Source organism: Streptomyces mayonensis, assembly GCF_018982965.1.
Classification (GTDB): Bacteria; Actinomycetota; Actinomycetes; order Streptomycetales; family Streptomycetaceae; genus Streptomyces; species Streptomyces mayonensis.
Genome location: NZ_JACBYP010000040.1, coordinates 1 through 56,955 on the forward strand (window position 1 = coordinate 1; position 56,955 = coordinate 56,955).

Sequence of the window (56,955 nt, forward strand, 5' to 3'; positions counted from 1 at the left end):
TCTGAGGTGTAAACTCGCCCGGTCCTGCTCCGCAGGAACGACGCGCCGACGCTACGCGTCGGTTCAGCACCCGCTCCGCGGGTGCTGGGCTCGGTCCCTCCGGGACCGGATCCGCTCCGCGGATCGAGTTGGGTCGTCGGTGCGGTGTCCCGATCGCTCCGCGATCGTGCCTCCTCCCCGACTCGCCTTCGCTGTTCAAGTCCAACATGACTGGGGTGCAGGTTAATTCGGCTAGCAGTACGGACGGCTGGGCACGTTGGCCTACCCGACTGGGTGCTTGCTGACGGGTCGTCAGTTACGACTAGAACGTCAAGCCGTGCCAATCCTGTGTGCCGCTGCTTCCTTGTCTCCAAAACTTTGGAGTATTCGAGTTCTGCCACTCCCCCGCTCACTGGAGAATGGGACCCGGGAGCGGGCGAACGCGTCTGCTGTCGCACTGAGCTCAGCGGCCAAACCTCAGCCGCTTGATGGTGCGATGGTCCCCAGGAGCACGGACCAGATCGATGCCGTGCTCGGCAAGGGTAGCGGACACCAACTCTTCTTGCTCTGAGGGGAGTTGATCGTTGTTCAGCTTGGTGCGGACCTTGGCGAGCCAGGGACCGATCATGACACGGTCGCCGTCCACCTCGATCCACTCTCGGGCGCCGGGGGTGCGCCCCCACCGTGCCACGAAGAGCCCGAGGATTTCGGTGGTTTGCGCGAACGTGCGCCGCCGCGATGTGCTCGGCCTGCCCGCGGCGTGTTTCTGTTCCAGGAGGGCGCGGTCGGGGATGATTCCCATGCGGGCGAGCAGGTCGCGCTGGCCGGGGTCGAGGTCGGGCCAGCTGGTGAGCTGGCGGTGTAGCCAGCTGCCCGCCTTCACTCCGTGGATGACCGTGTCGCGGCGCAGCGTGCTGGGGTGGTTGCCGGCTTCCAGGTGGCGGCGCAGCAGATGGTACTTGCGATGCCAGTCGGGGCCGTATGGGAGTTTCCAGTCTGGGTCGAGGGCTGTGAGCTGGTTGTCGCGGTCGGGGGTGAGGCGATCCTTTCGAGCTAGGGCGCGCTGGTCGGCAAGGAACTGGCCTCCGGGTAGTTGGGTGGGGATGGCAAGGTGGCCGTGTTCGGCGTGGAAGGCCTCGACGGTGGCCAGGTGGCCTTGCCAGGTGGCCTCGTGGTCGTCCCAGATCATGCCGAGATCCTCGAGCTCGGCGATCCATGCCGGATCGAGGGCGCCTGCCTGGTAGGCGGTGCGTTGGCCGGTGATGAATTGCCCCAGCCGGTAGCCGTAAGCGTCCTCGTAGTCGGCGCTCACGCGCAGGTGGCTGTGTTCGCTTTGGTAGCGGATGGCGGCGGCTAGGCCAGCGCGGCGGGGAGCAGACAGGACAGCGCCGCTGGAGGGCCACACCAGCAGGTCGAGGGCGCGGGCGATCGCGGTGGGGTCGAGGGTGTGGTCGAAGCGGAAGCGGCGGGTGATGTAGGTGTGGGAGTCGCGGGCGGGATGCTGGTTCTTGGCCCGGGGGGTGCGGGCGGCGATGGTCTGGTCGTGGTGGCGCAGGGCGGCGGTGACCAGCCAGAGGGCTTCGTAGGGGGTGCCGAGGAGGTCGGTGGGGTCGGTGCCGGGCGGGATGTAGGCGGGAATGACGAGGCTGGCTGTCTTCGTCTTGAGGGTGGGTGGTTTGCGCAGGGCGCGGCCGAGCGCTTGGACGATGCGGCGGACGCTGGCGGTGCGGTCGGCGAAGACGACGGCGTCGACGGCCGGCAGGTCGACGCCTTCGCCTAGGACCTTGGCGTTGGCCAGCACGCCTCGCTCGGCGTTGCTGAAGCGGGCGATGGTGTCGGCGCGCCGGTGGGGGCTGTGGGTGCCGTCGATGGACTGCACGACGACGTCGTCCGCCCAGTCAGGGCGCAGTTCGTCGGGGAGGGTGCGCAGGGTGTGGGCGAACTGGCGGGCGAAGTCGGCGGCGTCGGCGATCTGCTGGAAGTAGACGAACACGTGCCGCAGGTCCTGCTCGCGCATGGCTTTGAGGATGGCCAAGTGCAGGGCGGTGGTGCGGCGCGCGGTGGGCTCGGCTTCAGGATCGGTGAGCGCGTTGTGCAGTTCAGTGTCGGTGACGGTGGGGACGACGAGCTGGTAGTCGGCGAGGATACCGTCGTCGATGGCGTCGGCGTGGGAGTAGGTGTGCAGGCGGGGGCCGAAGATCTGCGGCTGGTCCATGGTCGCCAGCAGGGCTGGGTCGTCCCAGGCGGGTGCGGTGGCGGTGGTGCGCTTGGGTTGCGCTCTGGTGGTGGGCGGCTCGGTCAGGCGGGGGGCGTCCCACACATAGGGGGTGGCGGTGAGGTAGAGGCGGCGCTCGGCGGGGATGCGCTCGTTGTCGTGCAGCGCAGTCCAGTTCTTCTCCCAGGTGCCGGCCGTGGCGTGGGCTTCGTCCACGACCAGCAGGCCGAAGAGGGGGGCGGGGAAGATCGCAGAGTGCTGGGCCTCTTCGATCTTGGACAGCGAGTCGTAGGTGAAGAAGACCGTCGCTTCGGGGTGGCGGCCGAGCCAGTAGGCCAGGTACTCCCCCGCGTTGGCCGAGTCGACCTCGGCCTCGGCGAGCAACGGGTGGGAGGCGGCGCGTAGCGAGGAGACGGTGATCATCGGCTCGCGGCGGCCGTCTGCGCGGGCGGCCGCTGCCCACTGTGCGACCAGGTCCAGGCTGGGCACTGCCACTGCCAGGTGCTGCACGCCGAGTTCCTCGGCTACGCGCAGTGCGAAGAGGGTCTTGCCGGTGCCGCAGGCCGAGACGGCGTGCCCGCGGGTGCGCGGGCGGCGCAGGTGGCGAACCGTGTTGGCGAGGCCCTCCTGCTGGTCTGTGCGCAGGACCAGACGCCCGGGGTGTTCTGTTGCGGTGGGACTGGCGGTCATCGCGCGTTTTCCTCGGCATGCAGGAGGGGCTGACTCGCGTTCATTCTCGCGTACAGCAGGGGTGCGGCGCAGTGTCTCTGCTCTGGCGGGGGCGCGCTGCGAGCCCATGCGCGCCCCATGATCAGTGTTGTCGGATGCGGATAGGGGGCGACGGCTCGGGGCTCGGGCATTCTCCGCTTGGTTTCAGGCAGCCCGGCGGAAGGCTGTCTTGCGTGGCGTGGGCAGGCGCAGAAGGTCTTGCAGGGGCGTGCCGTGTTCGGCCCACCGGCGCAGGCGGTCCCGGTCGATCCAGTGCACTTGGTGGCGTTCGCCCCATGTTTTGGCGTCCCGGGTGAAGGAGCCGTTGGTGACCACGACTGCGATATCAGCTCCGTGCGCGGGGCCTGCGGTGCCTTTGACCTGGTACATCACTGAGGAGCCGACCTTGCCGGCGACGGTCGTGTGCTTGGCCTGCAGGACGATTCTGCCGCGTTGGCGGTCTTCGCCGATGACGTCTGCGGCCTGGTCTCCTTGTCGGCCGACCTGCCGTGCGTTCCAGCCGTCCCGGAGGAGCAGGTCACGTAGGGCGAACTCGAAGGCCCGGTCGTCCATGGCGTCGAGTTGCGCGAGCGTGATCCGGAGCCGGGCCAGCGTCTGGGCCCGCACCTTCCGGGCCTGCAGTTCACGGATGAACCGCCAGGCTGCGTAGCAGAGGGCGAGAGCTGCGAGGACGGCGAGCCATGGCCAGATGCGGACGGCTGCCTGCCATGTGGCTGTGGCGATCTTGGCCAGCAGCCAGAGTGCGGCGCAGGCGACGGCCGCGGCGGCGGCCTGTTCCCTGCCGCCGCGGGGTGGGCGTAGCCGGGGCGAGCGGCGGGGCATCAGTAGCCCACGCTCGCTGACACTGATGGTGTAGGGGTTTGCGGTGTTGTCGGGGAGGCCTTTCCGAAGCCGATGAGCTGGCTCCATAGCCACACCACCGCGATCAGCCCTGCGATCGACCAGCCGCTCAGTTTCTTCGCGCTGGGGCGGGGTTTGCGTCGGTAATGACTTCGCACCTTGTAGTAGCCCTCGGGCGGCTTCGCCACTGCTTCCTCCTCCGTGTCGTCAGGCCGCCAACTGCGGTCTGATCTCTGGGAATTGGTGTAGCAGCGGGCACTGACAAATCCGCCGGTTTGATCAGCGGAGGCTTTGGCAGTGCCTCGAAAACGCGCCGTGATGCGGTCACGGGTCCGGCGGTGTTCGAAACATGCGGGACAGTGTTCTCGGATCTGCGGAAACTCCTGTCATGCGGACTGGACTGGCGTGTTCTGGTACGGCTGCGGTGGCCGATGCAGGTGCTCATGCACCGCAGTGCTCTGTTTCCGTCACTTCGATCACATGCAGAAATGGCATGAAGCAGTACGTGTTCGATGCGCTCCTTCTGGGAGGCAGGTCGGGTGCCTTCAGTGGGCGGTTCATGAGCCTTTGAGTGGTTCTGCTGTCGCCTGATGGTGTGGCGGCAGGGCGGAATCCGCCGGTCCGCGGTTGCTGATCTGGTGATGTGACCGGGTGGGTGAACGCAAGCCGTATCCGAGTGACTTATCGGACGAGCAGTGGTCGTTGATCGAGCCGGTGATCACCGCGTGGAAGGACCGGCACCGCTCGGTCAGCGGCCATCAGGGCACCTACGACATGCGGGAGATCGTGAACGCGATCCTCTACCAGGGGCGGACCGGCTGCCAGTGGGCCTATCTCCCGCACGACCTGCCCCAGAAGAGCGCGACCTACTACTTCGCCGCCTGGCGGGACGACGGCACTGATCAGGTCATTCATGAACTCCTGCGCTGCCAGGTCCGTGAACGCGCCCGCCGATTAGAGGACCCGACCCTGGTGGTCCTGGACACCCAGAGTGTTCACGTGGCCGCCGGGGTCCCCGCCACCACGAGTGGTCACGATCCGGCCAAGCGGGTGCCCGGCCGCAAACGCGGACTGGTCGTGGACGTCCTCGGCCTGGTCATCACGGTCGTCGTCCTCGCCGCGAGCACCCACGACAACGCCGCGGGCACCGTCCTGCTGGACCAGGTAGCCGAGCACACCGGCGGCACCGTCCGCAAAGCCCTGGTCGACCAGGGCTTCAAGAACCAGGTCGTCGTGCACGGAGCCGGCCTGGGCATCGATGTCGAGATCGTCGCACGCAGCCCTCAGCACAAAGGGTTCGTGCCGCAGCCGAAGCGGTGGAGGGTCGAGCAGACCTACGGGATCCTGATACTGCACCGGCGCCTGGTCCGCGACTACGAGCACCGCCCCTCCTCCTCCGCCTCCCGCGTCTACTGGGCGATGACCCACGTCATGACCCGGCGCCTCACCGGCGCGAACGCCCCCACCTGGCGCGAGACGCAGAGGGTGGCAGCGTGAGCCTCCAGCCCCTGCTCGACGCCCTGGACCTCCAGGAAGACGCCGCCCGGGCCCTGGCCGACGACCTCCGCACACAGATCGACGGCCTGCAGGCCCGGCTGCGGGAGGCCGAGACGCACCTGGAGCACCTCGCGATCACCCGCACCACTGTCACCGGCCTCGCCGACCGGATTCCGGCCGGCCCGCCGGATCTGCCCGAGCACCCGGACTACCCCCGTATCCTCGACGCCTTCCACCAGACGACCGGACCGCTACGGGCCAAGGACGTCTGCGAAGCCCTCGGCCGCGAACTGCTGCCGAAGAACGTCGAGGGCACCCGCGCCAAGCTGAAACGCCTGGTCAAACTCGGGATCCTCACCGAGGCCGGCACAGGTAACTTCACAAGAAAGTCATAGCCGGACACTTACGGCCGGCAGCCTCTGGCCACAATCTGGTGTGCGTACTGGTCGTCCGGGCCGATGTCCTGGACTACTGTCTGGGCTTCTTGCACCCGACCCGTCTCGCACATCAGCCGAACAAGGACGTACAAGGCGTCGCGGTCGCCGTCTTCGGCGCGGTCACGCAGCGCCGCCTCCATGCCCCGCTCTCGAAGCGATCTGTTCAGTCTTCGACGTGCGTGGTTATCCGTGAGGGCGCGCTCCGTAAGTTCTGGAATCCGTTCCGCCAGGGCCAGCAGATCCATGTGCCACAGATGATTGCCGTGCATGTCTGGATCGTCGGAGAAGCACTCGGCATGGGCGCTTACCAGCGCGATCGCCATGTCCCATTGTTGAAGCCGTTCCGCCGCGCGAGCTTGCTCCACCCAGTCCACAGGCTCTTCTCCTAGTCCGCGAACTGATCAAAGAGACGGCCGTGAATCTGGCCGCCAGCCGCTGAGCGCCTTCACGCTCCGAAGGCCCGGACAAGCGAACCGATTCAGGACAGCGCTCTTGCCCTGAAGCAGCTGAACTGCTGCAACCAGATTGCTCATGATCCGCCGACGAACTACATCGTCGGCACTGCTTACCCATTCGGATGCCGGAGGTGAGTGGCTCGCGAGCGCTTACGAGTCTGCAGTTCCTAGAGCAGGGCTCTATGCGGCAAAGCCGACGTTGGTGACGTACTCGTACTGGCCCCACTGCGAGCCGAGGTCGACGATCGTGTCCTGCCACGCTGCGTCGAGGCTCTGGTGGTCGCCGGCCGCCCAGGAGCCGACGATGCGGTCCCAGCGGCGCACGTTCATCGTCCGGTACTCCACCACGCGCTGCAGCTGTTGCGGCACCTGGGACTGGTTGAGCGGGTGGATCTCCACCCGGGTGCCGCGTCCGTCGCGGTTGAGGCGCCTGAGGAGGTGGCGGGCGACGTTGTGACGGCGCACCGTCCGGTACGCCTGCTCGATGCGTTCCAGGCTGGTCTTGGAGGGGCGGCGTTTGCCCTCCAGCCAGGCCTTCAGCGTCCGGTGGGTCACGGTGAGTCCGGCGTCCTGCGCGGCCTTCAAGGTCGGGGTCGACTTCGTCAGGTAGTGCAGGCGCGCCATCCAGCCGCGCTTGGCAGTCACGGGAGTGGCGATGCCGCCCGCGAGTTCGTCGAGTTTGCGAGCGACGGCGTCGCTGCCCTTGATGCCCCGGGCGCCGAACCGTCCGAAGTCGATGTTCTTCTCTGGCACTACTCCCCCTCGTCTGCGTGCTCAGCGGCGTCGGTTCCGGCGGTGTACGTGTCCTTGACCTTGACCTCGGTAACAGCTCGGCCTTCGGCGAAGACACGGCGCCAGTCACCGATGACGTGGAGTTCGTCGGTGCCCATCGCCCGGACGACGGCCAGGCCCTCGTCATGGGCCTTGAGCGCCTTGAGCCACAGATTGGCGAAGGCCTGGCTGCGGATGAGGTGCATCCAGTCCGGCCGGTAAAGCTCCCGGTTGTAGTTCGACTCCCCCATCGTGGAGACGAACTTCGAGTACATCGCCTTCACGTACTCCAGCGTCACCGTGTCGCCCTGCTCGATCGCCGTGTCGCGGGCGTCCTTCAGGGCGATGCGGAACTTCTCCAGCAGGTTCTCCGTGGCCCCGGAGGTGTACGACTCGTGGATCTGAGGAGGGTCGCACAGCTGGTGCTTGGGGCCGGACAGGCGCAGCAGGAGGCGGAGCGTCGGCTCGGTGACCCACAGGGGGCCGGGCTCGTCCCGCTGGCCGATCGGGTTGGGCAGCACCGCCTCGTGCTCCCACTCGGGCGGGGTGATCAGGTGGACTCCGGAGCGGCGGCGGTCGTGGGCGAGGCCGGTGGAGTGCTCGAGCTGGCCCAAGGGGAGGTGCGTCTTGAGGGCGGAGAGGTAGGCGCCGTTGATGTCGAGCGCGGTCACCTGATGCCGGCCGGGCGGGAGTTCGTGACGGGTCCACTTGGGGCGGGCTTCCCAGATCTGGTCCGCGCCGCGCGCGGTCTGCTTCTTGAGGATGTCGGGGATCCAGGGGTGCGCGATCATGTCGTAGCGGGCGCCCTTACGGGTCTCGTCCAGCAGTCGCATCGCGTCCGGGATGGCCCGCTTCACCAGCGCCGCCGTGGCTGCGTCGACGTCGCCCCGGTGCTCGGCGAGCGCGCCCTGCACGGCCTCGCGGATCAGGTCGACCGGGCCGGACGTCTCCTGGAACGCGTGGCGGGCCGGGCCCTTGGAACGCTCCGTCGCACGCGCCGGACGTGTCGTGCGCAGCGGCGCCTTCGAGGTGTGCGCGGTGGGCTGTCCGGCTAGCGGGGCAGCTGGGGCCCCGGTGGCGGTGGGCTGGCAGTCGGCCGGGGTCAGGTGCTGAGCGAACCCCGCCACGCGTTGTCCGGCGGGACGGCCGCACAGCACACAGGGCTCAGGGGCGACGAGCAGCTCCACGTCGTCCCCTTCCTCGTCCTGGCCGAGGTCGGGCGAAGACAAAGGGGTGACAGTCGCGGCCGTGCCTGACGTGACGGGCTGCTCCGCAGCCGGCGCCGCCTCGGTCTCGCTCCCGCTCTCGGTGGCGAGCTTGGCGTTCAGCCCGTCCAGCAGGTAGGCGTATTTGGTGCGGATCTCGCCGGCCGGGTCCCGGCCGCTTTCCCATCCGCTGAGGGTTGAGGGGCTCACGCCGAGCGCGCGTGCCACCTGCGCCTTGGACAGCCGAGCCCGCTCCCGCAGCTCGCGGCGCACGTGGCAGGGCGGGAGTTCGGCCTGGGGGCCGACGGCGTCAAGTAGCGAGTCGATCGCGTCGAAGTCGCTCACCGGCCCGTCCCCCTTGCTTCGGTCCGCGCGGTACGGCGCCTGTCGGCGGGCAGCGCCTCGCACGCTCTGGTCGGACCCGCCAGGAGATCCAGCGCGCCGATGCCGTAGTGCTCGGCCAGGACGTCGACGTCGCGCAGGCTCCAGGAGATGGTGCCCGACTGCCGGCGCGACACCTGTGTCTGCGTCAGTCCCAGCACTCCTGCGACCGACCGCTGCGATTCACCCGTTACCTGCATCAACGCGGCCACCGTCAGCCGCAGCGACTCCTCCAAGCGCAATCCCATGCCACCATCTTACCTGATCCATGCAACTTCCGCATTTCAATCAGCTTTTCACTATCTTCAATGCAGAAAAGCTTTCAGTGTTCTGAGGGGGCTGAAGGTTCTCGGGCACCCGGTGTGTCAGCAATCCATGCCGCCGGGATCACGCGGAAGCCGTCGGGCCGCGCGCCGGGCTTCCCGATTCGCCTGGCGCGCCTGTTCCACCGCACGATCGGACAGGCACCGCGGGCACACGAGGTCCACGACACGGCGGTGCAGGGCCCGGCGCAGCCGGAGCCCGGGCGGTGGCGGCCACCCACGGCAGTGGCGGCGCACCGTACGCACTCCAGTGCCCAAGAGCGCGGCGACCAGGGAGGTGTTGCCGGCGTAGTTGGCCAGGAGGAACGCCGTCTGCGCCTGGTGGCCGGCCGGGAACCGGGCCGCGAACTCGCTGAGCTCCTCGGCCTGGAGGAGGGTGTCGTGGCGTTCGCAGCGCGGCGTCTTCTTGTTGTTCCGGGCGATGCCCGGCGAGCTGATGTCCATAGCTCAAGAAGCCTGCCGGGGGCTGTCTGTGGACAGCGGGCTGCCATTGAGGGCTTCTCGCCTGCGCCGTCACCGACAGAGGCAGCCGCCCGTCCCTTGCAATCCGTAACGCTGCTCCCCGTGCATCTTCCCGGCGGAGGCTCCAAGGCCCGGAACCCGCCCTGGGCATCACCGCGGTGGCTGAGGACCGGCCGATGTTTCTTGCGGATGCTCGTTGATCCAGGACAGGCCGCCGATGTCGAGGCGGTGCCGGGTACGGGTGACGGCTACGTAGGCCAAGCAGGCCTCCTTGTCGTCGATCCGGCGGACGGTTCCCTGCCCCGTGTCGTGCGGCGGCCCGTCGGAGGGTGGGGTGAAGTCGTCGGCGATCTTCACCTGCGCCCATTCCCGGCCTTTGGCCTTGTGCGCGGTGGAGACGGTCACCTCGGCCTGGTCTTCGGGCGCGAGATGAACCACGGCGGCCAGGATGGCGTACGCGCCGTGGGGGTCGACCAGGTCGACCAGGAGTTGCAGATCGCGGCCGGCGGGGTCGTAGGCGGCGTAGTCCTGCAGATCGCCCCAGGTGGTGAACAGAACCAGTTCGGGACGGGTGGTGCGGCGTCCTTCTTCGAGGTCGCGGGCTGCCAGGGCCAGAGCACGCAGGCTGTCTCCTCCCCCGGCCAGCGCGACCTGGTGTCCGTCGGACAGCAGCTCCATGACCTGGGCCATGGCGCCGACGTTGGTACGGCACAGGACCGCATCAGGCCGGGTGACGGGACCGAGTCCGGTGGGCACGGTGTCGGCGCCGGTGAGAGGGACGGGGGCGTCGGCCAGGTACAGCCAGCGATCGGCTTCCTCGGCGAAGCGGGAGCCGAAGCGGAAGGACCGGGAAAGGGCAAGCTGGGTGCCGTCGAAGCCGGCCATGACGTCTTTGGCGCCGCGCCAGTGGCAGATGGCCTGAGCGGAGTCGCCGACCATGACCAGCTGGGCGTGGTCGCGTTGGGCAAGGAAGATCTTCCCGACGACGGGGTCGGTGTCCTGGGCCTCGTCGAGGAGCAGGAAGTCGGCGTCGGTCTTCGGCTGGGTGAGGGCCCAGAGCTTGAGGTAGTGGTCGTGGTCGAAGCGGACGGCGCCGTCGTCGGGGTACTGCAGGTCCAGCCATGCCTTGCGGGCGAACGGGACGAGGTGCGCGGCGAGTTGCGCGTGCAGGCCGGGCTCTTCCAGGCCGCGCAGCTGGGGAGATGTGGCGGCGGGTGATCGTCGCGTCGGCGGTGTGGCAGAAGCGGGCCACGGTGCGCAGGGTGACATAGGAGAGGGTCTTTTGGGACAGGCCGCGTTCTCCGACGCGGATGGCTTTGGTGATGCCGAGCGCTTGGCCGGTCTGCCAGGCGGGGCGGCGAGGGGCGGCTGGCGTAGCGGTGACCGACGGCGGCGTAGGCCAGGGCGTGGGCGGTCTTGCACAAGACGCTTTCGGGGAAGCGCCTGGTGGCATCCTGGGCGATGGCCCGGTTGTAGGCGAGGTAGCGGCCGCGGCGCTGGGTGGCGTGGGCGAGCTGGGTCAGGGTGGTGGTCTTGCCGGTGCCCGCGCCGGCTTGCAGGGCCAGGTGATCGCCGGCGTGGAAGGCGTCGGCCGCGGCAGCCTGTTCCTCGGCCGGGTTCAGCACGGCGCGGCTCCGGAGGTGCGGGTCAGGCAGTGCCCGACGGCCGCGAGGAGATGGACTGGGGTGGTGTGGGCGAGCAGGTGCTGCAGGGCTCGTCCGAGCCGGTCGGCCTCGGCGTCGGCGTGCTGGGCCAGTGCCCGGTGAACGGCCAGCTCCAGAAAGCGCTGAGGTGTTTGTGCTGCTTGGTCGGCCGCTGCCCTGAGGGCGGTGTGCGCGGCGGGCGCGAAGGCGACGTTGAGGAGGACCTCGCCGCTTCGGTCCGGGTAGTGCGTGGTGAGGACGTCGACGGGCAGCCGTGTGCCGATCTGGCGGCGCAGTCCGGTGAGGGCTTTTCCCGGGGTCTTGGCGCGCACGACGGTCATGAGCCGGGTGGCGTCGCGGTTGGGGGCGAGCGGCATCGTGCGGGCTGCGTGGTGGAGCTCGGCTGCGGCGAGGGGCCGGGCCAGGGTGATTTCCAGGGCATGGTGCGCCATCGTCACGCCTGGTCGCCGGGGGCGTGCGGGAGGTGGGTGCGGATGCGGGCTGCGTGCAGGAGGGGGGCGAAGACCTGCCATCCGGCCAGGGCGAGGTCGGCGGCGTCCGGCGCTGCGGCATGGCCGGGGCAGTGCTGGGTGCGCCAGCACAGCTGCTCGCCGTACGGCATGCGGCTGAGGCCGTAGACGGCCATCGGCCCGGTGGGCAGGGTGAGTTGGCCGCGCTGGGGGTCGGCGGGCAGAAGCTTCCAGACCCCTTTGGGGGTGCCGGGAGCCAGTACAGGCAGCGGACAGCGGCGTCGATCAGGGCGGGACCGGACACCAAGTTGGCGGCGCATCTCCTCGACGTGGGAAGTCAGGCGGAGCGTCGGGATGCGGGCGGGCAGAGCACGGCGTGCGGGATGCGGCACCAGGCGCTGCCGTCACCGTGCGGGTGGGCGATGCCGCAGCTCAGGTGCCAGCAGCAGAAAACGGGGACGAGGGCAGCGGCCAGTCCGGCGGGGTGCAGGGCGATGGGGCGCTGGTCTGCGCGCTGGTAGAAGTCGATGGGTCTGCCGCACGCGCGGCAACGGCCGCTCTGGCCGGTGCGTAGCAGGCGGCTGGGGCTGGTGGCGGCCACGCGCAGCGGGCGTCGGGGCCGGGTGTCGCGGGGGCTGCCGTCCCAGCGGCATGCGGTGGAGGTGGAGTTGGGGCACATGGCGGTGTGAAGGTGCCAGGCGGCGCGCCGCCGCACCGGGACAGCTGCTCACAGTGTCCAGCGGATGGCGCAAGCCCAGGGAACACCCGCACGAGTGAGCGAACCTGCGATCGAGGACGGGTCGCCTGTTCAGGTGATGTCGCACCGGACGACGGAGGTACCCGACGGGCGGTTCACCGTTGCGTCGGGCCGGGTGGGCTGTGGGTCTGCGCAAAGGGAGCCGAGGAGCTCGTCGATGGGGACGCCGAGGGCGTGGGCGTGCCAAGTGGTGACGCTGCCGGTGGTGCGGCCGTGTTCCAGGCCGATGAGGGCACGCCGGGCCAGACCGCTGCGGCAGGCGAGTTCGTCGAAGGTCCAGTTGCGCTCGACCCTCAGGCGCGAGCGTCACCCGCAGCGCAGCGCGGCGAGGTCGGAGTCGGGGTCGGGCAGCAAGATCGTCACCCCACCATCCGACGGTGCAGAACCCTGCCCTGTCAGTACAGACCTCTGCACTATTTGCCAGGGAAGGGGTGACAGTGGCGGTGCGGGGACCGCTGCTGCGAGGCGCTCCCCTCCCGTCTTCCGGGACGCGCCCGTTCGACGGCCCGCAGACCGGAGGGACAGCGAGCCCGATGAGGCTCCCCACGCACGAAACGGTGCAGCGCATCTGGACGGTTCAGTTGCACCCGCAGCCCGGCGGGCCGGTGCTGACCTGCCCTCGATGCACGCTGCACGGCCACCGGCCAGGCCGCCTCGGCCCGCTCCGCCGCCCTGACACACCTGGCCGCCACGCCCGGCGCGATGTGCTGCCCCGGCACTTGCAGACCTGCCAGTGCCGGGCCCGCAACTGCTCCTGGCACCCGTGCCACCGCGGCTGCGCCGGCCCCGTCCTCCTGGCGCTGACCTGCGACCGCAGCGGGCGCTGCTGGCGCCTCGCGGACGCATGCGCCGCCTGCGCGGCCGCCACCACCAACACCGCCGTCGTACCCGACACCCTGCCGGCCTCCGCACGACCACGGCCGGCCGGAGCAGCCGCCATGCGCACTCGTCCCCAGCACGGACCGGGCGAACGGTTGCGCGTGCGGGAAATGCTCACCTGCCTTGGGGGGGCGCTGCCCCGCTTCTCCTCCCCCGCCGCCCGGCTGCTGGCCCTGCAATGCGCCCTGCGCGCCGACGGCCGAGGCCGCGTCCGGCTCCCCAGCAGTCTTCCGCGCAGCATGCGGCTGCACGACCGTGCCGAGCTCTGGGCCGAGCTGGGACATGCCGGGTGGCTGCGCTGTTCCCTCCCGCGACGTGCCCACGTGGAAGCGCATCTGCTCGATGCGGACATGCAGACCCAGACATCCGGTCGTCGCGTCCGCGCCCGCGCATCCCACTGGGCCCCCTGCACCCCGTCCCGCTGGTCGCGCCGCGCGGGATGTCCCCCACAGTGCAGCTCACCACTCTGGTCCTGGCAGCCCACACGTCCGACGGCTTCACAAGCGCGGAAGTCGACGTCCTTGCCCGGCTCGGCAGTCATTCCCCCCAGCAGGCGGAGGATCTCCTCGGCCAACTGCTCCGCTGCCGTCTCCTGGCCGCCTGGCAGCACCTCAGGGAACACGACGAAATCTGCTGGCACCTGCCCGAACGCTGCGCACCGAGCAATGCCACGCCAGGAAGGTGATCACCTGGCAGCCCTCGTCTCCCGCCGAAACGGCGCGGAAGACAGCACGGTGAAGCCACCTCCCGCCACGGTGAGATGACAGACGCACGGCAGGTGGGCCGCAGCTCCCGGCCGACGGCGGCAGGAGTCAGATCCGGTCATGTTGCTTCAAGACGGCGTGAGACGCCCTGAGACGCAGGGAGACACCGACGGACACCCATGAACGCCACTGAACGACAACGACCGCCAACACCCCTGGCCAGGAGCGTCCGAGACGGGACACCGGATTGTTCCGACCCTGAGGAGGGGAGCAACACTTGCCGTTATGCCGAGCTTTCAGCAAAGGAAGGCCGCGGGCGACGCGCACGAAAAACGTGCCGCTGAGGAACTCGCCCTGCGCGGACGGGACGTCAGCCCCTGGGGCCAGAGCGTGCTGACCGAAGCGGTGCGAGTCGCCCTGCGGGGCACCGGGAGTTCACTGCGGTGGACACCCGATCTGGTGGCCGCCAAGGACCGGCAGGTGTTCCTGATCGACTGCAAGAGCCGCATGACCAGCCGCATCACCCAGCGCCATGCGGTGGAACAGGCCGCCGTCATGGCACACCTCCAACTCGCCGCATGGACCCAGCTGCCGATCTGCCACGTCTTCGACAACCTCGACGTCCTCACTCCCCTGGACGTCCTCATGCTGGGCCGCACAGATCCGCAACCCGCCGCCGGCTCAGGCCCCCCTACCACCTGGTACCCACGGAACGCTCCCTCGCATTCGACGAGGTGTTCGAAACCACGCAGCAGCTACACACCCCCGAACTCGGCGCCGCCTGACCCGCTCGGCATACAACTGCCGGCCAGGGGCGCCCCGGTCACCTGCGCCGCGCCCATCACACCCGAGCGGTTCACCACTCGGCCCGCCGCAGCAGACCAGACGGATCAGGCCGGCGAAGGCAGTGGGCCGCCCGGTGGTCAGGGAACGGCACGGGGCGGCAGCACCCCCAGCAGTTCCCAACCCGGCCTGAGGTCCCCTCACAGCTGGACGGCCCCTTGCCTTGCTCTCCGCTCCCACCCACAAGGATTCGCGTGGTTCACGTGCCCAGAAGCGCGACAGGCTGGTCCCTGCTGTTGCTTGCACCCACCGTGCCGGTCCACCGGCTCACCACTCGCACGACTCATGAGAAATACGGAACCAGTTGCATAATGACGACAATTGACCACGTGCACACATAGTCGGGCAAAGATCGGTCCCTCCTCGTTCACAGTCGCCGGACAGCGCCGTGCGGACGCTAACGTCCCCCGGAGTGCGCACTGCTGCGGAAGGCTGGCCGTCATAGCGGAAGCAACCCCGGAACTTCTCACCCTCAGAACGAACTACACGGCCAAGATCGATGCCGACCTGGAACTCGTCGAAAAAACCGCGAGCGTGTCCGTACAGAAACCGACGCGTCGCAGGATCAACTGCACACCCTGCAGGGCAACCACGCCCTGCTGCCGACCATGCGGGAGACCCTGCCCGGTCACCCCCCCCGCACGCCCCGAACCAGAGCCGGACCCTGCAGCCACGACCGGCAGCGGCCCCGCCGCTGCACCCGCGTCCGACGGAGTGCCGCACACAGACAACGGTGCCGACCCTGGCAGCCACCAGGACCCCGCGGCACCCGATGAAACGCCGACGGCCACGCAACAGGCACCCACCCTGCAGAATCTGGCGGCCGATGAGCTGAAACGACGCGACAAACCCCGCTCCCCCCACAATGCCACCACCACGCCAGCCCGAGCACACCCCAACCGAAAGACCAAAAAACCGCGATACATCACACACCGGACACACTGGCCGAGCAGCGGCAGACAACACCATCCAAACACGGCTCACGCCCCCTCAACATCCCAGCCCGCACAAGCAAAGACCAACCCCCACCCACCCAGCCGAACATGGTCGCTGAAACAGCCAACTGCACCCCGAAACAACTGCCCAGACGCCAGAAAAAGAACACCCCCCCGAAACCCAAACCCGCCAAACCCGCTTGCCGGCGGGGGTCACCTGGGCACTGTCCCTGCGCCGCCGCGCCAGCCAGGCACCGAGGTCCACCGGGTAGTCGCCGAAAACCTCTTCCGTGTGGTCCTTGGGCACGTCGAGGTGCCCAGAGCGAAGGTGATACTGGCGTGCCGCGCACAGGCCCCGGTTGAAGGCAGCGTCCACCGCGAACAAGCCCGGGACTCATCCGCCGAGCCGCCATCACCGCCATCCACGACGGCACCGAACGCATCACCGGACGATCACTCAACACCATCCGCCCCGACCGCCCCGCCGAAGCCGGTAGCCCACGCCCGCCCAGCAGGCAGAGCAGCGCAGGGCAGCTCTGACCAGCAACATCAGCCGGGCCCTTTACGCGCCAGAACCTCCTCCGCCACCGTCTGCTCCTGCGCTGACGACACCCTCCGTCACCACCGACTGCGGAGCAGACTCGAACGATTTGCAGTTCCGGCCGTGGTGTGGCCCACGCGGGACGTGAAGCACTCCCGTTCGGTGTTGGCCGGCGCGGGGCGGAAGCAGGCCCTGATGGTGCTGCCGGGGCCGGCCGTGACCATCGCGGTGTAGACGTAGGTCTGTGTGTCGGCCTTGTTCCCGACGCGGACTTCGTAGGTCGGGCCTCCCGCGGTGACCTCCAGCCGGTCGCCGACCCGGGTCCCCCAGGCACGGGCCCAGCTCGCTCCGCACTTCTCGCTGTAGCGCAGTTCCACACGAGCACCGTCGGCGGTGCGGTACGTGGCCAGGCCGGCGGGGGCGACACCGCAGATCAGGCGTACCGGGTCCCGGCCGTCGCAGGCCGCTCCGTGACACTGGGGGCCAAGGGAGTACGGGGCGGAGCCCGATCGTGGTCCGTCCCTCTGCGGGTCCGTGTCCGGCAGCACGAGGAACAGCAGCAGGGCCATGCCGCCGGCGAGTGAGGCACACACCAGTACCAGTGCCGGCACCAGGGACAACGAACCGGCCCTGTTGCGGGACTTGCCGTTGTCCGGTCGTCCCGCACGTGGACGGCGCTGCGGCTCCTCCGCGGCCGGGGCCGGGACCGCCGCGCGTCCGCTTGCCTGTGACTCGGCCATCTCCCACAGCGCCAGCAGCCGCTCTTCCGGTTCGTCCGCGACCCGGCACAGGTCCTGCACGGCCTGACGGGGGGCCAGGCTCTTGCCGTTGAGATACCGCTCCCACGACGACTTGCTGTACGCGGTCCGCTCCGACAGCGCGGCCAGGCTCAGGCCCGTGCGAGCCCTCAGTTCCCGCAACGCCGTGGCGAGGCGGGTGAGTTCGGCGCTCAACCGCGCGGCTCCTCCCGCAGGGCCTTCCAGGTGTGCGGTCCGACGACACCGTCCACCACCAGTCCGTCCCGTTCCTGGATGCGCTGGACCGCGCGTTGCGTCTTCGGGCCGAAGACGCCGTCGATGTCGCCCGGCGGGAAACCCGCCCGGCGCAACAGGCACTGGGCCTCGGCCACCTCTGGGCCCACGTACGTGTAAGCCAGGACGGCGTCCGTGGTGCGGCTCAGGCCGGCGTACCAGCGGCCCTCATGCTCCTCCAGCCGACAGGTGTAGACGACAGGCACCATGGACTCCGACACGGTGACCGGGGCCGCCGCGACCGCGGCGCGCCTGTCCGCGAGTTCGGCACGGGCCTCACCGAGCCGTACGGCCAGCAGGACGGATGTGGAGACGGACAGGACCAGGGCCACCGTTCCCACCGTGATCAGCGCGCGCTGGAAATGCCCGAACGGCTGCCGTGCGGGCGTTGCCGGAGTCGTGTCCGGGGCATCGGTGTCCGGCGGTTCCTGCGCCCAGTGTTCGGCGCTGACCTCGTGCAGCACCAGCAGCCTGACCGGATCGTCGCCGCAGACACGGGCCATCGCCTCGACGGCTTCCCCGGGCGGCAGGGACAGCCCGTTCAGGTACCTGTGCCAGGACCTCGCGCTGTAGCCCGTCTTCACTGCCAGCTGGCGTGTGCTCAGTCCGCTGCGGTCCTTGAGTCTGCGCAAGCGGACGACCAACTGACGAATCTGCGGGTGCAGTTCAGCGGGCAGCTCCTTCCAGCGCGACATGTCTCCCCCGTTCGCGTTCGGGTCCGTCGGCCCGGCCCCTCGTTCGTGCGACATTCTGCATCAGCGGCCACCCGGCCACGGACCAGACCCGCAAGGGCCGGCCGGCACCCGTGCGCGAGCGTCCCGCCGTGCGGCCATGACGGGACGTGTTTCAGCAGGTCAACGAGTTGGACGTCCCGGGACGGTGCCACTTGGGGGGCAACCGTGGCCGAACAGCACGGCGACCCCGCAGTCTCGTTGCGGAACCGGTCGGCGCGGCCGGTTCCGTTCATTGCGCATCAAACAGAGGGAAGGGCAGGCATGCGAGCTCTCACCAAGGCACTCGTCGGCGTCATCGCCGCGGTCGGTGTCGCCACCGGAGGTCTGGCGACCGCGGGCACAGCGGTGGCCGCTCCGGCAGCGGTTCAGCAGCAGACCCCGAGTGCCGGGGCCGTCGCACCGCTCGCGGTGGTCAACCTGGGGCTGAACACCACCCGCGCGAAGCGGTGGCAGTGCTTCATGCAGAAGGTCGACTACTACACCGGCAAGATCGACGGGCAGCTGGGCACCAACAGCTGGAAGGGGGCGCAGGCGTTGTTCAACGATCTGGGCCTCGGGGCCGGCGCGGAAGACGGGGTGGTCGGACCCCAGACGGTCAGTGCGCTGCAGAAGTACCTGAACCGGTTTGCCAATGCGGGTCTCGCGGTCGACGGAGTCGCCGGCTCCAAGACCCAGCAGGCGTTCTGGGACTTCAACAGTGTCGACTTCTGCCGCTGAGTGAGTGCGGACGGAACAACCATGGGTCTTCTCCCCCGCCACAGAAAAGGAAGTGAGGGAGTCTTGCGCTCTCGTCCGGCCAGGAACCGTCTCGCCGCCACCGCGCTCGCCGCTGCCGTCCTCGCCGGCCTCGCCTCCACGTCCTCGGCCGCAGTGGCCGATCCCTACCCGACCTGCAACACGTACAAGAACGTCAACGGGCACAAGGTTCCCGCCTACGGGCAGCCGACTCCCACTCTGACCTGCAACCTCGTCCTCAACACCAGCAAGTCCAACGAGGCCGTGAAGGTCCTCCAGACCAGTCTGAACAACTGCCACCACTTCAGTCTCGCCGTCGACGGCTACTACGGCGAGAAGACCTTCCTCGCCGTCAGAAGTGTCCAGGCCGCCTATCTCGGGGAGGCCCATGCCGACGGCTACTACGGGCCCCGGACCCGAGGGGCCATGAAGCACTGGGGACTCAGCGGCTGCGGCAAGATCTGAGATGCGGCCCGGTCGTGGATGCGACCGGGCCCTGTCGGCGGCCTTCCGGTCGCATCCGCCGTGCTGGGGGCTCAGCGGTCCGCGCGACGGCGGGGCCTGCCGGCCCGGTCTGCCCGGACCCACCTGCCCTCCAGGCATGCCGTGCGCTCCACGCGGCCGGATAGGGTTGGAGGTTCGATCACGCCGCGTCGCCTCCGGAGGTGCCTGTGGGGCCAGCCGAGCCTGTAGGGATACGGGTGCCGGTCGGCGAGGGCTCCGGTCGGTGGACCAGTCGGCGGTCGCGTCGTCACGTCCTGCTGGTGGCCCACAACGTCACTTCCGCCGGACGGCTGCTTGACGTCCTCCCCTTGTTCCACAACGACTTCCGGGTGCAGCTTCTCGTCACGTCGACGGGGTCCTCCGCGTTCCAGGCGGGGATCGGCGAACTCTTCGGCGAGTTGGGGCTGCCCGTACTGCCGTGGGCCCAGGCGCTGTCGACGCCCGTGGACCTCGCGATTTCGGCGAGTTTCGGCGGGCAACTCTCGCGAATTCCGGGCAATTTGTCGGTATTGTCACACGGTGTCGGCTATACCAAGACGCTCGGCACGCCCGGGAGCCGGGACGCACCCGGGAGCCGGGAGCCGACCTTCGGGTTGTCTCCGGAGTGGCTGCTGGCGGACGGCGAGCCGTTCGTCGACGGGCTCGTGCTGTCCCACCCCGAACAGGTCGACCGGCTGCGCCGCGTCTGCCCCGAGGCCGCGGGATCCGCGGTCGTGGCCGGGGACCCTTGCTTCGACCGCATGCTGGCCGCCCGCACCCACCGCGACCGTTTCCGGCGTTCGCTGGGTGTCCGGCGCGGCCAGCGACTCGTGGTGCTGAACTCCACCTGGAACCCCGAGGGGTTGTTCGGCAGCGGCGGCCGCGACATCCTGCCCGGTCTGCTGCCGCGGCTGGCGGCCGAGTTGCCGGCCGACGGCTACCGTCTGGCCGCGGTGCTGCACCCGAACATCTGGTACGGACACGGGCCGGGACAGATCCGTGCCTGGCTGGACGAGGCGTGCCGGCGCGGGCTTGCGCTGATCGACCCCGTCCGCGACTGGCGCCAGGCGATCCTGGCAGCGGATGCCGTGGTGGGCGACTTCGGTTCGGTCTCCTACTACGCCGCGGCGCTGGACGTGCCGGTGCTGATCGCGGCCGACGGGCACGGCAAACTGACTCCCGGGACGCCGCTCGAATCCTTCGTGCGGCATGCTCCGCGGCTCGATCCGCACGGACCGCTGCGCGGCCAGGTGGAGCGTCTGCTGGCCGGGCAGCGCACCCCGGCGGACGCGGCGGACGGCGTCACGTCCGTGCCCCGGGCGTCGGCACGCCTGCTGCGGCAGCACTTCTACCGGCTGATGGACCTGCCCGAGCCGTCGGCCCCCGCCCTGCTGGAGCCGCTGCCGCTGCCCGCCTACAATCCTCCGCGCCGCACGGCCCCGCTCCGTGTCCGCACTCGCGTCGAGGGGACGGACGTGCGGATCGAGCGGTCCTCCGTGTCCTCCTACGGAGCCCGGGGCGACGTCCATGTCGCCGTCCACGAGGACACCCGGGACCCCGCCGACCTGGAGGCGGCCGACCTGATCACGCGGGACGGCCGACCGGACGATCCCCGGCTGGGCGGCTGGCGGGAGTGGACGGGAGACGTCCTGCGCGGGTATCCCCAGTGCGCCATGGCGGTGTTCGTGAGCGGTCCGGACAGGTGCGCGGTGCGGACCCGGGAGGGCGACGTGTTCCGCCTGTCCGCGGGCACGGGAGCGGACCTGGATCCGGCGGCGTACGCCTCGTCGCTGTACGCGTGGCTGTGCGCCGGCGGCCGGGTGCCTCGGGAGGGTGCCCTGCTGCGCGTGCACGCCGCCGGCGGCGTTCATCCGGTGTGCGTGGAGCCCCTCACTCCGCACTCCCGCAGCGCGACCGCAGAGCGGTGAGGTACTGGCGGTGCGGTACCGCCGCCGGGTCGAGCAGCCTTCCGGCCTCGCTGATCCGGGCCAGCGCCTCGGTGTCCCGTCCCGCGTCGTGCAACGTCTCGGCGAGGTCGGTGAGCGCACGTGCCGTGTTGTAGCGCTCGCCCTGCTCCTCGAAACGGTCGACGGCGTGCTGCAGCGAGCGCTGCGACTCCTCCGTCCGGCCCATGCCCCGCAGCGCCCGCCCCCGGTGGCGCTCCGCCAGCGCCAGGGCACGGGGCAGGTCCTCGGCGCCTTCCTGACCGGGTGCGATCTGTTCGTAGAGGCCCTTGGCCTCGGTGAACCGCTCGTAGGCGGCCGGATAGTCCCACTGGTGAAGCCGGAGCAGGCCGAGCAGTTCCACGGCCGAGGCCTCACCTCTCAGGTGCCCCGCCGCACGCTCGCTGTCCAGCGCGGCGCGCGCCGCACGCTCCGCGTCCTGTCCCCGTCCCAGCTGGTCCAGGCAGTGGGCCAACTGGAAGTGGAGGGCACCGGCCGTGCGCGTACCGGGCCGGTGTGTGCCGGCACAGCGCGCCGCCAGGCGCAGGGCGGGCAGCACGTCGTCCCAGTGGCCCGCCTTCAGTTGCAGCGGCCACAGGGTCCGGGCCAGCCGCAGAGCGGTGCTCACGTGCCCGTACTCCTCGGCCAGGGAGACCGCCCGGACCGTGTTGCCCGCCTCTGCCACGAGGGCCCTCAGGCCTTCCGACTCGTCGCCGTACCCGGTCCCGTGCGACGGCGCCGGTTCGGTGCGCCAGCTTTCCGGGAGGGCGGCGTGCGCGGCATGCAGGGCGCGGTTCAGTACGGCGTCCAGGCCGCGGGCGACGGCGGCGGAGCACTCGGCGACGCCCAACTCCGGGCCCGCGGTGTCCGCGAGGTACCGGCGCACCTCGGGCCGGAACCGGTGCCGGTCGTCCGGCAGGGACTCGAGGACCTGGGCGTCCACTGCCTCGGCGAGCATCCCGGCGGCCTCGTCGGGCGGCACGTCCGCGACGGCCGCGGCGAGGTGGGTGTCGAGGCCGGGCCAGGCCCCCAGTGCCGCGAGCCGGCACAGTCGCGCGGTCGGGGGCCGCAGCCGTCCGGTGGCGTGCCGGACGGCCTCGCGCACGGGGTGCCGGTCACCGTCCTGGGACGCCGGCGGCGGGAGGGCGGGCTGCCCGGTCCGCAGCTGCCCGGCCGCGGCCCTCAGGGCGAACGCGTTGCCGCCGCACTGGCCGAGTAGCCGGGGCAGCTGGGCGCCGGCGTGGGCGACGTGTTCCCGGCCCGCCAGTTCGCGGAGCATCCGCACCGCGTAGCGGTCGCTGAGCGGCTCTACCTCGACGCGTTCGGCCTCCAGCGCGAAGGGCTGTCCGGAGACGACGACGAGCAGGAAGACGCCGTCGGTCGAGGGGACGAGGCCGCGGACCTGGGCCAGCGACGTCGCGTGGTCGACCACCACGAGAGCCCGGCGGTCCGCCGTGACACGGCGGTAGAGCTCCTCCCGGCCCGCGTCGGTGGGAGGAAGGGGCCCGGGGTCGGTGACCATCTGCCGCAGAAGGCGCTGGAGCACCCCGCCCGGTCCCGGGCCGCCGTCCGCCGCCGTGTCCCGCAGATCGACGTAGAACTGTCCGTCCGGGAAGCGCGCGTGCTGCTCGGCGCCCAGACGCAGTGCCGTCGCGGTCGTGCCGATGCCCGGGGGCCCGAAGAGCAGGGCGACCCGCGGCCGGCCGTCGGCGGGGCGGGTCGCTTCCCTCGCCAGCCGCCTCAGGGTCTTCTGCCGGTTGGTGAAGTGGCGCGGGGCGGGGGGCAGTCCGCTCCCGCGGGCGAGGACCGGCGTCCCGGGTTGTCCGTGGGTGCGCAGGAGCAGTGCCCACTCACCGGCCAGCCGGGGGTCGTGTTCGAGGCGTGCGTGCATCAGGCCGGCCAACGCCGCTCGTTCCTCCGGGCCGGACGGCAGCGGTGTCCGGCGGCCCGTCGTCCTTCGCACCAGAGTGCCCGTGGACAGCAGGAGTTGCTTGCCCATCTCCCCCGCGGCGCCGTTCCCCACGGACATGAGAAACGTGGTCAGCGCGCTGAGCGCCACGACCTCCAGCACGTCGGCCCCCTCCTGGTCCCCGAACCGGCCCTGGCCGGACTGTATCCCCGCCGCGGCGGCCCGGGGAAACATTTCGGACGGGGTGACGTCCGGGACGGGCGCCCGGGCGGGACGGGGGCGGGCACAGGACCGCGCCGACGCCTGCCCGGAGGGACGGGACGGGTCGGCAACGGGCCGGCCCTGCTGGAACTCGGCCCCGGGGAACGTGGCCGTCGCCACGGCGCCCGCCGTCCGTCAGTGCCGAGCCCCGGCCCCCGTACCGGCGGCCTCTCCGCCTCACGGGGCGGGGACCGGCCCGGGGCGTCAGGGCTTCTCAGGGCCGTGCTCCGCCGGGGGGCCGAGTGGTGCCGAGGCCTCCTTCAGGGCGGTGCGTGCCAGGCCGCGGAGCCAGCTGTGGGCGGGGTCGGTGTCGTAGCGCTGGTGCCATGAGAGATGGATCCGGGCCGGTGGCAGGTCGAGCGGCAGGGGGAGCAGGGCCAGACCGAGGTCGGCCGCCGAGCGTGCGGTGGACTCGGGAGCGGTGACGAGGAGGTCGGAGCCCCGGGCGAACTCGAACGCGGCCGCCTGGGTGGGAGCGGTCGCCACCACCCGCCGGGTGAGCCCGAGGGCCGCGAGGGCGTCGTCGAGGGCGTTGCCGAGCCATCCGCGCCGGGAGACGGTGATGTGTTCGGCTTCGGCGAATCGTGCGGCGGTGACGGTCTTGTCCCGGGTGAGCGGGTGCCTCCGCCGCACGACGAGGGCGAGGCGGGACTCGGCAACCTGCTCGGCACGGATGTCCGGCGCGGCCGGGCGGTTCGCGTCCGCGGCCAGATCGATCTCGCCGCGGCGCAGTCCGGGGGTGTCGACGTTCGACTCGGCGACGAAGCGCAGCCGCACTCCGGGCGCCTGCTCGCGCACGGCGGCGAGGAGCGCCGGGCCCGCGAGGGTGACCAGCGCGTCGTGCCAGCGGAGTGTGAAAGTGCGGTCGAGCGTGCCGAGGTCGAGTTCACGGCTGGGCGCCAGCACGCCCTGCACCTGGAGCAGCAGATCGTGCACCTGCTCCCGGACGGCGATCGCGTACGGCGTCGGCGTCATCGTCCGCCCGGTGCGCACCAGGATCTGATCGCCCGTCGTGCGCCGGATCCGGCCGAGGCTGCGGCTCATCGCGGGGGCGGTGACGTGCAGGCGGTCGGCGGCGGCGCTCACGCTGCCTTCCTCCAGGAGGGCGTCCAGCGCGGCGAGCAGGTTCAAGTCCAATTGCATGAGAGTCATCCTAGGCGTGCATCACATGCACTTGATGCTAAGTGCCGGCCTGCCTACCTTCGAGGCACGGGCGTGGACATCCGCTGTTCCACCCGGTCCCTCTCATTTCCCATTCCCCTGTTCCGACGGGAGTTCCGCCATGCCCGAGTCTTCCCGGACCACCGGCACCGCCCCGGCCGTCGGCTCCGCCTCCGACGCCGGCCTGCTCGCGCGGACCGCGGCCGCGGTCCGCGAGGCGGGGCCGGTCCTGCGAGAGCGCTTCGGTGACGTGGCCCGCCACGCGAGCCGCGAGGAGCTGCTGGGGGCGCTCGCGGCCAACGACGACGCGGTCCTCGCCGTCCTGCGCCCCCGTCTGGCGCAGGTGCGCCCGGACGCAGGCTGGGTGGTGGACGAACTGGCGGCAGGAGCCCTGCCGCCCGGCGAATGGTGGGTCGTCGATCCGGCCGAAGGCAACGTCAACCACCTCCACGCGCTGCCCGAGTGGGCGGTGACCGCCACCCTCGTACGGGACAACCAGCCGGTGCTCACCGCGGTCCACCTGCCGCTGACCGGCGAGACCTGCACCGCGGTCGCGGGCGGCGGAAGCCACCTCGACGGCCGCCCGCTGCAGGTGTCCCGGACCGGGGACCTCGGCCTGGCACTGGTGGCCACGAGCCAGGCCCGGCCGGACGAGGACGAACGGGTCGTACAGCGGGCCGGTGCCTCGATCACCGCGATGCTCTCCGACGCGCTCGTGGTACGCACCTCGGTACCTGCGACCCTGCACCTGCTGGACGTGGCCGCCGGCCGCATCGACGCCTTCTGGCAGTTCGCCGGCGCCCGCGCGGACCTGCTTCCCGGAGTACTGCTCGTCGCCGGGGCGGGCGGTCGGATCACCGACGCCGAGGGCCACCCGTGGACACCGGACAGCCCGAGCCTCCTCGCTGCCGCGCCCGGTGTCCACGCCGCCGCCGTGCGCACGCTCTCCCGCTGAACCCCCTGCAGATTCACACCAGTCGAAAGGACCGGACTCCATGACCCGGATCGCCGTACTCGGGAAGGGCCGCGTCGGCAGCGGCCTGGCCACAGCCCTCATTCGGGCCGGTCACGAGGTGAGTGTCGCCGACCGCTCACCGGGCTCCGCCGCCGCTGCCGCCCGGACGGCGCGGATCGTCATCAACGCCACACCGGGCGAGGGCTCGCTGGAGCGGCTGGCCGCCCTGCGCGAGGAACTGCGGGGCAGGATCCTCGTGGACGTCTCCAACGCCACCGCCCACGGCCCGGACGGACTGCCCGACGCCCTGCTCCACCCGGGTTCGAGCCTCGCCGAACAACTCCAGCAGGCACTGCCCGGCACGCCGGTCGTCAAGACGCTCAACACGATGCTCTTCACGGTGATGACCGCGCCCGACTCGCTCGCCCAGCCGCCCACGGCTTTTCTCTCCGGCGACGACCCGCAGGCCAAGCAGGTCGTCCGGGAGCTTCTCAGGGACCTCGGCTGGCGTCAGGAGTGGATCACGGACCTCGGAGGGGTCGAGAGCGCACGCGCAACGGAGGCCGCGGTCCTGTTCACGCCCCATCTGCTCCGGTCCGGCGGATGGGCGCCGTTCGCCGTCTCGATCGCCCGCTGACCGCAGCGGCCCGGCGGAGTCCGGCCGTCCCGAAGGCAGGTGTCGGCGATCCTCGGTGGTGCGGCACGCGGCGGACCTCCACATCCGGCGTGAGCTGCGCCTGCTCCACTTCGAACCGCAGCTGCCGGCCGGCGCCCGCGTCCTGCGCCTCGTACAGCTCGCGCCTCAGCTCCTGCAGCGCCTCGCTCAGTGAAATCCCCGCGTCCACTGCGACCCCCTCGGACTCCGGCACCGGGCTCCGGCACCCTCGGCCGGTCGGTCCCGTCCTGCCCGGCCCGCGCGGACTTTCACCGCGTTCCGGGCCCTGGCCTCACCCGTGGCCCGGGGTCCGCACCCCGGTGGAGTTGTGTCCGGCGTGTGACAAAGCGGGAGGTGGGGACCGGATTGCTGGTATGTGCCGGCCCGCGTGTGGTTCTCTTGGTCCATGACCGAGCTCGTGACCCGCCGCCACGTAGACCACGCGCGCGTCACCACCACGGCCTGTCCGGCCGCCGCGAGCTGAGTCCGCGCTCCGGTCTCCGACCGGGGCCTTTGTCACCGCCTCCTGCCGGCCTCCGCTTCGTAGCGGCCACCGCCCCGTCCGGGGCGGCCACCGGTCCGGCGGTGTCCGCCACCCCGCGGCGCGTCCTCGGGGGCCTGCCGTGTCCGCGGCGCCCCGCACCGCTTTCCGGAGCACCTCCGCCGTCGCACGGCCGCGCGCCCCCGTACTCCGCGCGCCGCAACTCCGCACCCGCACAAGGGAGAACCATGTCCCAGCCCCTCGACTCCGTCACCGCCGGCCACACCCCCGACGACGATCCCACCGGCCTCGACACCGCCGCCTGGTCGTTCGAGACCAAGCAGGTCCACGCCGGTGCCGCGCCCGACCCGGCCACCGGAGCCCGGGCGACCCCGATCTACCAGACGACGTCGTTCGTGTTCCGGGACACGCAGCACGCGGCCGACCTGTTCTCGCTGGCCGAGCCCGGCAACATCTACACCCGTATCCACAACCCCACCCAGGACGCCTTCGAACAGCGCGTCGCCGCTCTGGAGGGCGGCGTGGCGGCCGTTGCGCTGTCCTCCGGTCAGGCGGCGGAGGCCCTGGCGCTCCTCACGCTGGCGGGGGCCGGCGACCACATCGTCTCCAGCGCGTCCCTGTACGGCGGTACGTACAACCTGTTCCGGCACACGCTGCCGAGGCTCGGCATCGAGGTGTCCTTCGTCGACGACCCGGACGACGTCGAGGCCTGGCGGGCGGCGATCCGGCCGAACAGCAAGGCGCTGTTCGCGGAGACGCTGGGTAATCCGCGCGGCAACGTGCTCGACGTACGGGCCGTCGCGGACGTCGCCCACGAGGCGGGCGTGCCGCTGATCGTCGACAACACCGTGCCGACTCCCTACCTGCTGCGGCCGATCGAGCACGGTGCGGACGTCGTGGTGCACTCGGCGACCAAGTTCCTGGGCGGGCACGGCACCGCCGTCGCGGGTGTGGTCGTGGACGGCGGCACCTTCGACTTCGGGGCGCACGCCGACCGGTTCCCCGGCTTCACCGAACCCGACCCCAGCTACCACGGCCTGCGGTACTGGCCCGCGCTCGGCGCGGGCGCCTTCGCCGTCAAGCTGCGCGTGCAGTTGCTGCGCGACCTCGGACCCGCCGTCTCCCCGCACTCGGCGTTCCTCCTGCTGCAGGGTGTGGAGACGCTCAGTCTGCGTCTCGAACGGCACTCCGCGAACGCCCTCGCGCTCGCCGAATGGCTGGAGCAGCGGGACGAGGTCGCCGCCGTCCACTACGCGGGTCTCCCCTCCAGCCCGTGGTACGGGACGGGGCAGCGGTACCTGCCGCGCGGTGCCGGCGCCATCGTCTCCTTCGAGCTGCGGGACGGCGCCGAGGCGGGCAAACGGTTCGTGGACGCCGTCGAGTTGTTCAGCCACCTGGCCAACATCGGCGACGTCCGCAGCCTCATCATCCACCCGGCGTCCACGACGCACAGCCAGCTCGGCGAGGAGCAGCTCGCGGCCGCCGGTGCCTCTCCCGGCCTGGTGCGCCTGTCCGTGGGCATCGAGAGCCTCGACGATCTGAAGGCCGACCTGGACGCCGGGTTCCGGGCGGCGAAGGGCGCGTCCTGAACACCGTGCTGACACCCGCGCAGGCTCCCCTCCCGCCGGCCACCGGTGCCTGGCAGGAGGGGGACCCGCCCGGACGGCGCCAGTGGTACGAGCACGGCGACCCGCTGCCGCTGGAGGCCGGCGGTGAACTTCCGTGCCTGCGGCTCGCGTTCGAGACCTGGGGCCGTCTCGCAGCGGATCGCTCCAACGCCGTGCTGGTGCTGCACGCCCTGACCGGTGACAGCCATGTCGCCGGTCCCGCCGGGCCGGGACACCCCACCCCCGGCTGGTGGGACGGGCTCGTCGGACCCGGGCTGGCCCTCGACACGGACCGGTGGTTCGTCGTCGCCCCCAACGTGCTGGGCGGCTGCCAGGGCAGTACCGGGCCGTCCTCCCCGCGGCCCGGCGGACGCCCCTGGGGCGGGGACTTCCCGTTCCTGACCCAGCGCGACCAGGTCGCCGTCGAGGCCTGTCTCGCCGACGAGCTGGGCATCGACCGCTGGGCCCTGGTGGTGGGCGGTTCGATGGGCGGGATGCGGGCCCTGGAGTGGGCCGTGGCGCATCCGGAGCGGACGGGTGCGCTGCTGCTGCTCGCCACGGCCGCCGCGGCGAGCGCCGAACAGATCGCGTGGGCCGGAATCCAGGTGAACGCCATCCGCTCCGACCCCCACTGGCGCGGCGGGCACTACCACGGGACCGGCCGCGGGCCGCATGCCGGTCTCGGCCTGGCCCGGCGGCTCGCCCACGTGACGTACCGCAGCGAGCCGGAGCTCCGGGACCGGTTCGGCCGCTCGCCGCAGGGCGCGGAGGACCCGTGGCGGGGCGGCAGGTACCGGGTCGAGTCCTACCTGGGCCACCATGCCGCCAAGCTGGTGCGCCGTTTCGACGCGGGCAGCTACGTCGTGCTGTCGGAAGCCATGAACAGCCACGACATCGGCCGCGGGCGGGGCGGTGTGCGCGCCGCCCTGCGCCGGGTGACCGCCCCCGCCCTGGTGGCAGGCGTCGACTCCGACCGCCTCTACCCGCCGTCGCAGCAGGCGGAGTTGGCGGCGGGCATCACCACGGCCGACCGTCTCCGGCTGATCGAGTCCCGCCACGGCCACGACGGCTTCCTCCTCGCGGTGGAGCAGGTCGGCGCGCTCGTGGCGGAACTCGTCGGCTGAACCCGGGCGGAGGACGTCCTACGGCGGGACGGACGACCCCGCCCGGTCCGGCACCGGGCGGCATCGCGGCGCCCGGGACGCGGTCACTCGCAGAAGGCGGTGTCCACGGCGGACAGGACCGCCTCGGCCGCCTTCTCCGGGTCGTCGCCGAAGGTTCCCGGCAGCGCGGTGACGGCGAGGCCCACGGCGCGGCCGTCGTCGGTGGCGCCGCCGCGGGTCTCGAATCCGTCGATGTCGCCGCCGTGCCCCCAGTACACTCCGCCGCAGCTGAGCGGCGCGCTGAACACGCCGAGTCCGTAGCGCCACCCCGGGAACAGCGGGGCGTCGACCGTCTTGCGCATCTGGGCCAGTTGCTCGGCGGGAAGCAGCTTCCCCTCGATCAGCGCACGGTCGAAGGTCGCCAGATCACTCGGTGTCGAGATCAGCTGCCCGGCCGCTCCGCCCCAGGACGGGTCCATCTCCGTGGCGTCGACGACGTTGCCCTTGTCCATGTTGCCCACCGCGTAGCCGTGCGGGTGCGGGCCCCGGATGGACTGGTCGCCCGGCTGCGGCCAGTAGGTGTGGCGCAGACCCGCCTTCTTGATCACCCGTTCGGTTATCTCTTCCTGTACCGGGCGCTCGGTGACGCGCTCGATCAGCAGGCCGGCCAGCAGGTAGTTGGTGTTGCTGTACGACCACTTGGCGCCGGGGGCGAACTCGGCCGGGTGGGCGAGGGCCGCGGCGAGCAGGTCGTGGGCGTGGAAGAACTTGTGCTGGACCTTCTCGAAGTCCTCCAGCCCGATGTACTCGGTGTAGTTGGGCAGGCCGCTCGTGTGCTGCAGCAGGTTCCGGACAGTGATTTTCCCGGCGTCGATGCCCTCGCCGCGGACCAGTCCCGGCAGGTACTTCTCGACGGGCGCGTCCAGGTCGACCTTGCCCTCGGCCACCAGTTGCAGGACCACCGTCGCGGTGAAGGTCTTCGTGTTGCTGCCCGCCCGGACCTGGGCGTCGTGCGGGACCGGTGCCTGTTCGTCCAGCCGCGAGGAACCGGCGACCAGCGAGGCGGTCCGGCCGTCCTTGCTCGTCCAGGCGATCGCGGCCGGGTACTTCTCCTCGCTCACCAGCGAGTCGAGACTCCGCTGGAGGGCCGAGTCGCGGGTGGCGTCGGGCTGGTCCGCCACCGCCACGTAGGTCACGGCCGTACTCGTCAGACCTGCCGCCGCGAGGACCAGCAGGCTCCTGCGCAGCTTCGAGACGGGTTTCCTGTGCACCGGTGCTCCTTGGCTCGTACGGATCGGCACCGGAAACGATGCCTGTGCCACGGGCGGAGGTCAGTGGTGTTGGTGCCCCGGTCCCGGGTGCACCTGGCACCACCCCGCGGGGCTGCGGACCGTGGCGGGCGGGCCGGTCCGCGCCGCCCGGCCCTTCGTGGCGGACGGGTGGGACGGGAGGACGGGAGGTCGTGCGGGCGCTGCGGGGGGGTGCGGTGGAGCGCGCACAGGAGTGCGCCGGACCGCGGCCCGGGTCCGGGGGCCGCGGCTGCCGAGGTCCGGAGCTGTGGCACGGTCTAAGATGACATGACCCCTGGACATCGTGCGGCGGAGGCTTCTGTGACCAAATCGACGCGGTCGTCGGACACGGTCCGCGCCGACCGTGGCGACCAGGCCGACATCCAGGCGGTGAGCCGGGTCAGCCAGATCCTGTCCCTGTTCGAGCCGGCCACGCCGGAGGTGACCGCGGGTGAGGTCGCCGAGCGGCTCGGCCTGAACCGCACCACCGCCTACCGGTACTGCACGTCACTGGTCGCCGCCGGCCTCCTCGAACGCAGCGCCGGGGGCGGCTACGTGCCCGGCGGCCTGCTGCTCCAGCTCGGCGCCTTCGCCATCGGCCACCGCCGGGTCGTCAACCTGGCGCCCCGGCACATGCGGGCGCTCTCGCGTGCCACACGGACCAGCGCGGTGCTCAGCCTGTGGGGTCTGACCGGTCCCGTGGTCTCCCGGGTCGAGGAGGACGTCTCCGCGGCCGTCATCGTCTCCGTGCGGGTCGGCAGCCACCTGCCCCTGGACACGGCGCAGAGCAAGGTGTTCCTCGCCTACCACGCCGACCAGTTGTCCATGGGCCGGCTGATGGCCAACCTGCCGGGCCAGGCCCAGGAAGAACTGCGTGCCGACGTCGAGCGCGTACGCGCCGTCGGTCACTGCTCCGCCATGGGCACCCCCGGCATCGTCGCGGTGGCGGCACCCGTCTTCGACGAGTACGGAATCTGCGCCACCATGGCCGTCGTGGCCCCGGACAACACCCTGGCGATGTCCGACGACGCCCCCGAGTTGCGTGCCGTGGTCGACGCGGCCCGCGCGCTCACCCGTGAACTCGGCGGTCACTACCGGCCCGACGACCCGGAGCAGCAGGCGGTGGAGGGGCCGCAGGCGTGAGGGGCGGGCCCGGCAGGCCCGCCCTCACACTGCGTCCGGTACGGCTGTCAGGACAGTGCGGGAATGGTGCGGTCGTCGGCCATGTCGACGTCCTTCGTCTCCGGTCCGAGGAAGCCGCCGAGGCTGATCAGCAGGCCGGCGAGTCCGATCAGGGCGGCCGGGGCGACGTGTGCGGCCATGACCCCTTCGAGCTGCTGCAGGTAGAACTGGTAGAACGCGGGCGCGATGAGCGCGAGGCTGTAGCCGACGCCGTAGCCGGTGGAGCGCACGCCGGCCGGGAACCGTTCGGTGAGGTAGGCGGCGATGGGTCCGAAGGTGCCGACGGTGAAGACGCCGATCAGCGCGCCGAGACCGAGTGCCGTCCCGAGGCCCCCGCCCGAGGCCATCAGCAGCGAGTAGGAGCCGGAGCCGAGGAGCAGGACCGCCAGGCCGTAGCCGATGTAGAACCGCCGTCGTCCGATGCGCTGGGACAGCACGCCGAAGACGGGGAAGGACAGGGCCGCGGCACTGTTCATGACGAGCATGGTCAGGGTGACCTGTTCGCTCGACAGATGGAGGTGGGACTTGAGCTGGGCGGGTGTCACGGCGGCCTGCATGTTGGTCGCCAGCCAGGTGCCGGTCATCAGGACGAACACCTGCCCGAGGGCCTTGGGGTACTGCGCCAGCAGTCGCAGGAAGGGCAGCTTGTGCCGCTCCCCCGTCCGCTCCGTCGGCGGTTCGTGCACCTGCGTGAGGTAATAGCGGAACAGCACGGCCGCCAGGACGGCGCCGATCAGGAACGGCACCCGCCAGCCCCACTGCACGTAGGCGCTGTGCAGCCCGGTGGAGCTCATCAGGTTCAGCATGAGCAGGGTGATCGCGGCGATCACGGCGTACGCGGCGGGAGAGGTCGATGTGATGACCGAGGCGTACAGGCCCCGCTTGTGCCGGGGGCTCCACTCCATCGCCAGGGGCACGGCGGTCGTGTACTCGCCGCCGAGGAAGATCCCGTCGACGAACCGCAGCGCGATCAGCAGGCCGATCGACCACGTGCCGATCGTCTCGTGTCCCGGCAGGCAGGCGATGACCAGGGTGACGACGCCGAAGCCGCCGACCGCCACGAGCGTGGTGCGCTTGCGTCCGACCGTGTCGGCGAAGTGTCCGAAGACCACCGCCCCCAGCGGGCGGCCGATCAGTGTCGACGCGAACACGAGGGACGACAGCAGGGCGGTGGTGCTGCTGCTCAGCCCGGCAGACTGGAAGTAGATCATCGCCGGTGCCAGCACCACGATCGGCAGGTAGATGTCGAACTGGTCGACGAAGTAGGCGAGGGTTCCGCCACGCACCGCGGCGCGCACCTTGGCGCTGTCCGGGCCGCCGCGCGGCGGTGCCGCCCGGGACTCGTCCGGGGCCGCCGGCTGCGGCTCTGTGGCGGGTGGCGGTGTGGACATCGTCGTCCTCCGGGGTGAATGTCGGCCAAGTGCAGCGTGCGCGTCGCCACGTCCAGCGCAATGCGATGCGAACTGCATGTTCACCAAGCGAACAGTTGCCACCGTAGACATCCGGTCATCCATGCACAAGACTCCGGACAGGGTTGACAGCTGATCTCATCTTGAACGCATACTTCAGAATGCGAACGGAAGGTGAGTGAGTTCATGCCACAACGTCCCGCCCTCGCGTCCCTCCTCGACGGCCTGGTCGACATGCACGTGCACTCCGGCCCCAGCCCGTTCCCCCGCCGCTTCGACCACGTCGAGGCGGCCGAGGACGGCGCCCGGATCGGAATGCGGGCCATGGTCGCCAAGTCCCACCATCACAACACCCAGATGGATGTGCTGGCCATGCGCGACCGTCTGACCCGCGTCGCCGCCACCGTCTACGGCGGCATCGCGCTCAACAGCACCGTCGGCGGCCTGAACGTGCACGCCGTGCGGATGTGCCTGCGCATGGGCGGCAAGGTCGTCTGGTTTCCGACGATCTCCTCGGGACGGCACATGGACTGCCACCCCGAGGACGGATCCTTCCCCACCACCACCGTGCCCCTGACGCTCGAGCGCATCGACGTCGTCGACGAGCGCGGTGAGCTGAAGCCCGAGGCGGGCGAGATCCTCGACGAGATCAAGGAGCAGAACGCCGTCCTCAACGGCGGCCACATGTACCCCGAGTACATCCGCACGCTGTTCCACGCCGCGAAGGAACGAGGCATCGAGCGGATGGTGGTGAGCCACCCCGACTTCGTGCTCGGCGTCGAGCGCTCCCTGTGCCACGAACTCGTGGGCCTCGGCGCGTATCTGGAGCACGAGGTGGCCCACTACGACCCGGAGGGGCCCGAACGCTGGGACCCCAGGCGGCTGCTGACCTGGATCGAGGACATCGGTCCCGAACACACCGTGTTGGCCTCGGACTTCGGGCAGGTCACGAATCCCAAGCCGGTGGACGCCTGGCTGCGGGTCGCCGGAGCACTGCTCGATCTGGGGCTGCCGGAGAAGGACCTGCGGCGCATGGTGCACCACAACCCGTCCCGTCTCCTCGGCCTCGACGCCTGAGCTCCCCCTCCCCGCCCGCCGCTCGGCGGCTCCCCCGGCACTTCCGCCACCGCGCGGTTGGGCCCCGGGCCGCCAGGCCCCGGACTCCCGACAGGAAGGACATCCGACCGTGTACGCCAAGGAAGACCCCCGCTCCACGCTCACGGCGGCGACCACGTCCCCGCCCGACAAGGGCGCCGCGATCGCCGCCGCGCAGTACTTCGACCTGGTGCCGCCGGACGCCGCGACGCCGGACGGCCGGACCGTGGTCGTCCGCGCCCAGAACGTGGTGCTCGCGCTGACCCACGCGCGCGCCGGCGACCGCCTCGACAACGGAACTCCCGACGGCGAGCTCGCCGTGGTCGTCACGGACGACACCCCTGCCTTCCGGGTGCAGAGCGACGACGGGGAGCTGCTGATCGACTCCCCCGGACTCGTGGTCGTTCCGCCCGGCCCCTCGGGGCTCACCGTCCACGGTGACGGCACGGTCATCCGCCTGTTCGAGACGGACGAGCCGGCCTGGCGGGACCGCGCCGTCAACGCCGAGGCCTACACGAGGGACCATCCGCGCGTCGCGCCCCTGCGCCGCTGGCCCGAGCCGGCCGGCGGGCGGGCCACCCGCTTCTACCCGCTCGCCGACGTGCCCGACGACCCGGACCGGTTCGGCCGCATCTTCCGCACCCGTTCGTTCATGGTCAATTTCCTGCCCCCGCAAGGTCCACGTGACCCGGCAAAGCTCTCGCCCCACACCCACGACGACTTCGAACAGCTCTCCCTGGCGGTGCGCGGGTCGTTCGTCCACCACATCCGCACCCCCTGGCTCAACGACAGCACCGTGTGGCGCGAGGACGAGCACGTGACGCTGGGCAGTCCTTCGTTGGCGATCATCCCGCCCCCCACCGTGCACACCTCCGCGGCCACCGACCCGGACGGGAACCAGCTGATCGACATCTTCAGTCCACCGCGCACCGACTTCTCCCGGAAACCCGGCTGGGTCCTCAACGCCGACGACTACCCGATGCCATGAGCGGGCCACGGCGTACGGGCGCGGGACTGTTCGCGCCGGACCGGGCGACCGCCCCGGTCGGCACCTGGCTGAAGATCGGCTCCACCGAACCGGCCGAGATCATGGCGTACGCCGGTTTCGACTTCGCCGTCGTCGACCTGGAACACGCTCCGCTCGACCTCCGGACCGCATACCAGCTGATCAACACGAGCGCCGCGCTGGGTGTGGTGCCGCTGGTCCGGGTCCCGGACGCGGCGCCGTCGACGATCCAGAAGGTCCTCGACGCGGGCGCCATGGGCATCCTCGTACCGCACGTCGACACCGTGGAACAGGCGGCCGCCGTCGGACGGGCCTGCCGTTTCCCGCCGTACGGTGTGCGCGGCGCGGGCGGCACCAGCCGGGCCGGAGCCTGGGGGCTGCGCCCGGACGCCGACTACCTCGCCACCGGCAACGACGACGTCCTGTGCATCCCCCAGCTGGAGAGCCCCGAGGCCATCGGGGCGGCACCGCGGATCCTCGCGCTCGACTCCGTCGACGCGGTGTTCGTCGGCACCGCGGATCTCGCGCTGGCCATGGGCACGGCACCCGGCTCCCCCGACGTGGCCGCGTCGGTCGGCGCGGCCCGGGACGCCGCGCACGCGGCCGGCAAACGAGTGGGGCTCGCGTTCGGCGGGATGCCCGAGCGGGCCGCCCGGGCGGTGCGCGACGGCTGCGACTTCGTCCTGCTCAGCAACGACACGTCGATGCTCGCCGCCACGGCACGCGGCCTGGTCACCGCCTACCGGGAGGCAGCCGCCACCGCCGAGGCACCGCACGTCACCGCCGCGGACGCACCCGTCCCCGGCACGGGGAGGCACTGATGCACAAGGCCCGGAAAGTCGTCATCACCACCGCCGTGACGGGATCGGTCCACGTCCCGTCGCAGAGCCCCCATCTGCCGCTGTCCGCCCAGCAGGTGGCCGAGTCGGCACTGGAGGCGGTCGAGGCCGGATCCGCCGTCGTGCACCTGCACGCCCGGCGGCCGGACGGCCGGCCCACGGCCGACCCCGGGGTCTTCGAGGAGATCGTCGCACGCATCACCGCGCACTCCGACGCCGTCATCAACATCACCACCGGCGGAGCGTCGTCGATGACCATGGAGGAGCGGCTCGCCGCGGCGCTCCGGCTCCGGCCGGAACTGGCCTCGATGAACATGGGCACGATGAACTTCGTGTACTCGGGCATCGCCGACAAGGTGAGTTCCTGGACGTACGACTGGGAGAAGCCGTACGTGCTCAACACCTACTCCCGTCCCTTCGTCAACACCTTCGACTCCATCGAGCAGACCCTGCGCACGCTGGGACGGGCCGGCACGCGTTTCGAGTACGAGTGCTACGACATCGGGCACCTCTACTCGCTCGCCCACTTCGTGCGGGCGGGCCTGGCCGAACCTCCGCTGCTGATCCAGGGCGTGTTCGGTGTCCTCGGCGGCATCGGAGCCGACCACGCGCACCTGGAACACATGGTGCACACGGCGGACCGGCTCTTCGGCGACGACTACCACTTCTCCGCCTTCGCGGCGGGCCGCGACCAGCTGCAGTTCGCCACGCACAGCGCGTGGCTCGGCGGTCATGTCCGGGTCGGTCTGGAGGACAGCCTGTGGGCGGGCAGGGGCCGGCTCGCCCGCAGCAACGCCGAGCAGGTACGCGCCGTCCGGGCGACGGTCGAGGATCTCGGCAGGGAGATCGCCGCACCGGCCGACGCCCGCGCGATGCTCGGGCTCCGGGGAGCCGCACCCGCCGACGGCGGCACGAGCGCATGAGGCCGCAACCGCACCAGCAAGGGAAAGGACGCACAGCACCATGCCCCAGGAAATGACCGCACGGCCGCCGCTGGCCGGCACAGTCGTCCTCGTGGTCGGCGCGAGTACCGGAATCGGGGCCGACACAGCCCGTGTACTGGCCGCGGACGGCGCGGCTCTCATGCTGGTCGCACGCACCGAGGAACCCCTGGCCGCGCTCGCCGCAGACCTCGCGTCGGCGGGGCACGACGTGGCGTACACCACGGGAGACGTCGCGGACGCGGCGAGCGTCGCCGGGTTCGTGGACGCCACCGTCGCCCGGTTCGGCCGCCTCGACGGGGCGTTCAACAGCGCGGCGACCACCCAGGCGGGCCGTCTCGACACGGTCACGGAGCGGGACTTCGACCGGATCATGGCAGTGAACGTGAAGGGCACGTGGCTCTGCATCCGCGAGGAGGTACGGGTCATGGAGAAGCAGGGAGCCGGCTCGATCGTCAACATGAGCAGCATCGGAGGCCTGCGCGGCAGCTCCGGCATGGGCGCCTACCAGGCCACCAAGCACGCGGTCGTCGGCCTGACCCGGACCGCGGCCCACGACTTCGGGCCGCTCGGGATCCGGGTGAACGCGATCGCTCCCGGACCGACCGAGTCACCGATGCTGGACCGGACGCGCCTGGCCGTCCCCGGCGGAGTGGAGGCGAGGATCGCCGCCACCCCGCTGCGCAGGGCGGGGACCGGGGAGCAGGTCGGGGCGACCGCGGCGTTCCTCCTCAGCGACCGCTCCAGCCACGTCAGCGGTGTCGTCCTGCCGGTGGACGGAGGATTCCTTGCCTGAGCAGCCTGAGCAGCCGGATCCGCCGGGGACGCTGCGGCTGCCCGCCCGAGTGCACTTCGGTCACGGCACCCGCAGGCTGCTGCCCGGGATCACCGCACTGCACGGCCGGCGGGTGCTGCTCGTCGCCGACCCCTTCCTCGCGGGCACCCCCCTTCTCGGGGATCTGACCGGCTCCCTCGCCCGGGCCGGACTGGACGTACGGACCTACTCGGACATCACCCCCGAGCTGCCCGCCGGCACGCTCGACGCGGCCGCGGAGGCGGCACGGGAGCACCGCGCGCACAGCGTCCTCGCGATCGGCGGGGGCAGCACCCTGGACGCCGCGAAGCTGATCGCGCTGCTGTGCGTGCACGGCGGTCCACTCGACCAGTACTACGGCGAGAACCGGGTGCCGGGACCGGTGCTCCCCGTCGTCGCGGTGCCGACCACGGCGGGCACCGGGTCCGAGGTGACACCGGTGGCCGTCGTCTCCGACCCGGCCCGCGAACTCAAGGTGGGCGTCTCCAGTCCGTTCCTGGTGCCGGCCGCCGCGGTCGTCGACCCCGGACTCACCCTGGGCGCGCCCCGCGACGTGACAGCCTTCTCCGGCATCGACGCGCTGGTGCATGCCGCCGAGTCGTACACCGCCCGCGCCCTGCACACGGACGCCGGCGCGGATCTCCCCGTCTTCACGGGGCACAACGCGCTGACCGAGCCCGTCGCGCTCCGGGCCGCGCAACACCTGGGGGCGTGGCTGCCCGTCGCCGTCCGGGAGCCGTCCCACCGCCACGCCCGCCATCAGGTCGCGCTGGGCGCCCTCCTGGCCGGCGTCTCCTTCGGTTCGGCCGGCACGCACCTGTGCCACGCGCTCCAGTACCCGATCGGCGCGCTCACCGGGACGCCCCACGGCCTGGGCACCGGTCTGCTGCTGCCGTACGTCCTGGACACCCTGCGGGAGGATCCCGGCACCGCCGTACGGATCGCCTCCTTCGGAGCGGCCCTGGAGGACGTCCCGGCCTCCGACGCCTCCGCCGCCCGGACCGTCGCCGCGGCGGCCGGCATCAACCGGGCCGTCGGGGTGCCCGCGACGCTGTCCGGCATCGGCCTCACCCGCGCGCAGCTGCCCCGGGTGGCCGACCTGGCCCTGACGGCCACGCGGCTGCTGTCCATCGCCCCCGTCGAACCGACCCGGGACATGCTCCTCGGCATCCTCGACCGCGCGTACACCGGAATCCTCGACGGCCGGAGGGCCGCATGAACCTGCACACGGACCTGTTCATCGGCGGCCGGTGGCGGCCCGGCTCGGACGGCACACGGTTCGACGTCACCGACCCCTCGGACCTGACCACCGTCGCGCGCTTCGCGGTGGCGACCGAGCAGGACTGCATGGCGGCCGTCGACGCGGCGGCCGCGGCGGCCGCACCGTGGGCCGCGACCGCGCCCCGTACCCGCAGCGAACTGCTGCGCGGGGCCTACGAGATCCTCACCGCGGAGGCCGATGAGCTCGCCGGTCTCATCGCCCGGGAGAACGGCAAGTCCTGGGCGGACGCCGTGGGCGAGGCGCACTACGCCAAGGAGTTCTTCCGCTGGTTCGCCGAGGAGGCCGTGCGGGTACCGGGCGACTACCGGCTCTCCCCCGCCGGCGACAAACGCATCGTCGTCGACCACCGTCCGGTCGGGGTGTCGCTGCTGATCACCCCGTGGAACTTCCCCGCCGCCATGGCCACCCGCAAGCTCGCGCCCGCGCTCGCCGCCGGCTGCACCACGGTGCTCAAGCCCGCCGACGAGACACCCCTCACCGCCGCCTACGTCGTCGACGTGCTGCGCCGGGCCGGCGTCCCCGACGGCGTGGTCAACCTCGTCACCCCTCTTCCTCCGGGCCCGGCCGTGAAACGGATGATCGACCGCCCCGAGGTACGGAAGCTCTCGTTCACCGGCTCGACCGAGGTCGGCCGGGAACTGCTGCACGCCTGCGCGGACAGTGTGGTCGGCACCTCCATGGAACTCGGCGGTAACGCCCCCCTCGTCGTGCTGCCGGACGCCGACGTGGAACCGGCCGTCGAAGGCGCCCTGGCCGCCAAGATGCGCAACGGGGGCGCCGCCTGCACCGCCGCCAACCGCCTCTACGTGCACAGCTCCGTCCACGACGGGTTCGTCGCCCGCCTGGACGCCGCGCTCGCCGGGCTCACGACCGGTCCGGGCATCGACGGCTCGTACTCCCTCGGCGCACTCGTCTCGACCGCCGAACGCGACAAGGTGGCGGCCCTGGTCGAGGCGGCGGTCTCGGACGGGGCGACCCTGGTGCGCGGTGGACGTGCCCGGCCGGGCGGCGCCTTCTTCGAGCCGACCCTGCTCACCGGAGTCCGGCACGGCTCGGCCGTCACGACCGCCGAGATCTTCGGCCCGGTCGCCGCCGTCGTCCGGTACGACGACGTCGACGAGGCGGTACGGATGGCCAACGACACCGAACACGGGCTGATGGCCTACGTGTTCGGCGAGGAGCGCGAGGCGATGGCGGTGGCCCGCCGTCTCGAGGCCGGCATGGTCGCCGTCAACCGGGGCGTGGTCAGCGACCCGGCCGCCCCGTTCGGGGGCGTCAAACAGAGCGGCCTCGGCCGGGAGGGGGGCTTCGAGGGCATACGGGAGTTCCTGGAGGAGCAGTACATCGCGCTGAACGCGTGACGCCGGCGCACGTCCGGCCGCCACCGGGCCCGGTGGACCCACTCAGCCGGCGACGGTCCCCGGGCGGACGCCGCTGCGCAGGGTGTCGGTGACGAGCGTGGCGATCTCGGGCTCGTGGTCGGTCAGGAAGAAGTGACCGCCGGTGAAGACCTTCAGGTCGAAGGCGCCCGTGGTGTGCCGGCGCCAGGCGGCGACCTCGTCGGTCCGGGCGCGCGGGTCGCGGTCCCCCGTGAGCGCCACGACCGGGGTGCCGACCACGGCGTCGGCTCCGGTGCGGTAGGTTTCGGCCGCACCGTAGTCGGCGCGCACCGCCGGCAGGACGAGCCGCAGCAGTTCGGGCTCGTCGAGGATGCGGCTGTCCGTGCCCTCCAGCTCCCGGAGTTCGTCGACGAGGCCCGCGTCGTCGAGGAAGCGTACGCCGCGGTCCGCGGTGATGGACGGCGCGCGTCGGCCGGAGACGAAGAGGGCGCGGGGCGCTGCCGGGCCCTCGCGTTCGAGCAGCCGGGCCAGTTCGAAGGCGACGGCGCCGCCCATGCTGTGCCCGAAGAGGGCGAAGGGACGGCCCGCGACGAGGGCTCCCAGCTCCTCGAACGCGCCGCGGGCCAGTTCCGGAACCGTCTCGAGACAGGGCTCACGCATCCGGTCCTGACGGCCCGGGTACTGCGTGGCGAGGACCTGGACGTCCGCGGGCAGCCGCTCCGACAGCGAGAAGAAGGCACTCGCGGACCCTCCGGCGTAGGGCAGGCACACCAGGGTCGCCCGGGCACCCGGGCGCGGGTGGTACGTACGGAACCACGGGCTGCTGGACGGACCGGGTGGCGTCATGGTGGGAAATGCTCCTCTCGCACTCGGCGAGTCGTCGTGCCCGCCGTCCTTCTCCAGCCGGTCGGCCCCGGTGCATTCCGTGCACGCCGGCGCTGCGCGGCCGGTCGGTTCCTTCCCCCGCCTGCCCGGGGGCAATCATCCACGGTGGGCCCGCCGGGCCGTTGCCGAGGCGGGACCCGGCGCATGCCTCCGGTCCCTGACACGCGGCGAATCGGCGAGGATCAACTGATCGGCGCAACAGCAAATCGTTTCACCGGGTGAAGGACGGCATCGGCGGCCGGAGCGGCTGCCGGGAGCTGCGAGCCTGGCTCCGCATCGGCAACGGATCGGCAGGACAAGGCAGTTCTCGCACCGATCCCCCATCTCAAGGAGTTCCCTTGCCTCTCCGTCGTATCGTGACCAGCGCCCTCGCCTCCTTCGCCCTCGCTCTCGCCTCCGTCGGCGCCCTCACCCTGAGTGCCGGCCCGGCTGCGGCGAACCCCTGCGGCTTCTACGAGACCGCCTCCGACGCCTACTACAACCACTGCACCTCCGACGGCTCGCACATCGTCATCGAGATCGACGACTGGGGACCCAACAGCGAACGGTGCGTGGGCCCCGGCGTGACCTGGATCGGCGCCGCCTCCGACATCGACGGGGCGTGGTACACCGGCCGCACCTGCTGACACCCGAAGCCTGTCCCACGCCGGGCCGAGGCCGTCGGCCCGGCGTGGGACAGGCGGTGCCGAGCGGCAGGGCCACCGCCGCGCGGGCGAACCGCGAGCCGAACCGGGCGGCTCCGGGACCCGGCCGGACTGACGGATTGGCGGCCGGGTCCAGCGGGCAGGGAGACAGGCGGCATCCCCAATGATGTCATGCGCACGACTCCTCTCCCCCACAAGGAGGCCCCATGCACATCCGTTCGCTGACCGCCCCGCTCGCCGCGGCCCTGCTGATGTCCCTCCCCCTGCTGAGCGGCCAGGCCGTGGCCGCCGGCTCTCCGGGCGGCACCGCCGGTTCCCCGGCCGCGGCCCGGGTCCTCACCTACGACGCCGGCGGCTCGGCGGAGTTCAGGGCCGCGGTGGACCGGGGTGCGGAGATCTGGAACGAGAGCGTCGAGGGCGCGGAACTGCGTCCTGCCGAGGCGGGCCAGCAGGCCAACATCCGCGTCCTGGCCGACGACGGCTGGCCGCGTGCCCAGACCACCTCGTTGGGCAACGGCACCGTCTGGATCGGACGCGAGGCGGTGGACGAGGGACACGACACGGTGCGCATCTCGTCCCACGAACTCGGCCACATCCTGGGGCTGCCGGACCGCAAGCCCGGCCCCTGCTCCAGCCTGATGTCCGGAGCGAGCGCAGGCGTCGAGTGCACGAACCCGTACCCGAACGCCGCCGAGAAGGCGGAGGTCGAGGACAACTTCGCCGGAACGGCAGGCGCTCCGCGGGCGTCTGCGGTGTCGGCGCCCGTTCTCGTGGCGGACTGACCGGGACCCTCGTACGGCGCCTCCCCCGGTGCCGAACGTTCCCCGGCAGCGGCGGGCGCCCGGACGGGGCGCGGCGGGGGCGCCCGCAGGTCCCCCGGAATGTCCGAAGACTCCAGGGCCATGGCCCGGTAGCATCCGCAGTCGCGCCTCTTCCGTCCGCCGTCTTCCGTCCGAGGGGTCCGCCCATGCCTGGCCGTCCGGCCGTCTGTGTCACGGAGTTCTCCGTTTCCGACCGCGAGGCCGGGCCCTACGGAATCACCACCGGGCCGGACGGCGCCCTGTGGTTCACCATGGTCCATGACGGCCGGATCGGCCGGATCACCCCCGACGGCGAGACGACTTCCCACCGGCTCGTACCGGACGACGGCGGACCGTCGGTCATCGCGGCGGGGCCCGACGGCGCCCTGTGGTTCACCGAGTTCCGCGGGCACCGGATCGGGCGCGTCGGCACCGGCGGGGACATCACCTCCTTCCCGCTGCCGACTCCGGAGGCCGGCCCGTTCGGCATCGTGGCGGGCCCGGACGACGCTCTGTGGTTCACCGAAGCCGGTGCCGGCCGCGTCGGCCGCATCACGACCGGCGGCCACGTCACCGAGTTCGAACTGCCCGTCCCGGGGGCCTTCCCGTCGGTCATCACCACGGGCCCGGACGACCGGCTGTGGTTCACGATGAACCGGGCGAACGCGATCGGCGCCATCGCGGGGGACGGTGCCGTCACCGTCCACGAGCTGCCCACTCCCGCCGCCGCCCCCGTCGGCATCACGGACGGCGGCGACGGCGCCCTCTGGTTCGTCGAGATCGGAGCCGGCCAGGTCGGACGCATCACACCGGACGGCCGGATCGACGAGTTCGCGCTGCCCGACCCCGCCTCCCGCCCGCACGCCATCGCGGCCGGCGCCGACGGGAACTGCTGGTTCACCGAGTGGGGGGCCAACCGCGTCGGACGGATCACCCCCGGCGGCCGGATCGACGAGTACGACCTTCCGAGCCCGTCCTCGGAACCCCACGGCATCGTCCAGGGGCCGGACGGCGCGATGTGGACCGCTCTCGAGACCGGGACGGTCGCACGCCTCGCCACGCACTGAGCGACGGCACGACGCGCCACGACCGGCGCGGCGGTGTCGGTGACATGTCGGAGCGTTGTCGAGGCGCGGCGAGGGCTGTCGGTGGGATGTCGGCGGATCATCGGCGAGGACTGACACCTTTCCGGAGACGGCCGCCCGGAGCACACCGGGCGGCCCCCACCGGAAGGAGCCACCATGCCCACCCCTGTCACCGTCGTCGGCGCCGGACTCGGCGGCCTCACCCTGGCCCGCGTCCTGCACCTCCACGGGATCCCGGTCACCGTGTACGAGGCCGACTCCTCTCCCGCGGCACGCGCGCAGGGCGGACTGCTCGACATCCACGAGGACAGCGGCCAGCTCGCCCTGGAGGCGGCCGGGCTGACGGACGCGTTCCGGGGCTTGGTCCTGGAGGGCCGCCAGGCGCTGCGGGTCCTCGCGCCGGACGGCACCGTCCTGCTCGACCAGCCCGACGACGGGACGGGCGGACGCCCCGAGGTCCAGCGCGGCGACCTGCGGCAGCTGCTGCTCGACTCGCTGCCGGCAGGCACCGTGCGGTGGGGGCGCAAGGCCGCCCTTGTCCGTGCCCTCGGTGCGGGCCGCCACGAGGTGACGTTCGCCGACGGCTCCACCGTCGTCACCGCGCTGCTGGTCGGCGCCGACGGGGCGTGGTCACGGGTGAGGCCGCTGGTGTCCGCCGCCGCGCCCGGGTACATCGGCAAGTCGGTCGTCGAGACCTACCTGTTCGACGCCGCCACGCGGCACCCGGCCGCCTCGAAGACGGTGGGCGGCGGAATGCTCGTCGTTCCCTCCCCGGGCAGGGAGATCTTCGCCCACCGGGAGAAGGACGACACGCTCCACGCCTACGTGGGACTGTCCGAGCCGCAGGACTGGTTCGCCGCCGTCGACTTCGGCGACGCCGCCGCGGCCACCGAGCGGATAGCCCGGGAATTCGACGGCTGGGCGCCGGAACTGACCGCTCTGATCACCGACAGCGACGTCGCGCCGGTCCTGCGCCCCCTCTTCGCCCTGCCGCCCGGACACCGCTGGGACCGGGTGCCGGGGGTGACCCTCCTCGGCGACGCGGCCCACCTCTCCGCACCCAACGGCGAGGGCGCCAACCTGGCCATGCTCGACGGCGCCGACCTGGGCACGGCACTCGCCGCGCACCCCGACGACGCCGAGGCGGCACTCGGCCGGTACGAGGAGGCCATGTTCCCCCGCAGCGCCGAGACGGCCACCGACGAGATGCCGGTGATCGACCCCTCCGACGACGCGGCCCGGGAGGTGCTCGGCCTGTTCGCCGGGGAGGCGGCGGACGGTGCTCCCGGCCAATGACGTACGGGCAGGCGCCCGGGCAGGAGACACCGATGGCAGCGGCCCCCCTCCGGGGGCCCCTGCCCGGGCCGGGCCGGCTCTCCGCCGCACGCGCGAGCGCTGGTGTACCGTCCCGAGGTGACTGAATCCTCCACCGGTTTCGCGAGCCGTACCCCGCGCAGTTCCGGCGTCCAGTCGGTCGCCCGGGCAGCAGCGCTGCTCGGCGCCGTGGTGGACAGCCCCTCCGGCGGCGCGACCCTCACCGAGCTGTCCAAGCTCACCGGGCTGAACGTGAGCACCGTGCACCGGCTGCTGGGGACGCTGTGCGCGGAGGGCCTGCTCTGCCGCTCCCGGGAGGGCGACCGGTTCCAGCCCGGTCCGGTGCTGCTGCGGCTCGGCCGCCGGTCACTGGCGTCCACCGGGCTGCCGGAGGTGACCGCGGTCCTGAAGGAGCTGGCGGACGCGACGGGCGAGACCGCGAGCATCGGCATGCGCCGCGGTGACCGGGTGCTGGTGCTGGTCTCCGTCCAGTCCGAGCAGCCGCTGCGGTACCTGGGCGAGCCCGGCGTGTCCGTGCCCCTGACGCAGACGGCGATGGGCGTCGCCCTGCTGGCCTTCGACTCCGCGCCGCCGCGGGAACGGGCTCCGTCGCCGGGAGCGCCGTCGCAGGGGATTCCGTCGCGGGGAGCGCCGTCGCAGGGGGTTCCGTCGCAGGGGCGGGCCGGGGATGCCGCTGCCGGCCCGGCCGACGGCGCCGAGGAGTGGTCCTGGCGCGTGCGTCTGCTGGCCGCGCAGTTCAGGGGCTTCGCCGTGCTCGACGGTGCCGACGGCAGTGGTCTGCGCGGGCTTGCGGCACCCGTGGACAGCGGATCGCCCTACATCCAGCTGGCCGTCGACATCCAGGGGCCACTGGGACGCATGACCGACGACCGCCTGGACGCGCTCGGCACCCGGGTCGTCGCCGCGGCGGACAGCCTGCGGGGCCTGCCGGTCGCGCTGGCCCTCGGGCAGCTCTGACGGCCTTCCTCCCGGGGCCATACATGTCAGTCATGTTGCAGCCCTCCACCCTCGTGTCGGCTCAGAAAGGTCTCAACATGCCTTGTCATCCCGGGAGATGACCCTTCCCGCAGAGTGAAATCGCTTCGCGCATCGCGGGAAGAGCCCGTTGACGGGCCTGAGGGGCCGACCTACAGTCGTCGGCAGTCCAGAAGGGGAGGGAGGCCGGCATGACCGCGGAAGCACCCGGCGACCAGATCGTCATCTCCCGCAACCATCCCGTCTTCGACCTCCCGGAAATCGTCGCCATGGAGCACGGCCTCTTCGGCCGGGCCGGCCTCGACGTCCGCCTCGCGCACAACGCGCCGGCCCGGGAGCGGGAGTCCCGCGACCCGATCGCGCGCCGCAAGGAGGCGCTCTTCGAGTCCGAGCGTGCCGACCTGTTCAACCTGTGCGAGTGGGGCGGCATCGACCGGCTGGAGCGCAACCGGCGCGGCGGCTACATCGGTTATCTGCGCCCGGCGGTCGTCGCCCAGGGGCTGGTCAGCTTCGACCCGGCACTGGCCGAACCGCACGACGTGAGCGGCGTCCCCGTGGGCGTCAACGAGTTCACCGGGTCCCACTACACGGCTCTGCACCTCCTCGAAGGCACCGTCCCCCGCGACCGGATCGTCCTGGAGCACGTGGGTCCGCCGTCCGCCCGCCTGGACGCGGCCGCCACCGGGAGCGTCCGCGCCGTCATGCTCATGGAGCCCTACCTCAGTCTCGCCCTGGAGCGCGGAGCCCATCTGCTGGGCTGCTACTTCTACCGGGGAACGCAGGTCGTGGCACCGCACCTGCCCACCGAACGGCTCGACGTCTACGTGTCCGCCGTCAACGAGGCCGTCGACATCATCAACGCCGACCGGGCGGCGTGGGCCGGACACATCGTCGGCGAGCTCGACGGCACGCTGCCCTCCGCCCGGCTGCGTCCGGACTACCACCGCTACACGCACGCCACTCCCTTCACGCGCGAACGCTTCACCGAGAGCTACGCGTGGATGGCCTCCTGGCAGCTCACCGACGGGCGCAGCGGTTACGACACGCTGCTCGCCCTGCGGTAGACGAGGGAACGGGACATCGCGATGACGGAAGAGAAGCGGCCCCCAAGGGCCCTCACCCGCCGCTACCACGTCGATCTCTGCCTGCTCGCCGGCTGTCTGTGTACCGGCCCGTGCCGCGGCGGTGCCGTGCCGCGCTGACGGCGGTCCGTCCCTCCCCGCCCACGTCCCCGCCCACGTCGCGCCCGACGCGGCCCGCGTGCGGCCGTGACGGGTGTGAGCCGGTGCGCCGCCGCGCACCCGGCCGGGCCCTGCCCGGCCCGTCGGCCGTGGTGCCCCTTCACGCACTGCTGTGTCCTGTCGTGCCCGCACCGGCTTCTGCCCGCCGCCGGCACTTGTCCGCCCCTGCCCTGCCGTCTCCTCCTCCAGGAGTCCACCGTGTCCGCTCCGCTCTCCGTCTCCGACTGCCCCTCCCTGTGCCGGGCCCCGCACGGGAGCAACTGCCGCGTCCCCTCGATCGACCACAACGGCACTACCGCCCGGGAGACCACCCCATGACCAGCCGCTCCTTCTTCCACCACCCCGACCGACCGCCCACGTCAGCTGCCGCCGAGGGGCCGGGGCGCCGGACCCTGTTGCGCTCGGGCGGCGGACTGCTGGCCGCCGCCGGTCTCGCCCCGCTGCTCTCGGCATGCGGAGAATCCGGTGGCGGCGGCAGCGGTGACGGCGGGTCGGCACGCGTGGAGGACACCCAGGCCGGGACGGCGGGCGCGGTGATCAGGCCGATCAGCGAGCAACGCCGCCTGGTGGGCGACCTGGACCTCACCTATGTCGCGGGGACCGGACCGGGCGACGTGCAGAACAAGTTGCTCTCCGGGGCCCTGGACGTGGCCAGCATGGGCCCCGTCGGAGCCGCGGTCTCCCAGGCCGCGGGCGCCGACGTCGTGATCTTCTCCACCAGCCTGGCGAACCACGTGCGCTGGCTCGTACCGGAGAACAGCCCCTACCGCACCGTCAAGGACCTGCGCGGCAAGAAGGTCGCCACGCCGCCGAAGAACAGCGACGCCTACCGCTCCGCCCAACTCTCCACCGCGGTCAACGACATCGACTTCGAGACGGACTACCGGGTCCATCCCGGTGCCGTGCTCGCCGGACTGTCCCTCTTCGAACGCGGTGACGTGGACGCCATCGTCACCATCGAACCCAACGCCACCCGGCTGGTCGCCAAGGGCGCCCGGCAACTCGTCACGGTCACCGGCCTGTGGCAGCAGGGCACCGGCAGCGGCGCCGACCTTTTTCTCAACGGGCAGGGCGCCAAGCGCAGTTGGGTGGACCAGAACGGCAGGGCGGCGGCGGGGCTCGCCAGGCTCCGGCTCCGGGCCCACGAGTACATCCACGACAATCCCGGAATCCTCGCCGACCTGCACGAGTCCTACGGCATCCCCGCCTCGGAGAAGAAGGCGGTGGCGCTGCTGCCGGAGCGTCTCGCCGGGATCTACCCCGTCGAGTGGGGCCGGGCGTCGTTCACCAGCATGCGCGACCAGTTGCAGATCGCCGTCAGGACGGGACTGATCACCGCCGCGCCCGAGAAGACCGTCTACCGGGACCTGGGGTGAGTGACATGACCCGGCACACCGCCGTGCGCGCCGACCCGGCCCCGGCCACCCCCTCCCCCGCCGGGACGCCGTCCGTCCCGGCCGCCTCCGTCCGCGTCCGGCGCGGACGGCCGGCCCGGGCACGGAACCCGGTTCGCGCGGCGCTGCCGGTCGCCGCCTTCTTCGCCGTGCTCGTCGGCGGATGGCAGGCCGTTGCGGCCCGCAGCGACAACGTGCTGGTCCCGGACGTGCCGGCCGTCTGGACCGCGCTGTCGGACACGGTCACGCAGCCGCTGTTCTACGACTCCCTCGGTGCCACGCTGCTGCGCGTCGGCCTCGGCTTCGCCCTGGCCTTCGTCACCGCCGTCGTCGTAGGCATCGCGATGGGGCGGGTGGAGTTCGTACGGCGCTTCTTCGAACCGGCCGTGTTGATCGGACTGACGGTGCCCGGCCTGGTGTGGGCACTGCTGTGCGTCATCTGGTTCGGCGTCTCCCTCACCAACCCCGTGGTCGCCGTGGCCCTGTCCGCCGCGCCCGCCCTGACCCTGAGCATCTACCAGGGCACCCGTGCCCTGGACTCCGAACTGCACGAGATGGCGTACGTCTACCGCTTCTCGCTCGTCACGAAGCTGCGCTTCTTGTGGCTGCCCTCGCTGCTGCCCGCGCTGCTGTCGGGGGCCCGCCTCGGTCTGTCCCTGTCCTGGAAGGTGATCGTGCTGGTGGAGATGTTCGGCATGTCCAGCGGCGTCGGCTACGAGCTCAACAACCAGTTCGCCGCGCAGAACGTCGCCGGTGTCCTCAGCTGGACCCTGCTCTTCGCCCTCGTCATGGCGGTCCTGGAGTACGGCGTCCTCCAGGGCCTGGAGCGACGCCTGGGGCGCTGGCGGAAGGCGGCCAGCATATGACCACGAACGGCGCCCCCGCCGAGGATGCCGGGCAGCGGCCGTACGCCGTCCTCGACGGCGTGGGCAAGGAGTTCTTCAGCGCCCGTACCGGTGAGCGCGAGACCGTCTTCGACGGTTTCTCGCTCACCCTGCACCACGGTGAACTGGTCGCCGTCGTCGGCGCCTCCGGCACGGGCAAGACCACCCTGCTGCACCTGGTCGCGGGCCTCGAACACGCCGACACCGGCCGGATCACGCTGGACGACGAGACACGCACCGACGGACCGCCCGGGCCGGCCGGTCCGAGCGGCACGGAGGGCACCGGGCACCGGCTCGGCGTGGTCTTCCAGCAGCCGAGGCTGCTGGACTGGCTCTCCGTGCGCCGCAACGTCGAACTGGCTCTGACCAGCGCGGGACTCGACCCGGCCGGTGCCTCGCAGGCGCTGGCCGACGTGGGGCTCGCGCAGTACGCGGACCGCTACCCGTCTGTGCTGTCCGGCGGGCAGCGCCAACGGGCCGCCGTTGCCCGTGCGTTCGCCGTACAGCCCGAGCTCGTGCTGCTGGACGAGCCGTTCAGCGCACTGGACCAACTCACCGCCCGGCGGCTGCGGCTGCTGCTCCAGGACCTGTGGACGGCCCGCCCGCGCACCGGGCTGCTCGTCACCCACAACCCTCTGGAAGCGGCCTTCCTCGCGGACCGCGTCATCGTCCTGGACGGCCGTCCCGCGCGCGTGCACGCCGAGTTCGCCATCGGCCTGCCCAGGCCCCGCGCTCCCGAGGACCCGCGCGTCTTCGACCACCAGACCGAGATCCTCGCCGCGCTGGGCTGACCGAGCCCGCCGGCCCCGGACCACCCGCGGCAACGGCACCGTCCCACCGAAAGGAATCCGCCTGCGATGGCATCCCGCAAGAAGATAACCATGGAGACCCTCTCGCTGGTCTTCTCCCTGCCGCAACTCGTCGCCAAGGACGAGGGCTTCTACGAGGAGGAGGGCCTGGACGTCGACTTCGTGCCCAAGGGCTACGACGCCAACGTCTCCTACCTCGACGACCACGAGCTGGTCAGTTCCTTCGGGACCGTGCGCTCCCACTTCGAGAGCGGCGACGCCTCCCTGTACCGGGCCTGCGAGTGGGGGCAGATCCGCCGCTCCCACGACACCGGGGTGGGCGGCCGCGTCGTCGGCAAGCGGGCCGCGGTGGGCAGCCAGGCGATCCTGGTTCCGCCCGGTTCCCCGGCCGTGCACCCGCAGGACCTCGCCGGCGAGCCGGTGGCCGTCAACTTCCACCACGGTTCGCACTATCTCGCGCTGCAGGCCCTGGAGGGCTTCCTGCCCCGCGAGGAGATCAAGGTGGTGCACGTCGGCGGCCCGCAGCAGCGTTTCGAGGCGTTGCGGGACGGTGCCGTACCGGCCGCCGCGCTGATGGAGCCGTGGATCACCGTCGCCCAGAAGCAGGGCTACCAGATCCTCACCGAGGCCTTCTACGTCGGCTCGGAGATCGCCTCTCCGGAAGTCGGCACGGACACCTACGACGCCCTGAACCGGGCCGTCGTCAAGGCCGTCCGCAAGCTCCAGGAGGACCCCTACCCCTACCTGCACCACCTCATCGGGGAGGTGCCCGCGGAGATCGACGCCGGTCTGGAGCCGTCGGACTTCCCGCGCTGGCGGCTGCGGTTCGTCGACCCGGCCCCGTACCCCGAGGACCAGTTCCGGCGCACCTACGACTGGATGCGCAGCTGGAACCTGATCGACGAGGACGGTTCCACGTACAACTCCCTGGTCGACAACCTGCTGCCGGCCTGACCGCCGGGGCACCGGGGGCGTACGGCGCCGTTACCGCCGTACGCCCCCGGTGCCCGGCATCTTCCCACCGCTGCGGCGTCCACGACCCGGGAGATCCCTTGCGCGACCCTCACCGCGAACGCGCGGCCGGCCACCGGGTCTGGCCGCTGTACGTCGGCGGATTCCTCGGTCCCTACGGCAGCACGATGGTGACGCCGATGGTGCACGAGGTGGCAGCCGGTCTGCACGGTACCCCGCAGACCGCGGCGGCCGCCGTCACCGTCTACATGCTGCCCTTCGCCGCCCTGATGCTGGTCAGCGGCACCCTTGCGGAGCGATGGGGGCGGCGGCGGGTGCTGCGGGTGGCGCTCGCGGCGTTCGTGGTGGCGACGGCGCTGTGCGCCGCGGCACCGACCATGGAGCTCTTCCTGACGGCCCGCGCCCTGCAGGGGGCCACCAACGCGTTCACCACGCCCCTTCTGGTGGCGGCCATCTCCGATCTCGTGGGCGGGGCGCGGCTGGCGAAGGCGCTGAGCCGGTTCGCCGCCGCACAGGCCGCGGGCCAGGGGTTGAGCCCGCTGTTCAGCGGGGTGGGCGCGGCCGTCGACTGGCGGCTCGCCTTCCTCGTTCCCGGCCTGTGCGGCCTGCTCCTGGTGTGCTTCCCGCCCTCGCGTTCGGCCACCCTGCGCACCGCGACGACCCGCGCCTCCTGGCGCTCGCTCGCCAACCGGCGGCTCGCCCTCGCCTGCGCCGTCTCCTTCCTCGCCTACCTCGCGGCGGTGGGCCTGACCGTGCTGGCCGTACTGCGTCTCCACGACCGTTTCGCACTCGGCCCGGTCGGCATCGGCCTGGCCGCCTCGGCGTTCGGTGCCGCCGGCATCGCGGCGGCACCGTTGACCGGCCAGCTCCTGCACACCCGGGGGCCGCGGCTCACCGGCCTGGTCGCCGACGCCGTCATGGTGGCCGGCCTGCTGTGCGCCGCGCTCGGCGCCCGTCTGCTCCTCGTGGTCGCCGGCATCGTGCTGGTCGGTGCCGCGGTCACCGGACTGCGGGCCGCCACCAACGCGCTGGCGGTCACCAGCACCTCCGACAACCGGGGCGGCGCCGCCTCCCTCGCTCTGTCGGCCCAGTTCTTCGGGGGTGCGGCGGCAGCCACGCTCTGGCTCCCCGTCTACCGGGCTCTCGGCGACGGGGGCTTCGCGCTCGTCGCCCTGGTGCCGGTGCTGTCGGCCGTCCTGCTGACGCCGGCCGGCTCGGTGGGCGGTCGTTCGGCCGGCCCGCCGGTGCGCGACCTCACCTCAGTTCCGCCGCGAGGGCGCTGATGGCGGCGGGGTTGCGCGGGCTCTCGACGAGGTCGACGTAGTCGAGGGTGACGAACCGGTCGTTCTTGACGGCGGAGACGTTGGCGAGCGGCGGGTACGACTTGAGGAAGTTCCGCTTCTGCTCCGCCGTGGTGTCCCCGTAGTCGTTGATCACTATCACCTCGGGGTCGCGGGCGACGACCGTCTCCCAGCCCACGGTGGTCCAGCTGTCCTCGAGGTCCTTCATGACGTGGTCGCCACCGGCCTTGGTGATGATGTCGTGGGGTCCTGCGAAGGCGCCGGACGTGAAGGGCTTGTCCTCGCCGCTGTCGTAGAGGAACACCCGCGGCCGGTCCGCGCCCCCGGGGGCCTTCGCCCGGGCTTCGGCGACCTGTTCGCGGAACTCGGTGACCAGGGTTTTGGCCCGGTCCTCGACGTCGAACACCTGCCCCAGGTTGCGCAGGTCCGTGTACAGGGCGTCGAGCGGCGCCATCACGCCGCGGGCCTTGCCCCGGCCGTTGCGGCACGACTCGCTGAGCAGGTACGAGTCGACGCCCACGCGCCGCAGCGCGGCGGGGGTGAATCCCCCGCCCTCGTCGAAACCGTAGTTCCAGCCCGCGAAGACCAGGTCGGCACGGGCGTTCAGCACCAGCTCCTTGTTGATCCGGTCCTTCGAGAGCCACTCGGTCTTCTGGTAACCGTCCTTCCAGGGCACCGCGGTGAGGTCGCCCTTGTCGTCGGGCATGACGTACCCGGCCATGTGGTCCTCCAGGCCGAGGGCGAACATGATCTCGGTGATCCCCACGTCGTTGGTGACCACGCGCTGCGGGGCCTTCTCGAACGTCTTCCTCTCGCCGCAGTTCTCGACGGTGACCGGGTAGTGGCTGCCGGACGACGCCGTGGCGGCGCCCGTCTTCCCCTCCTCCTGCGAGACGTTGGCCCCGCAGCCGGTGACGGAGAGAGCCAGGGCGAGGACGAGGACGGCGGGGCGTGGACGGCTGGGCATGCTGGTGGTTGCTCCTTCGGGGACGGCGCGGGGCGGGTTACTGGGCGGGCAGGCGGTCGAAGAGGAGCTGGACCGCGCCCGTCTCCGGGTGGGGAACGCGGTGCGCGCGGACACCGAAGACCTCGGCCAGCAGGGCCGGCGTGAGGACGTCGTGGGGCGCACCGGAGGCGACGATCCGTCCGCCGTCCACGACGTGGAGGAGGTCGCAGTGGAGCGCGGCGAGGTTGAGGTCGTGCAGGGCGGTGAGCACGGTGAGGCCGCTGGCGCGCACCAGGGACAGCACTTCGAGCTGCTGGGCGATGTCGAGGTGGTTGGTGGGTTCGTCGAGGACCATGACCCGCGGCTGCTGGGCGAGCGCGCGGGCGATCAGGACCCGTTGCTTCTCGCCGCCGGAGAGCGTCAGGAAGCCCCGGCCGGCGAGATGACCGGCGCCGACTCCGTCCAGGGCGGCGGCGCAGGTGCGCCGGTCCTCGTCGGTGTCCCGGGCCAGTGCCCCCTGGTGGGGCACCCTGCCCATGGCCACGACCTCGGCCACCGTGAAGTCGAATTCCGCGACCGCTTCCTGCGGAAGGGCCGCCAGCCGTCGCGCGCTCTCCCGGGCGCTCGTCGCCGGCAGGTCGTCGCCGTCGATGCGCACCACGCCGGCCGTGGGACGCAGGGCCCGGTAGACGCACCGCAGCACGGTCGACTTTCCACTGCCGTTGGGGCCGACCAGCCCCACGAACTGTCCGCTGCCCGCCCTCAGCGAGATGTCCTGCACGACCCGCGCGCCGGAGAACTCCACGCTGAGGCCGTCGATCTCCACGTCCATCACACGCCTCCGAAGGTGTAGCTGCGGCGGCGCATGAGCAGCACGAAGCAGGGCACGCCGATCGCCGCCGTGAGCACGCCGAGCGGCAGTTCGGCGGGGGCGAGCACCACGCGTGACAGGATGTCGACCCAGATCAGCAGCACGGCTCCGGCCAGGGGCGCGACGGCCAGCAGCCGGCGGTGGTCCGCGCCGACCAGCATCCGGGCGGCGTGCGGGACCATCAGGCCCACGAAGCCGATCGCCCCGCTGACCGCGACGACCGTTCCGGTGACGGCGGCCGCGGACACGAAGAGTTCCTTGCGCAGCCGTCCGGGGTCCACGCCCAGTGCGGCGGCGGTCTCGTCGCCCATCGCCAGGGCGTTCAGGCGCCGTGCCGACCAGCCGAGGTGGACGAGGCCGCCCAGGACCGCGCCCGCGGCGATCGGAACCGAGGCCCAGCTCGCGCCGCCCAGGCTGCCGAGCAGCCACATCATCGCGGACCTGGCCGCTTCGCCGTGCTCGGCGGCGAAGACCATGAACGTGGTGACGGCCGAGAAGCCGTAGTACATCGCGGTGCCGGTCAGCACGAGCCGGAGCGGGGTCAGCCCTCTGGGGGTGCGGGCGATCGTGTACACCAGCAGCATGGCCGCGAGCGCGGAGAGGAACGCGGCCGTGGACAGCGCCCACAGCCCCAGTGCGCCGAAGGCGCCGAAGATGAGCACGGCGTTGGCCCCGACGGCGGCGCCGGAGGAGATGCCGAGGACGAAGGGGTCCGCGAGCGCGTTGCGGACCATGGCCTGGACCGCGACACCGACGGACGCCAGACCGGCGCCCACCACCGCGGCGAGCACGGCCCGCGGGAAGCGGAGCTCCCACACGATGGTGTAGGACGGGATCTCGTCGGGAGCTATGGATCCGCCGGTCAGTCCCGCCCAGAGGTAGTGCAGTACCTCCGTCCAGGACAGTCCTGACGCCCCGAGGCCCGCTCCGCAGGCCAGCGAGACGGGCATCGCGGCGCCCAGGCCGGTCACGAGCCACGGCAGGGGAACCCGTCGGGGCGGTGGGGGCCCGGTGTTCGCCGTGCGGGCCGGCGCGGCGGGCAGGGGGTCGCGGAGCGTGGCCACAGGCGTCTCGCTTTCGCCTCGGGCCGTGCGCCTGCGTGATCGAAGGAGCGGGCCCGGGCGCCGGGCGCCCTGCGCAGCACCTCTCGCAGTCCACGGCGATTGACAGGAGCTTCACCACCGCGGGTAATCGGGCTCACGGAACCCCGTGCGGGCTCCGCCTACCGTTGCGGGTCAGCGCCGGACTTCGACCGGACTTCCCCCACGAGGCGTTGTGCAGCCTAGCGCCTGCCCCGGGCCCGTCTCCCACCGGGGGAAGGCGCGGGCAGGCACCCGGGCCGTCGACCGGCGGCGACAGGAGGCGTGGGGCGACGGTCGAACCGGAGGCAACTGCACAGCGCCGGACGAGAGCGCGCCGCAGCCTCAGGGCTCGGCACGGTCGGTGTCGCCGCCCTGGCCGGATCCGGCGAGGGCGGCCAGGTGGTCGTCCAGGAGCCCGATCTGCCGGGAGGGCGGGAACGCGGCCGGGTCGAACAGCGCCTGGACCACGAGGCCGAGCACGAAGGACTGGACGCCGGCCGCGGTCCGCGCCGGGTCGCCGGGGGGAAGCTCGCCGAGTGCCTGGGCCGCGGCCACCTTGTCGCGGAGGGTGTCGCGGCTCCTGGCGTACTTGCCGGCGTAGGCGGTGCTCAGACCGGGGTCGGACAGGACGTGGTCCCACGAGGAGACCCAGATCCGGTTGCTGCGGGCGGCCTCCTCGGTCAGCGGCAGCATGTCCAGCAGGGCGGCCCGCAGCGCGTCGAGTCCTTCGCCCGCCGGACGCCGGGGCCGGGACGTGGTCCGCTCCTCGAGCAGGTCCAGGGCGTGGGTCACGAGGGCGTGCTTCGTGGGGAAGTAGTGCGTCAGCAGCCCCGTGGTCGCGCCGAGCCGGTCGGCGACCGCGCGCAGGGTCAGACCGCCGAAGCCGCGCACCGCCATCACCCGCCAGACCGCTTCGGAAACGTCGCGTCGGCGGGCCTCGTGATCTCCCTTGGAGCGTGCCATGCCGTCACGGTATATTCCCACAACGCTTGTTGTGCAAATAGGTTGTCAAAACGGAGGGGGGTTGCCGTGTTGTCACTGGCGCTGCGGGACGGCGTTCAGCTCCGGGCCCTGGAGGTGTGGCACGCGCAGGAGTTCGCGGCCCATCTGGACCGGGCCCGCGAGCACATCCGGCCGTGGGTCGGAGCCGCGTTCGTCACCGACGACGTGGACGGGGCACGGGCCACGCTGGGGCGGTACGGTGCGTCGCGGGCGGCCGACGGGGCCCGCCTGTACGGCATCTGGCGCGACGGTGTGCTGGTCGGCGGCGTCATGTACGTGGAGTTCAGTGAGGCACTCGGCTCGTGCGAGATCGGGTGCTGGCTGGAGCCGTCCGCGGTGGGGCAGGGTCTCGTGACGACCGCCTGCGGCGCCCTGCTGGACTGGGCC

General features: G+C 71.7%; 53 protein-coding genes and 1 pseudogene (1 of these 54 only partly in view). 30 read left to right on the plus strand and 24 right to left on the minus strand.

What is annotated here, in order from left to right; genetic code table 11:
* Window positions 1-442: 442 nt before the first annotated feature.
* Together HZS56_RS17295 and HZS56_RS17300 are read right to left on the minus strand one after the other, a co-directional pair.
* Entirely contained in the window at window positions 443-2,884 is a 2,442-nt protein-coding gene (locus tag HZS56_RS17295; protein WP_216721601.1) for a DEAD/DEAH box helicase, read from the minus strand.
* A 183-nt stretch (window positions 2,885-3,067) separates the two neighbouring features.
* Window positions 3,068-3,745, minus strand: coding sequence for a restriction endonuclease (locus HZS56_RS17300; RefSeq protein WP_216721648.1), 678 nt, complete (start codon window positions 3,743-3,745; stop codon window positions 3,068-3,070).
* 669 nt (window positions 3,746-4,414) lie between these two features.
* Between HZS56_RS17300 and HZS56_RS17305 the strand changes: the two genes are divergently transcribed.
* A complete protein-coding gene (locus HZS56_RS17305; protein ID WP_216721602.1) occupies window positions 4,415-5,260 on the plus strand; it encodes an IS5 family transposase in 846 nt (281 codons plus the stop codon).
* A complete protein-coding gene (locus HZS56_RS17310) occupies window positions 5,257-5,655 on the plus strand; it encodes a hypothetical protein (protein WP_216721603.1) in 399 nt (132 codons plus the stop codon). Before HZS56_RS17305 ends, HZS56_RS17310 begins: the two co-directional genes overlap by 4 nt.
* 8 nt (window positions 5,656-5,663) lie before the next feature.
* Here HZS56_RS17310 and HZS56_RS17315 read toward each other — a convergent pair whose 3' ends face one another.
* From HZS56_RS17315 to HZS56_RS38260, 9 genes and pseudogenes are all read right to left on the minus strand, one after another.
* Window positions 5,664-6,071, minus strand: coding sequence for a hypothetical protein (locus tag HZS56_RS17315; protein ID WP_216721604.1), 408 nt, complete (start codon window positions 6,069-6,071; stop codon window positions 5,664-5,666).
* 261 nt (window positions 6,072-6,332) lie between these two features.
* Window positions 6,333-6,905: a transcriptional regulator gene (locus tag HZS56_RS17320; RefSeq protein ID WP_097885222.1), complete on the minus strand. Its 573-nt coding sequence runs from the start codon at window positions 6,903-6,905 to the stop codon at window positions 6,333-6,335.
* Complete coding sequence (locus HZS56_RS17325) at window positions 6,905-8,473, minus strand: helix-turn-helix domain-containing protein (protein ID WP_216721605.1); 1,569 nt, start codon at window positions 8,471-8,473, stop codon at window positions 6,905-6,907. The genes HZS56_RS17320 and HZS56_RS17325 overlap by 1 nt, the downstream gene beginning before the upstream one ends.
* On the minus strand, window positions 8,470-8,757 hold the full coding sequence (locus tag HZS56_RS17330; RefSeq protein ID WP_073729847.1) for a helix-turn-helix domain-containing protein: 288 nt from the start codon (window positions 8,755-8,757) through the stop codon (window positions 8,470-8,472). The genes HZS56_RS17325 and HZS56_RS17330 overlap by 4 nt, the downstream gene beginning before the upstream one ends.
* 117 nt (window positions 8,758-8,874) lie before the next feature.
* Window positions 8,875-9,276, minus strand: coding sequence for a hypothetical protein (locus HZS56_RS17335; protein WP_216721606.1), 402 nt, complete (start codon window positions 9,274-9,276; stop codon window positions 8,875-8,877).
* A gap of 168 nt (window positions 9,277-9,444) precedes the next feature.
* Window positions 9,445-10,916: pseudogene (locus HZS56_RS17340) on the minus strand (UvrD-helicase domain-containing protein).
* Window positions 10,913-11,395 (minus strand): hypothetical protein, encoded by a 483-nt coding sequence (locus HZS56_RS17345; RefSeq protein ID WP_216721607.1) that lies wholly within the window; start codon window positions 11,393-11,395, stop codon window positions 10,913-10,915. Before HZS56_RS17345 ends, HZS56_RS17340 begins: the two are co-directional and overlap by 4 nt.
* Window positions 11,392-11,583: a hypothetical protein gene (locus HZS56_RS38255; protein ID WP_253914413.1), complete on the minus strand. Its 192-nt coding sequence runs from the start codon at window positions 11,581-11,583 to the stop codon at window positions 11,392-11,394. The genes HZS56_RS17345 and HZS56_RS38255 overlap by 4 nt, the downstream gene beginning before the upstream one ends.
* 161 nt (window positions 11,584-11,744) lie before the next feature.
* Window positions 11,745-12,086 (minus strand): DUF6083 domain-containing protein, encoded by a 342-nt coding sequence (locus HZS56_RS38260; RefSeq protein WP_253914414.1) that lies wholly within the window; start codon window positions 12,084-12,086, stop codon window positions 11,745-11,747.
* Between the two features lie 1,408 nt (window positions 12,087-13,494).
* Here HZS56_RS38260 and HZS56_RS38270 point away from each other — a divergent pair.
* Entirely contained in the window at window positions 13,495-13,728 is a 234-nt protein-coding gene (locus tag HZS56_RS38270) for a hypothetical protein (RefSeq protein ID WP_253914415.1), read from the plus strand.
* Between the two features lie 1,852 nt (window positions 13,729-15,580).
* On the opposite strand, the gene HZS56_RS17360 is transcribed toward HZS56_RS38270, so the two are convergent.
* The 3 genes from HZS56_RS17360 to HZS56_RS17370 form a co-directional block, all read right to left on the minus strand.
* A complete protein-coding gene (locus HZS56_RS17360; RefSeq protein ID WP_308408092.1) occupies window positions 15,581-15,901 on the minus strand; it encodes a helicase associated domain-containing protein in 321 nt (106 codons plus the stop codon).
* Window positions 15,902-16,143: 242 nt separating this feature from the next.
* Window positions 16,144-17,019: a helix-turn-helix domain-containing protein gene (locus HZS56_RS17365; protein WP_216721609.1), complete on the minus strand. Its 876-nt coding sequence runs from the start codon at window positions 17,017-17,019 to the stop codon at window positions 16,144-16,146.
* Window positions 17,016-17,792 (minus strand): peptidoglycan-binding protein, encoded by a 777-nt coding sequence (locus HZS56_RS17370; protein ID WP_216721610.1) that lies wholly within the window; start codon window positions 17,790-17,792, stop codon window positions 17,016-17,018. Before HZS56_RS17370 ends, HZS56_RS17365 begins: the two co-directional genes overlap by 4 nt.
* 300 nt (window positions 17,793-18,092) lie before the next feature.
* Between HZS56_RS17370 and HZS56_RS17375 the strand changes: the two genes are divergently transcribed.
* The 3 genes from HZS56_RS17375 (at window position 18,093) to HZS56_RS17385 (ending at window position 20,977) form a co-directional block, all read left to right on the plus strand.
* Entirely contained in the window at window positions 18,093-18,548 is a 456-nt protein-coding gene (locus tag HZS56_RS17375) for a peptidoglycan-binding domain-containing protein (protein WP_216721611.1), read from the plus strand.
* A gap of 63 nt (window positions 18,549-18,611) precedes the next feature.
* Entirely contained in the window at window positions 18,612-19,031 is a 420-nt protein-coding gene (locus tag HZS56_RS17380; protein ID WP_216721612.1) for a peptidoglycan-binding domain-containing protein, read from the plus strand.
* Between the two features lie 299 nt (window positions 19,032-19,330).
* Window positions 19,331-20,977: a hypothetical protein gene (locus HZS56_RS17385; RefSeq protein WP_308408089.1), complete on the plus strand. Its 1,647-nt coding sequence runs from the start codon at window positions 19,331-19,333 to the stop codon at window positions 20,975-20,977.
* Here the strand turns inward: HZS56_RS17385 and HZS56_RS17390 are convergent.
* Together HZS56_RS17390 and HZS56_RS17395 are read right to left on the minus strand one after the other, a co-directional pair.
* Window positions 20,940-23,063 (minus strand): tetratricopeptide repeat protein, encoded by a 2,124-nt coding sequence (locus HZS56_RS17390; RefSeq protein WP_216721613.1) that lies wholly within the window; start codon window positions 23,061-23,063, stop codon window positions 20,940-20,942. The genes HZS56_RS17385 and HZS56_RS17390 overlap by 38 nt on opposite strands.
* 303 nt (window positions 23,064-23,366) lie before the next feature.
* Window positions 23,367-24,305 carry a LysR family transcriptional regulator gene (locus HZS56_RS17395; protein WP_216721614.1) on the minus strand — a complete coding sequence of 313 codons (939 nt, stop codon included), beginning with the start codon at window positions 24,303-24,305 and terminating at the stop codon, window positions 23,367-23,369.
* Between the two features lie 139 nt (window positions 24,306-24,444).
* Here HZS56_RS17395 and HZS56_RS17400 point away from each other — a divergent pair, with 139 nt between their 5' ends.
* Window positions 24,445-25,278 carry an inositol monophosphatase family protein gene (locus HZS56_RS17400; protein WP_216721615.1) on the plus strand — a complete coding sequence of 278 codons (834 nt, stop codon included), beginning with the start codon at window positions 24,445-24,447 and terminating at the stop codon, window positions 25,276-25,278.
* A 40-nt stretch (window positions 25,279-25,318) separates the two neighbouring features.
* Window positions 25,319-25,915: an NADPH-dependent F420 reductase gene (locus HZS56_RS17405; protein ID WP_216721616.1), complete on the plus strand. Its 597-nt coding sequence runs from the start codon at window positions 25,319-25,321 to the stop codon at window positions 25,913-25,915.
* Here HZS56_RS17405 and HZS56_RS38275 read toward each other — a convergent pair.
* Window positions 25,854-26,147 (minus strand): trypco2 family protein, encoded by a 294-nt coding sequence (locus HZS56_RS38275; RefSeq protein WP_308408090.1) that lies wholly within the window; start codon window positions 26,145-26,147, stop codon window positions 25,854-25,856. The genes HZS56_RS17405 and HZS56_RS38275 overlap by 62 nt on opposite strands.
* 515 nt (window positions 26,148-26,662) lie before the next feature.
* Between HZS56_RS38275 and HZS56_RS17415 the strand changes: the two genes are divergently transcribed.
* Window positions 26,663-28,024, plus strand: a complete 1,362-nt coding sequence (locus tag HZS56_RS17415; RefSeq protein WP_216721618.1) for a bifunctional o-acetylhomoserine/o-acetylserine sulfhydrylase — start codon at window positions 26,663-26,665, stop codon at window positions 28,022-28,024.
* A 5-nt stretch (window positions 28,025-28,029) separates the two neighbouring features.
* Window positions 28,030-29,166 carry a homoserine O-acetyltransferase MetX gene (gene metX, locus HZS56_RS17420; protein WP_308408091.1) on the plus strand — a complete coding sequence of 379 codons (1,137 nt, stop codon included), beginning with the start codon at window positions 28,030-28,032 and terminating at the stop codon, window positions 29,164-29,166.
* Between the two features lie 83 nt (window positions 29,167-29,249).
* Here metX and HZS56_RS17425 read toward each other — a convergent pair whose 3' ends face one another.
* Entirely contained in the window at window positions 29,250-30,416 is a 1,167-nt protein-coding gene (locus HZS56_RS17425) for a serine hydrolase domain-containing protein (RefSeq protein WP_216721619.1), read from the minus strand.
* Window positions 30,417-30,755: 339 nt separating this feature from the next.
* Here HZS56_RS17425 and HZS56_RS17430 point away from each other — a divergent pair, with 339 nt between their 5' ends.
* On the plus strand, window positions 30,756-31,577 hold the full coding sequence (locus HZS56_RS17430) for an IclR family transcriptional regulator (protein ID WP_216721620.1): 822 nt from the start codon (window positions 30,756-30,758) through the stop codon (window positions 31,575-31,577).
* Window positions 31,578-31,624: 47 nt separating this feature from the next.
* Here the strand turns inward: HZS56_RS17430 and HZS56_RS17435 are convergent, their stop codons facing one another.
* On the minus strand, window positions 31,625-33,007 hold the full coding sequence (locus HZS56_RS17435) for an MFS transporter (RefSeq protein WP_216721621.1): 1,383 nt from the start codon (window positions 33,005-33,007) through the stop codon (window positions 31,625-31,627).
* A gap of 204 nt (window positions 33,008-33,211) precedes the next feature.
* Here HZS56_RS17435 and HZS56_RS17440 point away from each other — a divergent pair, with 204 nt between their 5' ends.
* The 7 genes from HZS56_RS17440 (at window position 33,212) to HZS56_RS17470 (ending at window position 40,363) form a co-directional block, all read left to right on the plus strand.
* Window positions 33,212-34,102, plus strand: coding sequence for a DUF6282 family protein (locus HZS56_RS17440; protein WP_216721622.1), 891 nt, complete (start codon window positions 33,212-33,214; stop codon window positions 34,100-34,102).
* 109 nt (window positions 34,103-34,211) lie between these two features.
* Window positions 34,212-35,108: a cupin domain-containing protein gene (locus tag HZS56_RS17445; RefSeq protein ID WP_216721623.1), complete on the plus strand. Its 897-nt coding sequence runs from the start codon at window positions 34,212-34,214 to the stop codon at window positions 35,106-35,108.
* Window positions 35,105-35,947: an HpcH/HpaI aldolase family protein gene (locus HZS56_RS17450; RefSeq protein WP_216721624.1), complete on the plus strand. Its 843-nt coding sequence runs from the start codon at window positions 35,105-35,107 to the stop codon at window positions 35,945-35,947. The genes HZS56_RS17445 and HZS56_RS17450 overlap by 4 nt, the downstream gene beginning before the upstream one ends.
* Complete coding sequence (gene kce / locus HZS56_RS17455) at window positions 35,947-36,888, plus strand: 3,5-dioxohexanoate:acetyl-CoA acetone transferase (protein ID WP_216721625.1); 942 nt, start codon at window positions 35,947-35,949, stop codon at window positions 36,886-36,888. The genes HZS56_RS17450 and kce overlap by 1 nt, the downstream gene beginning before the upstream one ends.
* Window positions 36,889-36,928: 40 nt before the next feature.
* On the plus strand, window positions 36,929-37,702 hold the full coding sequence (locus HZS56_RS17460; RefSeq protein ID WP_216721626.1) for an SDR family NAD(P)-dependent oxidoreductase: 774 nt from the start codon (window positions 36,929-36,931) through the stop codon (window positions 37,700-37,702).
* Entirely contained in the window at window positions 37,695-38,939 is a 1,245-nt protein-coding gene (locus HZS56_RS17465; protein ID WP_216721627.1) for an iron-containing alcohol dehydrogenase, read from the plus strand. The genes HZS56_RS17460 and HZS56_RS17465 overlap by 8 nt, the downstream gene beginning before the upstream one ends.
* Window positions 38,936-40,363, plus strand: coding sequence for an NAD-dependent succinate-semialdehyde dehydrogenase (locus HZS56_RS17470; RefSeq protein WP_216721628.1), 1,428 nt, complete (start codon window positions 38,936-38,938; stop codon window positions 40,361-40,363). The genes HZS56_RS17465 and HZS56_RS17470 overlap by 4 nt, the downstream gene beginning before the upstream one ends.
* A gap of 42 nt (window positions 40,364-40,405) precedes the next feature.
* Here HZS56_RS17470 and HZS56_RS17475 read toward each other — a convergent pair whose 3' ends face one another.
* Window positions 40,406-41,188, minus strand: a complete 783-nt coding sequence (locus HZS56_RS17475; protein WP_216721629.1) for a thioesterase II family protein — start codon at window positions 41,186-41,188, stop codon at window positions 40,406-40,408.
* A gap of 377 nt (window positions 41,189-41,565) precedes the next feature.
* Here HZS56_RS17475 and HZS56_RS17480 point away from each other — a divergent pair, with 377 nt between their 5' ends.
* The 11 genes from HZS56_RS17480 (at window position 41,566) to HZS56_RS17530 (ending at window position 52,649) form a co-directional block, all read left to right on the plus strand.
* A complete protein-coding gene (locus tag HZS56_RS17480) occupies window positions 41,566-41,853 on the plus strand; it encodes a DUF6355 family natural product biosynthesis protein (RefSeq protein ID WP_216721630.1) in 288 nt (95 codons plus the stop codon).
* 224 nt (window positions 41,854-42,077) lie between these two features.
* The gene (locus HZS56_RS17485) at window positions 42,078-42,653 is read left to right on the plus strand and encodes a snapalysin family zinc-dependent metalloprotease (protein WP_216721631.1); all 576 of its coding nucleotides are present in this window, start codon (window positions 42,078-42,080) and stop codon (window positions 42,651-42,653) included.
* Between the two features lie 185 nt (window positions 42,654-42,838).
* Window positions 42,839-43,738: a Vgb family protein gene (locus HZS56_RS17490; RefSeq protein WP_216721632.1), complete on the plus strand. Its 900-nt coding sequence runs from the start codon at window positions 42,839-42,841 to the stop codon at window positions 43,736-43,738.
* Window positions 43,739-43,912: 174 nt separating this feature from the next.
* Entirely contained in the window at window positions 43,913-45,052 is a 1,140-nt protein-coding gene (locus HZS56_RS17495; RefSeq protein ID WP_216721633.1) for an FAD-dependent oxidoreductase, read from the plus strand.
* Between the two features lie 117 nt (window positions 45,053-45,169).
* Window positions 45,170-46,048, plus strand: a complete 879-nt coding sequence (locus HZS56_RS17500; protein ID WP_216721634.1) for an IclR family transcriptional regulator — start codon at window positions 45,170-45,172, stop codon at window positions 46,046-46,048.
* Window positions 46,049-46,257: 209 nt separating this feature from the next.
* Window positions 46,258-47,130: a substrate-binding domain-containing protein gene (locus tag HZS56_RS17505; protein ID WP_216721635.1), complete on the plus strand. Its 873-nt coding sequence runs from the start codon at window positions 46,258-46,260 to the stop codon at window positions 47,128-47,130.
* A 491-nt stretch (window positions 47,131-47,621) separates the two neighbouring features.
* Window positions 47,622-48,683: an ABC transporter substrate-binding protein gene (locus tag HZS56_RS17510; protein ID WP_216721636.1), complete on the plus strand. Its 1,062-nt coding sequence runs from the start codon at window positions 47,622-47,624 to the stop codon at window positions 48,681-48,683.
* Between the two features lie 5 nt (window positions 48,684-48,688).
* Complete coding sequence (locus HZS56_RS17515) at window positions 48,689-49,567, plus strand: ABC transporter permease (RefSeq protein ID WP_253914417.1); 879 nt, start codon at window positions 48,689-48,691, stop codon at window positions 49,565-49,567.
* The gene (locus HZS56_RS17520; RefSeq protein WP_216721637.1) at window positions 49,564-50,376 is read left to right on the plus strand and encodes an ABC transporter ATP-binding protein; all 813 of its coding nucleotides are present in this window, start codon (window positions 49,564-49,566) and stop codon (window positions 50,374-50,376) included. Before HZS56_RS17515 ends, HZS56_RS17520 begins: the two co-directional genes overlap by 4 nt.
* Before the next feature lie 66 nt (window positions 50,377-50,442).
* Window positions 50,443-51,348 (plus strand): ABC transporter substrate-binding protein, encoded by a 906-nt coding sequence (locus HZS56_RS17525; RefSeq protein WP_216721638.1) that lies wholly within the window; start codon window positions 50,443-50,445, stop codon window positions 51,346-51,348.
* Between the two features lie 98 nt (window positions 51,349-51,446).
* Window positions 51,447-52,649, plus strand: coding sequence for an MFS transporter (locus tag HZS56_RS17530; RefSeq protein ID WP_253914418.1), 1,203 nt, complete (start codon window positions 51,447-51,449; stop codon window positions 52,647-52,649).
* Here the strand turns inward: HZS56_RS17530 and HZS56_RS17535 are convergent.
* The 4 genes from HZS56_RS17535 to HZS56_RS17550 form a co-directional block, all read right to left on the minus strand.
* Window positions 52,621-53,634 (minus strand): ABC transporter substrate-binding protein, encoded by a 1,014-nt coding sequence (locus HZS56_RS17535; RefSeq protein ID WP_216721639.1) that lies wholly within the window; start codon window positions 53,632-53,634, stop codon window positions 52,621-52,623. The genes HZS56_RS17530 and HZS56_RS17535 overlap by 29 nt on opposite strands.
* 37 nt (window positions 53,635-53,671) lie before the next feature.
* Window positions 53,672-54,445, minus strand: a complete 774-nt coding sequence (locus HZS56_RS17540; RefSeq protein WP_216721640.1) for an ABC transporter ATP-binding protein — start codon at window positions 54,443-54,445, stop codon at window positions 53,672-53,674.
* A complete protein-coding gene (locus HZS56_RS17545) occupies window positions 54,445-55,548 on the minus strand; it encodes a FecCD family ABC transporter permease (protein WP_216721641.1) in 1,104 nt (367 codons plus the stop codon). Before HZS56_RS17545 ends, HZS56_RS17540 begins: the two co-directional genes overlap by 1 nt.
* A gap of 360 nt (window positions 55,549-55,908) precedes the next feature.
* Window positions 55,909-56,529 carry a TetR/AcrR family transcriptional regulator gene (locus tag HZS56_RS17550; RefSeq protein WP_216721642.1) on the minus strand — a complete coding sequence of 207 codons (621 nt, stop codon included), beginning with the start codon at window positions 56,527-56,529 and terminating at the stop codon, window positions 55,909-55,911.
* Window positions 56,530-56,595: 66 nt separating this feature from the next.
* Here HZS56_RS17550 and HZS56_RS17555 point away from each other — a divergent pair, with 66 nt between their 5' ends.
* On the plus strand, window positions 56,596-56,955 hold the 5' portion of the coding sequence (locus tag HZS56_RS17555) for a GNAT family N-acetyltransferase (RefSeq protein ID WP_216721643.1). 192 nt of this gene lie beyond the right edge of the window; only the first 360 of its 552 coding nucleotides appear in the window; it begins with the start codon at window positions 56,596-56,598; the stop codon falls past the right edge of the window.

Coding starts and splice junctions, on each gene's coding strand:
- HZS56_RS17550 (WP_216721642.1), bottom strand. CDS start 56,529: ATGGCACGCTCCAAGGGAGATCACGAGGCCCGCCGACGCGACGTTTCC.
- HZS56_RS17440 (WP_216721622.1), top strand. CDS start 33,212: ATGCCACAACGTCCCGCCCTCGCGTCCCTCCTCGACGGCCTGGTCGAC.
- kce (WP_216721625.1), top strand. CDS start 35,947: ATGCACAAGGCCCGGAAAGTCGTCATCACCACCGCCGTGACGGGATCG.
- HZS56_RS17400 (WP_216721615.1), top strand. CDS start 24,445: ATGCCCGAGTCTTCCCGGACCACCGGCACCGCCCCGGCCGTCGGCTCC.
- HZS56_RS17490 (WP_216721632.1), top strand. CDS start 42,839: ATGCCTGGCCGTCCGGCCGTCTGTGTCACGGAGTTCTCCGTTTCCGAC.
- HZS56_RS17415 (WP_216721618.1), top strand. CDS start 26,663: ATGTCCCAGCCCCTCGACTCCGTCACCGCCGGCCACACCCCCGACGAC.
- HZS56_RS17375 (WP_216721611.1), top strand. CDS start 18,093: ATGCGAGCTCTCACCAAGGCACTCGTCGGCGTCATCGCCGCGGTCGGT.
- HZS56_RS17395 (WP_216721614.1), bottom strand. CDS start 24,305: ATGCAATTGGACTTGAACCTGCTCGCCGCGCTGGACGCCCTCCTGGAG.
- HZS56_RS17330 (WP_073729847.1), bottom strand. CDS start 8,757: ATGGGATTGCGCTTGGAGGAGTCGCTGCGGCTGACGGTGGCCGCGTTG.
- HZS56_RS17540 (WP_216721640.1), bottom strand. CDS start 54,445: ATGGACGTGGAGATCGACGGCCTCAGCGTGGAGTTCTCCGGCGCGCGG.
- HZS56_RS17515 (WP_253914417.1), top strand. CDS start 48,689: ATGACCCGGCACACCGCCGTGCGCGCCGACCCGGCCCCGGCCACCCCC.
- HZS56_RS17525 (WP_216721638.1), top strand. CDS start 50,443: ATGGCATCCCGCAAGAAGATAACCATGGAGACCCTCTCGCTGGTCTTC.
- HZS56_RS17495 (WP_216721633.1), top strand. CDS start 43,913: ATGCCCACCCCTGTCACCGTCGTCGGCGCCGGACTCGGCGGCCTCACC.
- HZS56_RS17475 (WP_216721629.1), bottom strand. CDS start 41,188: ATGACGCCACCCGGTCCGTCCAGCAGCCCGTGGTTCCGTACGTACCAC.
- HZS56_RS17295 (WP_216721601.1), bottom strand. CDS start 2,884: ATGACCGCCAGTCCCACCGCAACAGAACACCCCGGGCGTCTGGTCCTG.
- HZS56_RS17300 (WP_216721648.1), bottom strand. CDS start 3,745: ATGCCCCGCCGCTCGCCCCGGCTACGCCCACCCCGCGGCGGCAGGGAA.
- HZS56_RS17505 (WP_216721635.1), top strand. CDS start 46,258: ATGACCGCGGAAGCACCCGGCGACCAGATCGTCATCTCCCGCAACCAT.
- HZS56_RS17335 (WP_216721606.1), bottom strand. CDS start 9,276: ATGGACATCAGCTCGCCGGGCATCGCCCGGAACAACAAGAAGACGCCG.
- HZS56_RS38255 (WP_253914413.1), bottom strand. CDS start 11,583: ATGGCCGTCTACGGCCTCAGCCGCATGCCGTACGGCGAGCAGCTGTGC.
- HZS56_RS38260 (WP_253914414.1), bottom strand. CDS start 12,086: ATGTGCCCCAACTCCACCTCCACCGCATGCCGCTGGGACGGCAGCCCC.
- HZS56_RS17510 (WP_216721636.1), top strand. CDS start 47,622: ATGACCAGCCGCTCCTTCTTCCACCACCCCGACCGACCGCCCACGTCA.
- HZS56_RS17520 (WP_216721637.1), top strand. CDS start 49,564: ATGACCACGAACGGCGCCCCCGCCGAGGATGCCGGGCAGCGGCCGTAC.
- HZS56_RS17535 (WP_216721639.1), bottom strand. CDS start 53,634: ATGCCCAGCCGTCCACGCCCCGCCGTCCTCGTCCTCGCCCTGGCTCTC.
- HZS56_RS17460 (WP_216721626.1), top strand. CDS start 36,929: ATGCCCCAGGAAATGACCGCACGGCCGCCGCTGGCCGGCACAGTCGTC.
- HZS56_RS17405 (WP_216721616.1), top strand. CDS start 25,319: ATGACCCGGATCGCCGTACTCGGGAAGGGCCGCGTCGGCAGCGGCCTG.
- HZS56_RS17470 (WP_216721628.1), top strand. CDS start 38,936: ATGAACCTGCACACGGACCTGTTCATCGGCGGCCGGTGGCGGCCCGGC.
- HZS56_RS17450 (WP_216721624.1), top strand. CDS start 35,105: ATGAGCGGGCCACGGCGTACGGGCGCGGGACTGTTCGCGCCGGACCGG.
- HZS56_RS17435 (WP_216721621.1), bottom strand. CDS start 33,007: ATGTCCACACCGCCACCCGCCACAGAGCCGCAGCCGGCGGCCCCGGAC.
- HZS56_RS17370 (WP_216721610.1), bottom strand. CDS start 17,792: ATGTCGCGCTGGAAGGAGCTGCCCGCTGAACTGCACCCGCAGATTCGT.
- HZS56_RS17485 (WP_216721631.1), top strand. CDS start 42,078: ATGCACATCCGTTCGCTGACCGCCCCGCTCGCCGCGGCCCTGCTGATG.